Consider the following 57,671-nt stretch of genomic DNA (forward strand, 5'->3'; position numbering starts at 1 on the left):
AAGGCGGCTCCCCTGAGGGAGCCGCCTTTTTTGTCTGTACCGTCAAACCGGTCAGCAGCCCTTGGAGCCAGCCTTGGGCACGAATGCGGTTTTCACACCCGGCTTGAGGGTGATGTAGGCCCGACGCCATGGCTCGTCGCCGACCATCTGCCAGCGGTGGCCTTCGCCTGTGGTGTCTTGCGCAACCAGCACATCGCCCGGGTGCAGGACAAAGGTTTCGCCGCCGGTAGTGAAGAACTCGAGCGTGCCGCTCAGAGTGATCACGTATTGCTCTTCGGGAGCGGGATGCCAGTCGTAGGACGAATGAGGTGCCGTTTCCTTGAAGTGGATGATGTCCACGTTGGTACGAAACTTCTGATCGACTGTACCTTCCTGGATATGAGCACGGTTGTCAGTGCCTGTGCACAACTTGAATGCCCTTATCCCCTGCTGCGCAACCTCTGTGGTCGGTGTTGCCGCGTGGGCGGTACCCAGAGGCAGCATGACCACAGCCGCCATGGCGACCCCGGTGCCCAGTACGCGAATCAACTCAAGTTGACGGGCGATAACATTTTTCAACAGCACATTTTGTTTCTGCAGCATATAACTTCCCTGGGAATGAAAAACACACTGAAAACGGCCCTGGTTATCGGGATAGATGACCAAAGCAAAAAAGGTTTGAATAGACACTGCTGTTTTTGAAGACGCGCAGTTCCTCTTACACATGTACAACTGCGTATAGAACTCGATACAAAAACGTTATGCACATACGGGTAGCTGTTTATAACGCCATGGCCTGGGGACAGGAGATAGCCTGTCTTGAGCGCCTGAAGGAAATACCATATCCCTGAAAAATTTAGAAATATTTTTTGAGGCGTATTTCTTTATTTCAATTCCATGAGGCTTTGGCGCATCGATTTTATCCGGGCAATTGAACTCCATCAGCCGGTAAAAAGCACAAGTTAATATTTCTTCACAAAAGCAGAACCTCTGCTTTAACAGAAATAATCAAAAGACAAATAGACTTCGGAAGGGGGAACAGCGGTTTGACCCGTGTCACAATCAAGTCGGCAACGTGAGCGACTTGATTGTGAACAGGCCTGCAAGAAGATTACTTCTCGATCACTTCCCCACGCATCGGCGCCAGCCGGGCGATCAGGCGGTTTTGCACCGGCACCGGGATTTTCTCGGCATCCATGGACTTGATGAGGTTCTCCACCAGCGCATTGAAATCACTGCGGGTCAGGTTCTGCCCCTTGTGGGATTCAGCCATGCTGTCACCTTTGTATTCGCAGGGACCTCCGGCCTCGACACAGAGTTTTTCCACCAGCCTGTCGCGTAACAAGACAATATTGACCCTCTTGAAGCGCTCGACGATACGTTCATCCTGGGCAACGTTCATCAACATGCCCTCGACAATGCGCTGAATACCGGCGCGCTGCCCGAGGTCTTGATAAAGGCTGTCATCCTTGGGTGGCTGTTGGGCACAGCCCACCAGCAAGGCAATCATCAGACCCATCAACAGACGTTTCATCAGAAACTCCCCTGAATAGACAGATAAGTGCCGTTCTGGTTATCCAGCGTGGCGATTTCGCCCAGTCGTGCGTAGGCAAGGACAATCGACAAGTGTTTGTTGGGGAAATAGCCGACAAAGATATCAGCCCAGTCGCTTTCTCCGGCAAACGACAGGTTGTCCGGTTTCTCGCGATACTCAACCCCCATGGCCCAGCGTGGATTGAACAGCACAGCCACCGAACCTTCCTTGAGGACGCTGCGACTGTCGCGACGGTCGCCACCAAAGCCCAGCAAACCGGTTTCGTTGGCGCGGCTGTAACGCACGCCACCGTTGACCACCACGTTGTAACCAAAGGCCGCTCCCATGAACAGGCGGCTGGCGGTCAGATAGCCTTCAACGTCCGAATCACGCTTTGAGCCTATGAGGCTCGGAATCAGGAAGTCGTTCTGGTGTTTGTACTGAACCCCCAGAGAAACCTGAGGCAGGGAATCGTAGATCAGGTCGCCGAACAGGCGCACTTTAATACCGAAGACATCCTGGGTCAGGTTGTCTTCAGGCAGACTCAACTTGTGCTGCAAGGTGCCCAGATCGAAACGCTGGTGGGCATAGGACAACTCGACACGGTTACCGTAAGCCACCGCCATACCGGCCACATCCAGGGTGTAGTCGGGCAAGTCGATATGCGTGGCAAACGCGCTTGCGCCCCACTCACCCTGTTCGCCATAACCGGTAATCACCGCCCACGGCGTGATCCCGCCGCCCGCTGCACCTTCTATGCTGCTGGCGCCTCCCGTGGCGATCAAACGACCGTTATCAGCCATGGCAAGGGACGAGAAAGCCCCCAGAAAACAACCCAACAACAACGAAATTCTGTAGGTCATAGCTCAATTAACCATCAGGCTGGTGGGAGTCAGAGACGTGGCAATCCATGCCTCGAACGCGGGGGCGGTCAAAGGGCGACTGATGAGGTAGCCCTGAGCCGTATCGCAATGCCAACGCTCAAGCAAATCCAGGCTGTGCTGATACTCGACACCCTCAGCAACCACCTTGAGTCCCAGGTTGTGACTCATCTCGATAGTGGAACGCACGATCACAGCGTCCTCACTGGTTTCATCCAGGTTGCGAACAAAGGACTGGTCGATTTTCAACTCCTGTACCGGCAATCGTTTGAGGTGTGCCAATGAAGAGTAGCCGGTGCCGAAGTCGTCCACCGAAAGACTGATACCGCAATCGCGCAAACGGTTGAGCACGAGCAGGGCTTTTTCAGGCTCGCTCATCACGGCGCTTTCCGTGATCTCGAAAATCAGTTGCTCGGCCGGTACGCCATAAAGGTTGAGCAGCGTTACAACGTGTCCGACCAGATCGCCACTGAGCAGGTCATCGGCAGAAATATTGACCGACAGCTGGATGACCAGACCACGCTTGTTCCACTCGGCCAACTGACGCATGGCCTCTTCGATCACCCAGTTGGTCAGCAACTGGATACTGCCGGTACGCTCGGCCAGGACAATGAATTCGGCAGGCGACACATTGCCGAACTGCGGATGACTCCAGCGCAACAAGGCCTCGGCCTGACGCACATGACCTTTGCTGATATCCAGCTTGGGTTGGTAATGCAGCATCAGCTCGCCATTCTGCGCAGCCTTGCGCAAGTCGCGGATCAGGCTGATCTGGCGCTGGTGAGCCAGGTCGCGACCATCTTCATAGATCTGCATGCGGCCCGGCAGGCTTGCCGCATCTTTACGGGCAATTGCTGCACGGCTGAGCAGTTCTTTGGGGGCATCACCGTTTTCGGGATAGGTAGTGATACCGATACAGCACTCAAGGGAGACATCCTGGTTATCCACACGATGCGGTTCACTGAGGATACGCTGCAAGGTATCGCCCATGGCCACGGCGCCATCGCTGGTGGTGTGATCCAGCAACAACAGAAACTCATCGACCGCCAGGCGGGCCACGGTATCACCGGAGCCCAGGGCATCCTGCAGTTGCCTGCCCACCTGGCGCAACAATTGATCCACACCTTCGGCGCCACTGCTTTCGTTGATCGACGCCATGTTCTCGATGCCCAGGTACATCAACGCCACCGGGCGCTCCGCAGCAATCGCACTGCCCAGACGCTCCATGACCAGCGCCCGGTTAGGCAGACCGGTCACCGCATCATGCAAGGCGTTGTGCGCCAGTTGCCCTTCGCGTTCTGCAATCCCCTGCTGCATGGTGTTGATGGCGCCTGCGAGCATGCCCAGTTCGTCGCTGCGCTTCATCACCACCGGCGTTTCATAATCACCATCACCGATACGCTGGGCCGCCAGTGCCAGCTCGCGAACCGGAGTGGACACGCTGCGCGCCAGTGCCAGCGTACCTAACAAAGAGCCAAACAGTGCCGCCAGGGATATCCAGAAGATCTTTTCATCCAGAGGCGCAAAGGCCTGCAAGGCCTTGTCCAGCGGGCTTTGCAGCAAAGCGATCACTTGCCCGTCGCTGGCCTGGCCGGTGTTGGCCAGCATCAGTGACTGGCTGAGAAAGTTCTGATTCAACTGCTCGGTGACCCGCATCTGCCCCTCGGACAAGCTACGCATCAACTCGACCATACCGGGGCGCAACGCCTCAGGCTGGGTACTGATCAACTCGCCAGGCTGGCCGTTTTCCACGGTCAGGAACGACACTTCGAGTCCACTGAGGGAACGCAGCTCCTGAGCAATATCGTTATCGATGGCAAACCCCATCACGACACGTCCGATGGGCAAGGGAGCCAATACCGTACTTTCAACCAGCAAATGCGGTATGCCGCCGCCCGGGACGATCAGCACCGACTGTTTATTGCGTTTGGCATTACGCAATGCCTGGTCGTAGACGAACTTCGAGCCTTCCGGCACGTTGGATTCGGTACTGGAGATCACCGTACCGTCCATGCCCAGCAGAAACATGTCGCTGGCATTGATCCGGGCACCATGGTTCAACAGCACCGAGCGGATGGTCGATGAGTCCTCGCTGGCTACCGCGTCGCGGAAGCCGAAATCGGCAGAGAGTAATTGCACCGTATCGCGCAAGCGCTTGCCACGCAGCTCGATCAGGCGTTCAAAAACCCGGCTACCCACTTCCAGTTGCGCCTGAGCCTGAGTACGGACCGCATCGCCCGTCGCGATCTTGACGGCAAAAAACACCGCGCAGACCACGATAAGCAACAAAGCGATCAATACGCAGGCAATGCGCGCCTGAAAGCTGTTACGAAGATTCATCAATGAGCAGCCTTGTGGAAAGCTTCGCCAAACGCTCCCGGAGCAGGCCTGGCAGGTTTATCTTCAGCTTTGACCTCGACATCAAGGTTGAAGCGCTGGGTCAGGCCCGACGCTGGAATATCGAACTCGCCCCCCGAAACCGGCTGCATGTCTTCAGCCTGGGGATGCCAGAGCGTTGCCACGTAATGGCCGGCAGGTAATTGATCAAGCTTGAGGGTGCCATTGCTGTCGGTCACACCGAACCATGGTTCGTCAGTGACATAGATGTAGCCGACCATCCAGTCATGGATGTTGCAGCCAAGCACCACCACACCCGCCTTGTCGAACAGCAACGGCTCGGAAGGCGTGCCTTCATAGAGCCGCAGTTCAAAGCGTTTTGCGGGGGAGAAGGAATAGACCTGGTGACGAATGTTGTCACTGTTGGGGAATTTGACTTGCGCGCCGGTGTGCACAGCCAGCACGTGCGGCGAAAACTCCTGGTCGCGCTGGTCCATTTCAGCCTTGCCACCGCTGACAGCACCTGCGGCAGGCCCCTTGAGTGTCAGGACCGCATCGGCAAGCGGTTTGCCTTGTTTGTCGAATACCTGGGCAGTCAATGCCGCAGCCGATGCATGTGCAGCGGACAACGCCAATAATCCAGTCAGGACAACTGAAGAAAATACTCTGGTCATACTCGATTCAATCCAAAACGGCAGTACTGATAACAAGAACGCCAGCCTTGGCATGGTTTTGCATGCAGATGAACTGTCGACCCATTAAGAGCACGCAACATCAGGCATTTGCCATCAAGCAATCAAACCTTACAAAACACAGGGCAATGCCCTGCATATCATTGACTGATTGCCTCCTACTCACGCTATCGACCGCCCCCATTGAAACCTGAGGGCACTTGCCCCATCTAAGCATCATGTTCAATTTCGCAGGTGCCCTATGAGTGACCAGCAGAAAGACTCGCAAGATTTGCCTGATGACACAGCCGAACACACGATTCATCTGAACTCCGACAGCACGTCCCTCGCTCTTCCAGGCCAGAACCTGCCGGACAAGGTCTACATCATCCCGATCCACAATCGTCCCTTCTTTCCGGCACAGGTTCTGCCGGTGATCGTCAATGAAGAGCCGTGGGCCGAAACCCTGGAGCTGGTCAGCAAGTCCGAACATCACTCGCTTGCGCTGTTTTTCATGGACACTCCCCAGGAGGATCCTCGCCACTTCAATACCAAGGCGCTTCCCGAGTATGGCACTTTGGTCAAGGTTCACCATGCCAGCCGCGAAAATGGTCGATTGCAGTTCGTGGCCCAGGGTTTGAGCCGCGTTCGTATCCGTACCTGGCTCAAGCACCATCGCCCGCCTTATCTGGTAGAAATCGAATATCCGCAGCAGCCCAACGAGCCCACCGACGAGGTCAAGGCCTACGGCATGGCCCTGATCAACGCGATCAAGGAACTGCTGCCGCTCAACCCGCTTTACAGCGAAGAGCTGAAGAATTACCTCAATCGCTTCAGCCCCAACGATCCCTCGCCCCTCACTGACTTCGCCGCCGCCCTGACATCGGCCACCGGCGTCGAACTCCAGGAAGTGCTCGATTGCGTCCCCATGCTCAAGCGCATGGAGAAAGTCCTGCCGATGCTGCGCAAGGAAGTCGAAGTCGCGCGCCTGCAAAAAGAGATCTCCGCCGAGGTCAATCGCAAGATCGGCGAACATCAGCGCCAGTTCTTCCTGAAAGAACAGCTCAAGGTCATCCAGCAGGAACTGGGGCTGAGCAAGGACGATCGCAGCGCCGATATCGAACAGTTCGAGCAGCGCCTCGAAGGCAAGACCCTGCCGCCCCAGGCCCGCAAGAAAATCGATGAGGAAATCGGCAAGCTCAAGGTCCTGGAAACCGGCTCCCCCGAATACGCCGTGACCCGCAACTATCTGGACTGGGCCAGCTCTTTGCCCTGGGGCGTCTACGGCGAAGACAAACTGGACCTCAAGCACGCCCGCAAGGTGCTCGACCAGCACCATGCCGGGCTCGACGACATCAAGGCACGCATTCTCGAATTCCTCGCCGTGGGAGCCTATAAAGGCGAAATCAGCGGCTCGATTGTCCTCCTGGTCGGCCCGCCGGGCGTGGGCAAGACCAGCGTCGGACGTTCGATTGCCGAATCCCTTGGCCGTCCTTTCTATCGCCTGAGCGTAGGCGGCATGCGCGACGAGGCCGAAATCAAGGGCCACCGTCGCACCTACATCGGCGCCCAACCGGGCAAGCTGGTGCAGGCACTCAAGGACGTGGAAGTGATGAACCCGGTCATCATGCTCGATGAAATCGACAAGATGGGCCAGAGCTACCAGGGCGACCCGGCTTCCGCGCTGCTGGAAACCCTGGATCCGGAACAGAACGTCGAATTCCTCGACCACTACCTGGACCTGCGCCTGGACCTGTCCAAGGTGCTGTTCGTCTGCACCGCCAATACACTGGACTCGATTCCAGGCCCGCTGCTGGACCGGATGGAAGTGATCCGTCTGTCCGGCTATATCACCGAAGAAAAACTCGCCATTGCCAAACGCCACCTGTGGCCCAAGCAACTGGACAAGGCCGGTGTCACCAAGAACAAACTGTCGATCAGCGACAGCGCCCTGCGCGCAGTCATCGACGGCTATGCCCGCGAAGCCGGTGTGAGGCAACTGGAGAAGCAACTGGGCAAGCTGGTGCGCAAGGCGGTGGTCAAGCTGCTGGACGAACCCGACTCGGTCATCAAGATCGGCAACAAGGATCTGGAGGCTTCACTGGGCATGCCGGTGTTCCGCAGCGAACAGGTCTTGTCCGGCACAGGCGTCATTACAGGCCTGGCCTGGACCAGCATGGGCGGCGCCACTCTGCCTATCGAAGCGACACGCATCCACACCCTGAACCGCGGCTTCAAGCTGACCGGGCAACTGGGTGATGTGATGAAAGAGTCTGCAGAAATAGCCTACAGCTACGTCAGTTCCAACCTGAAAAGCTTCGGCGGCGATGCGAAGTTCTTCGACGAGGCCTTTGTCCATCTCCACGTTCCGGAAGGCGCAACGCCCAAGGACGGCCCGAGTGCCGGCGTGACCATGGCCAGTGCCCTGCTGTCTCTGGCACGCAATCAGCCACCGAAGAAAGGCGTGGCCATGACCGGCGAGCTGACCCTGACAGGGCATGTCCTGCCGATTGGTGGCGTGCGTGAGAAGGTCATTGCGGCACGGCGCCAGAAGATCAACGAACTGATCCTGCCGGAACCCAATCGCGGAAACTTCGAGGAGCTACCCGATTACCTGAAGGAAGGACTGACCGTTCACTTCGCCAAGCGCTTTGCGGATGTGGCGAAAGTGTTGTTCTGAGGTTTGCCTTCGTGAAGGGTTTGCCCCCCTTCACGAAGCTCAATCCGCGCTATTGATTGGCGCGCTGTTCAATATGCTTCCAGTCGACAATCTCGCCCTCTGGGGTATAACCGGCGACCAGTTCGCCAAGCATTTGCCTGACGCGGGGATAGTCGTCCGAGGACACCGCATCCAGCAGCAACGCCAGCTTGTCCTTGAGAACCTCCCACGGCAGGAAGTCTTCGTCAGCGCTCATGATCATGGGGTGACGGGTTGGCACCACGTTATCGCCGATCAACAGCTCCTCGTAGAGTTTTTCCCCAGGACGCAGGCCAGTGAACTCGATGGCGATATCGCCATGGGGATTGCGTTCGGAACGCATGCTCAGACCTGACAGATTGATCATGCGCTCGGCCAGTTCGACGATCTTGACCGGTGCGCCCATATCGAGCACGAAGACATCGCCGCCCTGCCCCATGGAACCCGCCTGAATCACCAGTTGAGCCGCCTCGGGGATGGTCATGAAGTAACGGGTGATATTCGGGTGTGTCACCGTCAGCGGGCCACCGCTCTTGATCTGCTTGTGGAACAGCGGAATCACCGAGCCGGAAGACCCCAGCACATTGCCGAAGCGCACCATCGTAAAGCGTGTCTTGTTGACGTGAGCAACCTTGTTGCTGCCACTGAACAGGACCGGCGCAACCTCGCGACTGAGAGCCTGCAGGATCATTTCCGCAAGTCGCTTGGTACTGCCCATGACGTTGGTGGGACGAACCGCCTTGTCAGTGGAGATCAATACGAAATTGGCCACGCCAACCTGAACCGCAGCCTGGGCGGTGTGCAAGGTTCCCATGACATTGTTCAGCACACCTTCGGCACTGTTGTGTTCGACGATAGGCACATGCTTGTAGGCTGCAGCGTGATAGACCGTCTCGACCTTCCAGGTCCGCATCAGATCGACCATCTTCTCGAAGTAGCGCACTGACCCGAGAATGGGCAGGACTTCAACCTCCAGTGCCTCTTGCTGAACCTGCTTTTCCAGCTCACCGAAAATGCTGTAGAGGTTGAACTCGCTGTGCTCGACCAGCAGCAGCCGGGAGGGCTTGAGCATCAGGATCTGACGGCACAGCTCGGAGCCGATCGAACCGCCTGCGCCGGTTACCATCACGACCTTGCCGGTAATGCAGTGTTCCAGCAGATCATCCTGAGCCGACACCGAATCGCGACCCAGCAAGTCGGCGATGCCCACTTCCTGGATGTCATCGACCTTGACCCTGCCGCTGGCCAGATCCATGAAGCCGGGAACGCTGCGCACATGCAGCGGATAGCCTTCCAGGTACTCGAGGATCTCGCGACGACGCGCACGGGTCGCTGACGGAATGGCCAGCAGAATCTCCTGAGCACCGGTGGCATCGATCATTTGCTGAATATGCCGGGGTTTGTAAACCACCAGCCCGGCGATGGTGCGTTTGGTCACGCTGCTGTCGTCATCGATGAAAGCCACAGGACGCATCATGCGCCCCAGACGCAAGGCTGCGACCAGTTGATTGCCCGCTGCGCCAGCACCGTAGATGGCGACTTTGGGCAATCCGTTATCCCGTGACGTAAAAGGCACATGCTGGGAAGCCATGAACCAGTCACCCAGAAAGTACTGGCGCATGATCAGGCGCAAGCCGCCGATCATGATCAGGCTCAACCACCAGTAATTGAAAATGACCGAACGAGGGACCACCACTTCATGGTCGCCATACCAATACACCACAAGCGATACCAGCAAGGCCGACAGGCTGACGGCCTTGCTGATGGTGATCAGCGCATCGTTGCCGAAAAAGCGCATGACGGCGCGGTACATGCCAAAGCGGATGAAGATGGGGATGGTCAACACCGGCGCTGCGGCGAACAACCAGAGGTGATCGAAGAGGGAGGAGAAGGTCGCGTCAAACCCCAGCCGCACGACAAAAGCGAGCAGCAAGGCGCCCCAGACCAGCACAATGTCGGCGCCGACCTGCACGATTCGCTTGTTCTTGCGCGAAAGACCCAGCATTCGCGAGCGTAATTTCATCATCATCCCTCTACCTCCACCTGACTCCATGTCGCAATGTGCGGACTTCATGGTGTGCGGCGTCGTTGAAAACCATTTATCGCAATTTGGCTACAAGGCGCTTTGCCTGCTACCGCACTGAATTTGAATACCACTCCCCGAAAAACCGGTGCGGGGCTATTTGCCTTGATGTTCCTGATAGTGACGGGCGACCGCCGACAAGGCCTGATCCACGCTTGCCACAGGCTTCCAGCCCAGTAACGAGCGTGTTTTCTCGATATCGACCTGCAAGAAGCCGCAAAGACGCTGGGACAACGCACGCTTGCCCAACGATCTGGCGGCCAGCACGAGCAAGGCAGACGGTATGGGCAGCAGACGCGCCGACTTGCCCAGAGCACTGGCCATGCGCTTGAGTAGCATGGTCGTCGACAGGTCCTCGCCATCGCTGACCAGGAATGTCTGGTTGGCAGCGGCCGGATGCGATGTGCAGGTAACGATCAGATCGACCAGATTGTCGAGGGCGACCAGGCTGCGTCGATTGTCGATGGCTCCGAAAGGCAGCGGAACGCCTTTGTCCAGCCAGCGCATCATCGACAGGAAGTTGGCCTTCACTCCAGGCCCGTAGACCAGCACCGGGCGAATGATCACCACCTCCAGCCCCGTCTGCTCGGTCAGAGCCCGCAACCCCTGCTCGGCTTCCATCTTGGAGATCCCGTACGGATCGATCGGAGCAGGCGTATCGTCAGCCCGGTAAGGCTGGCCGGGCAAGGTGCCCTCACCATTGACCTTGATGGAGCTGATGAAGACAAAACGGCGTACACCGGCTTCTGCCGCCTGACGCGCAAGATTCAATGTCCCTTCGACATTGACCTTGCGAAATGCTGCCAGCGGATCGGCTTCGGTGTCGTTCATGACATGCACGCGGGCTGCAGCATGGATCACCACCTGCACGTCCCGGAGACTGTCCTGCCACTGCGTCTGTCCATCCAGGCTGGAAACCTGGCAAAGCGTGGCACGCGGATCGACCTGTGCCGAAGAGTCGCGCACGGCGGCAGTCACTTTATCGCCTCGCGTGAGCAGACTGGCGAGCAGTGCCTTACCGACAAAACCGGTTGCACCTGTCAGTAACACAGAAGAGGAACTCATGACTGACTCACTTTGCGAAGGGTAGCTTGACGGAAAAGGGTTTCCAGACGCATCAGAAGGTTGCCCTTGGCGTAGTGCTGCTCGTAATAGTTGCGCCCTGCCCGGCCCATGCTTTCGCGCTGGGTCTGGCCGGAATCTGCAAGTGCGCGGGTAATCGCTGCCAGCCCCTGGGCATCACCGGAATCACAGGCAAAACCGGCACCGGACTCGTTGATCACACGTGCAGCTTCACCATTGATCATTCCCAGTATGGGTCTTCCTGACGCCAGGTATGCCTGAACCTTCCCCGGAATGGTCTTTTCAAACACATCATTGGTTTTCAGCGACACCAGCAAGGCATCGGCCTGGGCAAACAGCCCTGGCATGGCTTCCAGTGGATGACGTCCCAGAAGGTGCACATTGTCCAGTTGTCTGGTCGCAATCTGCTCGGCCATCCACTCGCTCATGCGGCCATCTCCGACAATGACCCAGCGCACGGCATTACTGGCCCGTAGCGACTCGGCAGCATCCAGTACGGCAGGGAAATCCTGAGCCTCGCCCAGATTGCCGGCAAAGACGACCGTGAATACATTCGGGTCCGGCTTGATCAAATCACACAATGGCGGCGATGAAGATGAAAAATCGTCTTCGGCCCAGCTTGGAAAGTAAACCAGGCGATCATCGGTAATCGGTCGGGTGCAGTAGCGCCTGACATTGTCCAGAAAACCATGGGATTGCAGCAACAGATAATCGGTGCGGTTGTAGATCCACGAAACGACCTTGCCAACCAACCCCAGCAGCAAAGGCTGCTTGAGCACACCGACTGCACGCAGGGTTTCGGGCCACAGATCCAGCACCCATACAAACACCGGCGCACGCTTCAACCGCCCGATCACCAGCGCCGGAATGGCGGCCATGACAGGCGAGACGGCATACACGAAGATCGTATCGAACTTGCGCCCACGCAGCTTGAAAGCACCCAGCGTCGAAGCGCTGATGAAGAACGACAGGTAGTTGAGCACCAGAGTCAGACTGCGCTTGCCCCGCGGGACAAGCGGCACCCTGATGACGTCGGCACCGCAATACTGACTGAATCCTTCAGGCTTCTCGCGGTAGCTTTCGAATACCTTGCCTTCCGGGTAATTCGGCAACCCCGTCAAGACAGTGACTTCATGCCCCTTTGCCGAAAGATCGCGGACCAGATCATTGATCCGCATGTTCTCCGGCCAAAAATACTGCGTTACGACAAGAACTTTTAACGCTTTTTCAGCCATTTCTACCACTCGGATCAGTAACGCTTCCAGACAACGCGGTTCACGTAGTCGGTGTAACTGTGCAGGATACGCACGACCTTGTCCGAGACGTTGGGCATGCTGTAATCGCCCACCAGGCGCAGACTGCGTTCGTCACCACGAGACTGACTGTCGAGAATATTCAAGCCCTGCAGTACGCGCTCGGTTTCCAGCCCGACCATCATGGCCGCAGCTTCTTCCATGCCTTCAGGACGCTCATGAGCTTCACGCAGGTTCAGTGCAGGGAAGTTCAGGATGGAAGCTTCTTCGTTGATCGTGCCGCTGTCGGACAGTACGGCTTTCGATTCGAGCTGGAGCTTGTTGTAATCCTTGAAGCCCAGTGGCTTGAGCAGGCGCACATTGGCATGGAAAGTCACACCCATAGCGTCAACCCGCTTCTGGGTACGCGGGTGGGTGGAGACAATCACCGGCAGGTCGAACTGCTCGGCCACGGTATTGAGCACGTCCACCAGCTTGAGGAAGTTCTTGTCCGAGTCGACGTTCTCTTCACGGTGCGCACTGACGACGAAGAACTTGCCAGGCTCAAGCCCCAGACGGGTAAGAACGTCCGAATTGTCGATACCTTCACGGTAATGACCCAGCACTTCGAACATCGGGCTACCGGTCTTGATCACGCGATCCGCCGGCAGACCTTCGCGCAACAGGTAATCCCGGGCGATGGTGCTGTAAGTAAGGTTGATGTCGGCCGTATGGTCGACGATGCGACGGTTGATTTCTTCCGGCACCCGCATATCGAAGCAACGGTTGCCCGCTTCCATGTGGAATGTCGGGATCTTGCGACGCTTGGCTGGCAACACGGCCATGCAGCTGTTGGTATCACCCAGCACCAGCAGAGCTTCAGGCTGGATTTCAGCCAGCACGCGATCGACAGCGATGATCACGTTACCGATGGTTTCTGCACCACTGGCACCGGCGGCATTCAGGAAGTGGTCCGGCTTGCGGATGCCCAGGTCCTGAAAGAAGATTTCGTTCAGTTCGTAATCGTAGTTCTGGCCCGTGTGGACCAGAATGTGATCGCAATGCTCGTCCAGTGCAGCCATGACCCGCGACAGACGAATGATCTCCGGCCGCGTACCCACGACAGTTACAATTTTCAGCTTTTTCATTTCAATATCCTGTCAACAGCGGCTCAGGCTTCAGTACCGACGGGGCGCGCATAAGTGTCCGGGTGTTCCCGATCAAAGATTTCATTGGCCCAGAGCATGACGATCATCTCGTCCTCACCGACATTGGTGATGTCGTGGGTCCAGCCGGGTACGGTTTCAACGATCTGCGGCTGCTCACCGGTAGTGAACAACTCATAGAACTCGCCGGAAACAATATGGCGGAAGCGGAAACAGGCCTTGCCCTTGATGACCAGAAATTTCTCGGTCTTGGAGTGGTGGTAGTGACCACCACGGGTAATGCCCGGATGCGCCGTGAAATAGGAAAACTGCCCGGAGTCCCGGGTCTTGAGCATTTCAACGAACACGCCACGCGGATCACCATGCTTGGGCACTTCATAAGTGAAGCGGTCCGGTGGCAGGTAGCTCAGGTAAGTCGAGTACAAGGCTCGCACCAGACCCGTGCCGACCGGCTCGGTGATCATCGTCTGGCGACTGTCGCGGAACACATGCAGCTGCTCGGCCAGTTCACCCACAGAGATCGCATATTGCGGCTCGACATTCACAAAAGGCGTACCCGCCAGCTTGCCATCCATGACGGCCAGGAAATGCCTAACCACGTCATCGATGTAGACCAGACTGATACGCGCCTGTGGATCGTTGATGCTGATCGGCAAGCCGCGGGAGACGTTGTGGCAGAACGTTGCGACAGCCGAGTTATAGTTCGGCCGCGCCCATTTGCCGAAAACGTTCGGCAGGCGAAACAGGTGAACCGGCACACCATGGCTGGCATTCAGAGCCAGGAGTGCGTCTTCGGCACCGCGCTTGCTGCTGCCATAGGCATTGTCCAGCTCGGCCTGACTCGAAGAGGTGTACAGAATCGGCACCTGACGACCACTGCTCACGATCGCATCGCACAAGGCACGAGTCAGGTCGGTATTGCCGGTCTGGAACTCCTGCGGATCCTGCGGACGATTGACGCCCGCCAGATGAAAGATGAAATCCACCTGTGCAACCAGCGCTGGCAGGCTGTCCAGAGAGTCGTCACGGGTAAAGCGCAGAACCTGCACGTCGGCCCGTTCCCCGAGATGGGAAACAAGATTCTGGCCAACGAAACCATTGGCGCCCGTAATCAGAACCTTCATCTTCACTCCTCCGGCGTAGCGTGCTCGCCACGCTGGATGGCGCGCATGAAGTCCAGTTTGAGCAACAGACGCTGCATGCCTTCGACATCCAGGCGCTCGGTATTGTGCGAGTTGTAGTCTTCGGTGCGAGAAATCTTGGTTTCGCCCTGCTCGACGAACTTGGCGTAGTTGAGGTCGCGCAAATCTGGCGGAATGCGGAAATAGTCACCCTTGTCTTCGGCGCAGGCCATTTCTTCGCGGCTCAGCAATGCTTCATACAGTTTTTCGCCATGGCGAGTACCGATCACCTGAATCGGGTGATCCGGCTTGCCAACCAGTGCAGTCAGCGCCTTGGCCAGGACTTCGACGGTCGCCGCCGGAGCCTTCTGTACGAACAGATCACCGTTGTTGCCGTGCTCGAACGCATAGAGCACCAGGTCGACAGCGTCGCCCAGGGTCATCATGAAGCGGGTCATGTTCGGGTCAGTCAGGGTCAGCTCTTTACCGGCACGAATCTGGTCGATGAACAGAGGAATCACAGATCCGCGCGAAGCCATGACGTTGCCATAGCGGGTACCGCAGATGACGGTCTTGTTGTCGTCGACATTGCGCGACTTGGCGACCATGACCTTTTCCATCATCGCCTTGGAAATACCCATGGCATTGATTGGATAGACGGCCTTGTCGGTGCTGAGGCAGACAACGCGACGAACTTCGTTCTGGATAGCCGCTTCCAGCAGGTTTTCGGTACCGATGACGTTGGTCTTGACCGCTTCCATCGGGTGGAATTCGCAGGACGGAACCTGTTTCAGGGCTGCGGCGTGGAAAATGTAATCGACACCGCGCGTGGCATTGAGCACGCTCTGGTAATCACGCACATCGCCAATATAGAACTTCAGCTTGCTATTGGCATAGCGCTTGCGCATGTCGTCCTGTTTCTTCTCGTCCCGACTGAAAATACGGATTTCCGCAATATCACTGTCGAGGAAGCGCTTGAGGACAGCGTTGCCAAAAGAACCGGTACCGCCAGAGATGAGAAGTTTTTTTCCGCTAAACATAATAATTCCTGAAAATGAGGCAGGCTGTCCTGGGATTAACGAGACTTCAAGGTCGAAAAAACCAATTTGTCTTACTGCTGAGCGCCGGGATAACTGATCGATAAAGCCCGACCAACGCCCTGAAAACAAAAAAGCCGCCCGCAGCAACGCCTGCTACGTCCACGCTGCGACCATCCTGTGCATATTGTCCAACGAACCGCCTTCGAGAGTCATGAACAAAATCCAATGCTCACAACCACTCGCAACTGACTGGCTGCTGCTTGCCGGGCAGTCGCTGTTTGTGGCCGATTAAACCGCAAATAGCCTGCCGTACAAAAAACCTTGGCGATTGTGCCACTTCCTTATCGAAATGCCACCTCATTCTAGGTTTTACATAGCGCACAAGCCCCTTCTTTTGCCAAACAACAACAAAAGCGAATCGCTATCACTCCATATCGACTGAAAAAAGCGGGGCACTGGACTTGAAATCTCCAGCCACCCGCACTGGAGGCTACGAAACAATCAGGATTGCGACTGCGTACAATCCATTCGTGATTCCATTAATTTTTATTGGAAGCTCAAATACTTGATAAAGAGCAGAAACAGAATCCACAACACCCCATCAACACTGTAGGATTTTTCCCAAACCAACAAAAATCCCCCACATTGTCGGGTATAACGCCTGCCCGAAAGGCAGCACAGTTCTTCATCGTGCCCACACGTCAATGCGTTATGCTCCAGCATCGTCACGCAAAACCGGAACTTGCCATGACCCATGCCCGCCTCCTCGCCCCCTTGAGCCTTGCCCTGCTGACCGCCTGCGCGCAAACCCCGAAAAGCATCGTTTCAGTGGAAGCCCAGAGCGACTGCCCGCTGACGCTCAAGAGCGGACAAACCCTGATCCTCACGCTGCCCAGCAACCCCACCACCGGCTTTCGCTGGCAGATCCAGAATCCGGCACAAAGCGTGCTGCGCAGCCTGGGACCCGAGGTTTATAAAAACTCGCAAAGCACGGAAATGGTGGGCAGTGGCGGACAATCGGTATGGCGCTACAAAGCGACCGATGCAGGCACAGGGCAACTGGTGATGATCTACCAGCAACCCTGGACACCGCAAGCAGCTCCCGAACAGACTTTCGAGTGTGCAATCACCGTGAACTGAGGCGTTTTACGCGCTCTGTCAGACAGCACGCTCTGCCTCATGCATCCCGGCGACAACTTGGCTAGAATGCCCGCCTTTCAAAGCCTTCGCCGGAACCGCCGTGAGCAAAGAACCCGACCGCATTTTCGCCCAGCCATTGGCTCAGGTGCCTGACTTCGCCTTCAACGAGGATGTCGTGCGGGTCTTTCCTGACATGATCAAGCGCTCGGTGCCCGGCTACCCGACGATTGTCGAGAATCTGGGCGTGCTCGCAGCACAGTTCGCCAGACCCGATACGGTGCTGTATGACCTGGGCAGCTCCCTTGGCGCCGTGACTCAAGCCCTGCGTCGGCATGTGCGCAGTGAAGGCTGCAAGGTCATCGCCGTGGACAACTCGGCAGCGATGGTCGAGCGCTGCCGTGAATACCTCAATGCGCAGAACTCGATGTTCCAGGAATTACTGCCGGTCGAGGTCATTGAGGGAGATATTCTGGCGTTGCAGTTCCAGCCCGCTTCGGTGGTCGCGCTGAACTTCACCCTGCAATTCATTGCCCCGGAACAGCGACTCGCGCTGCTGACCCGCATTCGTCAGGCACTGGTGCCGGGCGGAGCCTTGATCCTCTCGGAAAAGCTGCGCTTCAACGACGAGCAGGAACATGAACTGCTGACCGACCTGCATATCGCCTTCAAACGCGCCAACGGCTACAGCGATCTGGAAATAGCCCAGAAGCGCAGCGCCATCGAAAACGTCATGAAACCCGACAGCCTCGAAGAACACCGCCAACGTCTGTTGACCGCCGGCTTTTCAAAGGTCGTCCCCTGGTTCCAATGCCTTAACTTTGCCTCGTTGATTGCCCTGCCATGATTGATCTCGCTCCACTTGTCCGCCGCCTTGCAGGCACGCCACTCGCTGAATGGGCCAACGGCCTGCAAGCACAACTCGATACCAAGATGGCCAAGGGGCACGGCGACCTGCAACGCTGGCAAAGCGCGCTGGATGCCTTGCCTCCACTCACAGCCGAACGTGTCGAGCTAGCCGACAGCTTTACCCTGGAGGTCGAGTGCGACGGTGAAACCCGCACCCGACTGCGCAAGGCACTGATGGGCCTGTCGCCCTGGCGCAAGGGGCCGTTCGATGTGTTCGGCGTGCATGTCGATACCGAATGGCGCTCGGACTGGAAATGGTCACGGGTCTCGCCGCACCTGGACCTAAAGGGCAAACGCATTCTGGATGTGGGCTGCGGCAACGGTTATTACCAGTGGCGCATGCTGGGTGCAGGTGCCGAGAGCGTGATTGGTGTCGATCCAAACTGGCTGTTCTTCTGCCAGTTCCAGGCCATGCAGCGCTACCTGCCGGACCTGCCCGCCTGGCATTTGCCCTTTGCTCTGGAAGACTTGCCGGCCAACCTTGAAGGCTTCGATACCGTGTTCTCCATGGGCGTGCTGTATCACCGCAAATCACCCATAGACCATTTGCTGGCCCTGAAGGACTGCCTGGTCAAGGGCGGTGAACTGGTCATGGAAACACTGGTGGTGCCGGGTGATGCGCAGCAAGTGCTCGTCCCGGAAGATCGCTATGCGCAAATGCGCAATGTGTGGTTCCTGCCGTCAGTACCCGCACTGGAACTGTGGCTGCGTCGCGCCGGATTCGTCGATGTCCGTTGCGTGGATGTCAGCACCACCACCGTGCAGGAACAGCGCAGCACTGAATGGATGCGCTATCAGTCGCTGGGCGACTTCCTCGACCCCGAGGACCACAGCCGCACCGTGGAAGGCCTGCCAGCACCGATGCGTGCTGTGATTGTCGGGCGCAAGCCTTGAGTCTTCGCGGATAAATCCGCTCCCGCAAGGAGAGAATTCATCCGCGCAGGACGGTCATTATTTCGCTGCTGCCACAATCAAGGCCTTCATTTCTGCCACGGCAGCCTTGAAGCCGACGAACAAGGCATGCGCCACCAGCGCATGACCTATGTTCAGCTCATTGATGCCTTTGATCGCTGCCACAGCCTCGACGTTGTGGTAATGCAGGCCATGACCGGCATTGACGATCAGCCCCTGAGCCACCCCGAACGCTACACCATCGGCAATGCGCTTGAGTTCTTCTGCGACTTCAGCTGGCGTCTGCGCATCGGCATAGCGGCCAGTATGCAGTTCGATGGCCGGAGCACCGACGCGCCTGGAAGCGGCGATCTGCTGTTCGTCGGCATCGATGAACAGCGAGACTTCGCAACCGATCTTCGCCAGCCGCTCGACCGCTGCCTTGATCCGCTCTTCCTGACCGGCCACATCCAGACCGCCTTCGGTCGTCAGCTCCTGGCGGGTTTCAGGAACCAGACATACATGGGCCGGACGAATGCGCTCGGCAAAGGCGAGCATTTCTTCGGTCACGCCCATCTCGAAATTCATGCGGGTCTGCAACACGTCCTTGAGCAGCAAGACATCGCGTTCCTGGATATGCCGACGGTCTTCGCGCAAATGCACGGTGATACCATCCGCGCCCGCCTCTTCGGCATCCAGCGCGGCTTTCACCGGATCCGGATAACGTGTACCGCGAGCCTGACGCAAGGTGGCAACGTGGTCGATGTTAACGCCAAGAAGGATGCGAGTGCTTTGGGTCACGGGTGTCTCCTGAAATTTGATCGAAGCAGGCCGCAGAGCATAAAGCCTGTTCACGGCTTGCGAAACAGTTCACGGCTGACTAATGGACGTCCGCCCAGATGCACGGCCAGTGCCTGACGCATCAGGCGCTTGGCGGCAGACAGCGCACCCGGAGCGCTCCAGTCGGCCTCGGCCATGGCCAGCAACTCAACGCCTTGAAAAAGTCCGGGCTGCAGCAGATAGACCCGCTCAAGCCCTGCATCCACTTGCAGGCGATACAGACCATCGGCAGCAAGCGGGTCGCCATTGATATCCACGTCCAGCGCGAAGCCATAGCCCAGATCGTCCAGAAGTCGCCACTCGAATGAACGCAACAGCGGTTCCAGAGGACGACCTTGCGCCAAGGCTGTCAGGGTCGCGGCATAGTGGTCGAAAACGGCGGGATGAGGATCTTCCGATGGCAACAGGCGAATCAGCAGTTCGTTGAGGTACATCCCACTGAACAAGGCCTCGCCGGACAACCAGATGGCTACGCCGGCACCTTCCATGCGCCCGACATTCTTGAGTTCGCCACGCCCGCGAAACTCGGCCTCAAGAGGTACGAAAGGACGCGCCAGCGTACCCGCCTTGCCACGGGCATTACGCAACACGGCACGCAAGCGACCTTGCGGGGTGAGAAAGTCGACCAGAGCGCTGTTTTCGCGATAGGCCCGGCTGTGAAGCACATAAGCAGGTTGGCCGGTTGGCGTGCTCATCGGGGTGGCTCGCAAGAAAGGAGGTTCACCCGGTCACAAAGATTCATGACCGGGTGACAGGGCACTTACAGGTCGCCGTAGCCCAACGAACGCAAGGCGCGCTCATCATCGGACCAGCCGCCTTTGACCTTGACCCAAAGGTTGAGCATGACCTTGGAATCGAACAGCAGCTCCATGTCGCGACGGGCATCGCTGCCGATGCGCTTGATCCGCTCACCCTTGTCGCCAATGATGATTTTCTTCTGGCCGTCACGTTCCACAAGAATCAGGGCATGGATATGCAAGGTACGTCCCTGCTGCTTGAACTCTTCGATTTCGACGGTGATCTGGTACGGAAGCTCGGCACCCAGCTGGCGCATGATTTTCTCGCGAACCAGCTCGGCAGCCAGGAAGCGACTGCTGCGGTCGGTGATCTGGTCTTCCGGGAAGAAGTGATCGTTTTCCGGCAGATGGGAAGCGATCAGGCCTTCCAGAGCATCGAGGTTGTGCCCGTGCTGTGCAGAAATCGGCACGATGGACGCATTGGGCAACTGCCCCTGCAGCCATTCCAGATGCGGCATCAGATCGCCCTTGTCCTCGATGCGATCGGTCTTGTTGATCGCCAGAATGACAGGGCCTTGCACGTACTGGACGCGCTCGAGCACCATCTGGTCTTCGTCGGTCCAGCGGGTGCGGTCAACCACGAAAATCACTACGTCCACGTCCTTCAACGCAGCCGAAGCGGTCTTGTTCATGTAGCGGTTGAGGGCTTTTTCGCTGTTCTTGTGCATGCCGGGGGTATCGACATAGATCGCCTGCACGGCGCCTTCAGTCTTGATACCCAGCATGTTGTGACGAGTGGTCTGCGGCTTGCGCGAGGTGATCGCCAGCTTCTGGCCAAGAATGTGGTTGAGCAGCGTGGACTTGCCTACGTTGGGGCGGCCGACGATGGCAACATAGCCACAGCGAGTTGCAGTTGTATCAGTCATGACCGTTCTCCACGCCCAGGGCAATGAGTGCTGCGGCCGCGGCTACCTGTTCGGCAATGCGACGGCTGACACCCTGACCTCGACTCTTTTCATTCAGTAAGGTGATCTCGCATTCGACGAAAAATGTCCGGCAATGCGGTTCGCCCTGGATATCCACCACTTCGTAGCGTGGCAGTTCACAGGCGCGGGACTGGAGGAATTCCTGCAGTCGAGTTTTCGGGTCCTTGTTGGTATCGACCAGGGTCAGGCTGTCGAACTCGTTGGTCAGCCAGGCCAGGACACGCTCACGCGCAACCTCCATACCCGAATCGAGATAGATGGCACCGATCAATGCTTCGAGGGCATCGGCCAGAATCGACTCGCGACGGAAACCGCCACTCTTCAGTTCGCCGGAACCCAGACGCAGATATTCGCCCAGATCGAAACCACGGGCCAGCAATGCCAGGGTTTCCCCTTTCACCAGACGTGCGCGCAAACGCGACAACTGGCCTTCGCGGGCCTGGGGAAAGCGCTCGAACAAGGCTTCACCGGCTACGAAGTTGAGGATCGCATCACCGAGAAACTCCAGACGCTCATTGTTGCGACCAGCAAAACTGCGGTGAGTCAGGGCCAGGATCATCAGTTCCTGATCCTTGAAGGTGTAGCCGAGCTGACGCTCCAGGCGGCTCAAGGATACGCTCACGGTTTACCCACGCTGAATTGCTGATCGAACTTCATCACCAGATCGATATTCTGGATCAACGGCTCACGCTGTTCATAGTTCAAATGGGCGCTGAACTTGCCGTTCTGCACCGCCACTTTTAAAGCCTTGTTCAAATCCACATCCCGAATATTGTTGACCTGCATGTTTTTACCGACATAACTGTAAAAATCGTCGACCGTGGTGATCTCCAGGGCCTGATTGCTCTCGACCGACTCGATGATCTTCTTCATCGACATGTAATCAAGATAGTGCGGGATCAGCTTGAAAGCCGTGCTCGTCACAAATGCGACAAACGCCAGCGCAATCAGCCACCCAACGAACGACAAACCTTTCTGAGAAGCGGAAAACGTCATGTTTCGACCTCGACCCCAAGGATAGCCCGTTCACGTAACCGACATGACTTGTCGATCAGAAACGTTTCGGACCAGCCCAAATGAGATACGGCGCTGTTCTAGCAGCGCCGCATTGATTACTTGATCAGCCCTACCCGTGAAAAGTTAGGGAAGTGACTGAGTTTGGGCTCCGGCCAGCTCATCCAGACAGCAAACGCCTTGCCGACGATGTTCTTGTCAGGAACCATGCCCAGCTCGTTCTTGGGAATGTTCGGATCGTCCCAGTAACGGCTGTCATTGGAGTTGTCGCGGTTGTCGCCCATCATGAAGTAATGCTCGGCCGGCACAGTCCACTCGCTGTCAGGCGGCGCACGGTAGCGGCTCATTTCCTGACGGATCTGGTGCTCGACATCGCCCAGCAGCTCTTCATAGAGCTCGGCACTGCCCAGAGTACCCGGCTCGCTGCCGATCAGCTTCTTGGCAACCAGCTCACCATTGACGAACAGACGCTTGTCGCTGGTGTAGCGGATATGGTCGCCCGGCAGGCCCACGACACGCTTGATGTAGTTGACGCTCGGGTCGCTCGGGTAGCGAAACACCATGACGTCGCCACGCTTCGGATCGCCGATCTGGATCACCTTCTGATCCAGCACCGGCAGGCGGATGCCGTAGGAGAACTTGTTCACCAGGATGAAATCACCCACCTCCAGTGTCGGTTTCATGGAGCCCGAAGGAATCTGGAAGGGTTCGACCAGAAACGAACGGAGCACCAGCACGAGAAACAGCACCGGGAAGAACGATTTGCCGTATTCGACCAGCAAAGGCTCTTTGTTCAATTGCTCAACAACCGCGATGTCCGGCTGACTGACACTGCCCTGATAAGTCGAAATGGCCGCCCGGCGACGAGGCGCCAGGAAAACCAGATCGATCAGTGCGAGCACGCCACAGACAAAGACTGCGATGACCAACAACAGCGGGAAATTTAGTGACATAGGACCTGACTATTCCAACCTGAGCACTGCAAGGAAGGCTTCCTGTGGAATTTCCACGTTGCCGACCTGCTTCATGCGTTTCTTACCGGCCTTTTGCTTCTCAAGCAGCTTGCGCTTACGGCTTACGTCGCCGCCATAACATTTGGCCAGTACGTTCTTTCTAAGTGCCTTGACGGTTGTACGCGCCACAATCTGACCACCAATGGCAGCCTGGATTGCCACATCGAACATCTGCCGCGGAATCAGCTCTTTCATTTTTTCGGTCAACGCACGACCTTTGTAGTGCGCGTTGTCACGATGCACGATCAACGCCAGGGCGTCGACCTTCTCGCCGTTGATCAACACATCGAGCTTGACCAGATTGGCTGACTGGTAACGATCGAAATGATAATCCAGCGAAGCATAACCACGGCTGACAGACTTGAGACGATCGAAGAAGTCCAGGACCACTTCGTTCATCGGCAGGTCATAGCTCACCTGAACCTGAGTACCGAGGAACAACATGTCGTGCTGCACGCCACGCTTCTCGATACACAGCGTAATGACGTTGCCCAGGTGCTCCTGAGGCACAAGAATATTGGCCCGCACGATCGGTTCGCGCATGTCCTCGATAGCGGACAGGTCAGGGAGCTTGGACGGGTTGTCGACGTAAATCGTTTCACCGCTCTTGAGCAATAGCTCAAAAATTACCGTTGGCGCAGTGGTAATCAGGTCCAGATCGTATTCACGCTCCAGACGCTCCTGGATGATCTCCATGTGGAGCATGCCCAGGAAGCCGCAGCGGAAACCGAAGCCCAGAGCATCGGAGCTTTCCGGCAGGTATTGCAGCGAAGAGTCGTTGAGCGTCAGCTTTTGCAGCGCTTCACGGAAATCTTCGAAATCGTCCGAACTGACCGGGAACAGGCCGGCGTAGACCTGAGGCTGAATGCGCTTGAAGCCTGGCAGCACATCGACATCGGGAGTAGAGCTCAGGGTCAGGGTGTCACCGACCGGAGCACCATGAATGTCCTTGATGCCCGCGATGATGAAGCCTACTTCACCGGCTTTGAGGTCAACGGTCGCCGTGTGCTTGGGGTTGAACACACCCACGCTGTCGACCAGATGCACCTTGCCGGTGGATTTGACGAGGATCTTGTCGCCTTTCTTGACGCGGCCATGGCGAACACGCACCAGGGAAACAACGCCCAGGTAGTTATCGAACCATGAGTCGATGATCAACGCCTGCAGCGGATCTTCGATATTGCCTTCAGGTGCCGGAATGGTCGCAACCAGACGCTCCAGCACTTCGTCGACACCCATGCCGCTCTTGGCGCTGCATGCCACTGCATCGGTGGCATCGATGCCGATGATCTTCTCGATCTCTTCCTTGACGCGGTCGGGATCGGCCTGCGGCAAGTCCATCTTGTTCAGTACCGGCATGACCTCAAGGCCTTGCTCGATAGCGGTGTAGCAGTTGGCAACCGACTGTGCCTCCACGCCCTGACCGGCATCGACGACCAGCAGCGCGCCTTCACAGGCTGCCAGGGAACGGCTGACTTCATAGGTGAAGTCCACGTGGCCCGGGGTGTCAATGAAGTTCAGCTGGTAGGTCTTACCGTCTTTGGCCTTGTAGTACAGGGTTACGCTGTGGGCCTTGATGGTGATCCCGCGCTCGCGCTCAAGATCCATGGAGTCGAGGACCTGCGCTTCCATTTCGCGCTCGGACAGGCCACCGCACATTTGAATGAAGCGGTCGGCCAGCGTCGACTTGCCATGGTCAATGTGGGCGATGATGGAGAAATTGCGGATATGACTCAAATCACTCACGGATCAACACTCAAAAAGGTTGCAGGCAGATTGCCCGCCGAAAAATAGCCGGGAATTGTACCTGAAGGAAGCAAGAGGCGTCACGCCCAGAGGTAGACAGAACAATACCCATCCGGCAGACACCCACAAAAAAGGGCGGTATCGACCGCCCTTTTTCGTCAAACCTGCCGATTATTCGGCCAGTTTGAAGGTAATGAAACTTGCCCGCCCCTGACGCAGAACGCGCATGGAGACGGAACGATCCTTCGGAAGGCTCTTGGCGACCTCAGTGAATTGCTTCGCCGAAACGATGGCCTGATTGTTCAGGTGAGTGATGACATCACCCGCCTGCAGACCGATCAAGGCTGCCGGACCACCCTGCACTTCCTTGATGACCACACCGCCCTTGAGGTCGAAGCTCTTCTTCTGCTCGGCGGTCAGTTCGATCACCGAAACACCCAGGCGATTGCTGCTGCGCTCGGCTCCCGGACCTGTAGCGCCCATTTCCTGACCTTCGTCCGGCAGAGCACCGACGGTGACGGTCAGATTCTGACGCTTGCCATCACGGATCACTTCAAGCTCGGCCTTGCTGCCGTCCTTGAGATTGCCGATCAGGTGCGGAAGGTCTGCGGACATGACAATCGGTTGACCGTTGGCGCTGAGGATCACATCACCGACCTGCAGGCCACCTTTTGCTGCAGGGCCATCTTCAAGCACCTGTGCAACCAGGGCACCAGCAGGTTTGTCGAGACCGAAGGACTCGGCCAGGTCCTTGTTGACCTCCTGGATCACTACACCCAGCCAGCCACGATTGACCTTGCCGCTGGCCTTGAGCTGATTGGCGACATCCATGGCCACATCGATAGGGATGGCGAACGACAGGCCCATGAACCCGCCAGAGCGGGTGAATATCTGCGAGTTGATGCCCACGACTTCACCGGCCATGTTGAACAACGGACCACCGGAGTTCCCCGGATTGATCGCTACGTCGGTCTGAATGAACGGCACATAGGTATCGTTCGGCAGACTGCGGCCCTTGGCACTGACGATGCCTTTGGTTACCGAATGATCAAAGCCGAACGGTGAACCGATGGCCAGCACCCACTCACCCACTTTCAGCTTGTTGGAGTTACCCAGCTTGGCGGTAGGCAGGTTCTTGCCATCGATCTTCAGGACAGCAACGTCGGTACGCGGATCGGTGCCGACCAGCTTGGCCTTCAATTCACTGCGATCGGAAAGGCGAACGATGATTTCATCGGCACCATCGATCACGTGGTTGTTGGTCAGGACATAGCCGTCACCGGAAATGATGAAGCCTGAACCCAAGGACTGAGCCTCGCGCTGGCGATCACCCTTTCCGGGAGCACGAGATCCAGGCGGCATGCTGCGCTCGAGAAACTCGCGCAGCATGGGCGGCAGGCCTTCCATATCCGGAATCTGACCGGCGACTGCACGATCAGGCATTTTCTGACGGGTGCTGATATTCACTACCGCAGGCGAAGCCTGTTCAACCAGTACAGTGAAATCCGGCAAGTCCTCGGCCTGAGCCACAGCGACCTGGCCGAGCATCATCACGGCGGCAATCAGCGAAACATAAGATTTCAAACGTGGTATCGACATACGGCTCCCGTTAACAACGAGCAAAGTTAAGCAGTACAGAGCGACTGGCTCAAAGACTCATGCGCCGCATAGGATGCGACGCATGGACCAGCTTTCCGGCCCCAGAAACGACAAAGGCCAGAGCTGCAAGGCTGTGACCTATAGAAAAAAACGAGAGCTTTTGCAACTTGCAAACCTCACCAAACATTTCAGTGTCTCTGCCCAAGGCCAGGTGAACTGCGGTCTGGCGTGTTATCGAGCCCAGGATGAAAACTTTTATACATCCCGGGCATTGACATCATTTCCAACGCTGCCTGCATAGCACAGGACTACTTGCTGGCCTGCATGTCGGTACTGCGCATGGACAAAGCCACATGCTCGGCGGTCCCCATGGGAATCTCGCCAACCACCGTCACCATGACCACACCGCGCGGCGTAGTAAGCCTGCGCGACACGGCGACCGTAGGCCCAAGCTGGGTACGAATATCCGTAGTCAAGCCATCGCTCACCGACTCGATGAATACCGAGAAACGCGCCAGGCCATCGCTGTACATCAGACTGGAGACCAACGCTTTCGAAGCAGGATCCTTGCGGGCTGCACTGCTACTAAGATCAAAACCGGGCGGCAGCCACTCGGAGCGCCATGCCACAGGCGCGCTCGCAGGCTCGGCCCTGGCCTTGACGGCACTCACCGCCTTGCAATCGGAACTGGGTTGCAGCGACGCTGCGGAAGGTGCGGACGTATCGAGTTCGGTAAACTGGAAACGCTCCAGCAACTGCCCTTTCTCGCTCAACAGAAGAGACTTCAGAGGCAGGCCGGTTTCGTTATCAACATGCAACTCGATACCGTAGCGGTGCTGATCCTTGGGCGTAATGGCCACAATGGTAGCTGCCCGACCTGCAACTCTGGACTTGCCGACAATCGTCATGTCGTACCAGGCCGAGAGTTTTTGGGTATCGAAAATACGCGCAGTCGAATCGGAAGGATTGGCAACGCCTGAAACAAGCGTGCCACTGACACATTGCGTCAGACCATCAACACGCAAGACTTCCTGGGCAGAGCCATCGAGCTGTAGCAGCCTCTCACTGACCTTACCGTTACCGACACTGTGCCAGATACGGTGAGTGGAGAAGCTGCCGTTACGTTCGTAAACGAAAGTACCCTGGTAGCTCTGTTGCTGATTGGCTTGCGCAAGACGTTTGAACATGTCTTGCGCATCATCGGCATGCGCGGGAAGAGCAAGCAATCCACCGAGCAGAAGCGGTAATAGCGGGACGGCTCGCATGTTCTTCCTTAACGGTTTTCCAGACTTGCAGCACGTGCGTATGGCAGCGCGCTTTCAGTGCCCTTCAACGCTGCTTCCTGAGCGTGCTGACGCAGATAACCTGGCAGACGCTGATCGCCTTCACCGGCCTGACCCTGCAAGACACCATTGGCCATAGGGCCGGTCTGCTCGGTCGGTTCGGTATAGCCGGCCAGTACTGCCGGGCCTTTCACTTGAGGCACGGACAGGTTAGCTGGCTGCTGAACCTGCTGGGCCAACTGGGCACCGGCGATTTCGTCCTGGTTATAGAGACGAACGCCTGCCAGAACAGCGACAGTTACCGAAGCGGCAACGGCCAGACGACCCAGAGTGCGCCACGGGCCGCGAGCGACCTTCAGCGGGCTGACTTCATCGGCTATTGCGGCAGATACAGCAGCCGAAATATCCAGATGAGGCACCAGCAACTCTTTATGCATGGCTGCACGGGCTACCTGATAACGCGACCACGTTGCACGTGTCTCGGCGTCGTCAATGGCATTCAGTACCCGACGTAATTCCAACTCATCCGCTTCGTTATCCATCACTGCGGACAGCGATTCCTGCAGGGCTTCACGACTCATGGCGGTTTCCTCTCTTGGCTATCGCCGCTGTCTCAGGATTCCTGCAACAACGGCTGCAGGGCTTTGTCGATGGCTTCCCGAGCGCGGAAGATCCGGGAGCGCACGGTACCAACGGGACATTGCATGACGCTCGCAATGTCTTCGTAACTCAGACCATCAAATTCACGCAAAGTTAGTGCAGTGCGCAAATCTTCCGGGAGAAGCTGGATGGTCCGATGGACAGTGCCCTCGATCTCATCCCTCAACAATGCACGCTCTGGCGATTCGATGTCCTTGAGGCCATGATCGCCATCGTAGAACTCCGCATCTTCAGACCTTACATCGCTATCTGGTGGTCGCCGACCGCGCGACACCAAATAGTTTTTCGCCGTGTTGATGGCGATGCGGTACAGCCATGTATAGAAGGCGCTGTCACCGCGAAAATTGCCGAGTGCACGATAGGCCTTGATAAAGGCTTCCTGTGCAACATCTTGAGCCTCATGGGTGTCGTGCACGAATCGCACGATCAACCCTAGAATCTTGTGCTGATACTTCAGCACCAACAGATCAAATGCTCGCGTGTCACCGCGCTGAACGCGCTCGACAAGCTGCTGATCCTCTTCCTGGGTTAGCATGAACACTCCTCGTTGAGCATGGAGGGGTGTTGCATCAGCCATTGTTCAGGCTTGCAAACATAGACTCGGGCTTTTCGCAAAAGTTCTCCCCTTCCAAGCAAGTTTCCTGCAGGCAGTGATTAGACCTGCACGAAAAACGCAGCTCGACCTGGGTCGGCTGCGTGAATAGTCTTGTCGCCAGCTCCACTGTCGATGATCGATCGACTTCGTGCAGACCGGCGCTGTTCCTTTATAGGCAACCCGCTATTGAGCATAGGCCCGATTAAAAGTTCCCGGGCGTCATTAACAGGCGCAAGACACCTTTCCCCTGGAATCAGGCCAAGGCCTAAGCCCTGATAAACGACTCAATGGAAAACGGTATGCATGACATCAGGGACTGGCGCACAATCCTGTGCCGCAATAGTCTCAGATTGCCATAAAGGCGAGGCTATTGTGCCGATACCCCCTTACTTATACTAGGGCCTGTTGCCGTTTCAGCACGAACTCCATGACTGCGCAAAATAAAGCATGTCCACCCGATCCGTGGCACCGCGCAAAACCATGCTGAAATCACAGAACCTGATGGCCGCCAAAGGCAGAATTCATAGATGAGTCAACATTTTCAGCACGATGTACTGGTGATTGGCAGCGGCGCGGCAGGGTTGAGTCTGGCGCTGACCCTTCCCGGACATTTGCGCATTGCAGTCCTGAGCAAGGGCGACCTGTCCAATGGCTCTACATTCTGGGCCCAGGGCGGCGTAGCAGCCGTGCTCGACGACACTGACACCGTGCAGTCTCATGTCGAAGACACCCTCAATGCCGGCGGCGGTCTGTGCAATGAAGAAGCGGTGCGCTTCACGGTCGAACATAGCCGTGAATCCATCCAGTGGCTGATCGACCAGGGCGTACCCTTTACCCGTGGCGAACATTCGGACACCGAAGAAAGCAGTTTTGAATTCCACCTGACCCGCGAAGGCGGCCACAGCCATCGCCGGATCATCCATGCGGCCGACGCGACCGGCGCCGCCATTTTCAAGACACTGTTCGAGCAGGCCAGCAAGCGCCCGAATATCGAACTGCTGGATCAGCGCGCCGCCATCGACCTGATCACCGAGCGACGCCTGGGCCTGACAGGCCAGCGCTGCCTGGGCGCTTACGTACTCAACCGCAAGACCGGAGAAGTCGACACCTACGGCGCGCGCTTCACTATTCTGGCCTCCGGCGGCGCAGCAAAGGTCTACCTCTATACCAGCAACCCGGACGGTGCCTGTGGTGACGGCATTGCCATGGCCTGGCGTTCCGGCTGCCGGGTCGCCAACCTGGAGTTCAACCAGTTCCACCCGACCTGCCTGTATCACCCGCAGGCCAAGAGCTTTCTGATTACCGAAGCATTACGTGGCGAAGGCGCATATCTCAAGCTGCCCAACGGCGAGCGCTTCATGCCCCGCTTCGATGAGCGCGCCGAACTGGCCCCACGGGACATCGTTGCCCGGGCCATCGACCATGAAATGAAGCGTCTGGGCATCGATTGCGTCTATCTGGACATCAGTCACAAGCCTGAAGCCTTCATCAAGACCCACTTCCCGACGGTCTACGAGCGCTGCCTGGAATTCTCCATCGACATCACCCGACAGCCGATTCCGGTGGTGCCGGCCGCGCATTACACATGCGGCGGCGTGATGGTCGACAACAAGGGGCGCACCGACGTGCCCGGCCTGTATGCCATTGGCGAGACCAGCTTCACCGGCCTGCACGGCGCAAACCGCATGGCCAGTAACTCGCTGCTTGAATGCTTTGTCTACGCACGCTCGGCGGCTGCGGACATCAAGGAGCAACTGACCAATATCCCGATGCCGGACAACCTGCCCGCCTGGGACGCAAGCCAGGTCACCGACTCGGACGAAGACGTGATCATTGCGCACAACTGGGACGAACTGCGGCGCTTCATGTGGGACTACGTCGGTATCGTGCGCACCAACAAGCGCCTGCAACGCGCCCAGCACCGGGTTCGTCTGCTGCTCGATGAAATCGATGAGTTCTACAGCAACTACAAGGTCAGCCGCGACCTGATCGAGCTGCGCAATCTGGCGCAGGTGGCCGAATTGATGATCCGCTCGGCCATGGAGCGCAAGGAAAGCCGTGGCCTTCATTACACGCTGGATTACCCGGACATGCTGCCCGAGGCACTGGACACTATTCTGGTACCGCCCACCTACGCGAACTGAATTTCAGGCGGACACGCAGGCGCCGGTGCGTATCCGGCGTCAGCGCGTCGCGGGGGATGCAGATGCTTTTCGTAAAGCGCCCGACTCGTCCCTCTTTTACGGGACGAAAGCGCAAAACGACGATCCATGGCAAAGCCAGGCTGTCACGACAGAGCTGCACAGACTGCCAGCCGCCCTGCTCGCTCCACAATTGCCAGCCCTTGCGATCACGCCGCAAGGCCGTCACTGACGAGCGGTGGCTGAGCAGGATCGACCTGGGAACGACCCGCAATCCATGTACAACACAAAGCACAGCGCCGAGCGCAGACGCCCAGCCGGGAATATCGAGGTAAAACAGGGCAACAAGCGCCAGCAACTGGGCGCTCAGATACCCGACCAACAGCAGGCTTGAAGCCTGCCAGTGGCACTCGAAACCATCACTTGGGCTGGACACGGTCCAGAATCATGCGAACCATGCGCTGCAATTCGGGATCTTCGGACTCGGCGCGCTGCATGAACCAGCCGAACATGTCCTGATCCTCGCAAGTGAGCAGGCGACGATAAAGGTCACGATCTTCCTGATTCAATTGCGGGTAGACTTCCCGGACAAACGGCACAAGCAGCACGTCCAGTTCAAGCATGCCGCGGCGGCTGTGCCAATAAAGGCGGTTGAGTTCGACGTCTTCGACCATGGAGCGCTCCTCAAAGTAGGCCGCGAGTATACAGGCGCGAGCCGGTTGAGCGAATTGCCCAATGGTCGCAGCAGTTTTCATATACCCATATTCACGACTCGGCACTATGATGTGCCCCAGACTTTTTCCTCTTGCGATGACCATGGCCCACTCAGCTTTTTTCAGCACGCTATCCCATGAGGGCATTCTTGCCGTTCGCGGCGTGGATGCCAGCAAATTCCTGCAGGGTCAGTTGACCTGCAACCTCAACTACCTGAACGACGGCAAATCCAGCCTGGGTGCCCGCTGCACGCAGAAAGGCCGCATGCAGTCGAGCTTCCGCATCGTGCTTGAAGGCGACGGTTGCCTGCTGGCGATGGCCAGCGAGTTGATCGAGCCTCAATTGCTGGACCTGAAAAAGTACGCCGTTTTCTCCAAGTCCAAGCTGACCGACGAAAGTGCAGCCTGGGTACGATTCGGCCTGCAGGACGGCGACGGTGCACTGGTCGGCCTTGGGTTGGACCTGCCTCAGGACACCGACGCACTGGTACGTGCCAACGATCTGATTGCCATTCGTGTTTCCCCTGCACGCGCCGAACTCTGGGTTCGTGCCGAACAGGCAGAAGAGGTGAAGTCGCGACTGGCCGCCCAACTGGCTGAAGGCCCGCTCAATGACTGGCTGCTGGGCCAGATCCGCGCCGGTATCGGCCAGGTCGTGGGCACCACTCGCGAAGAATTCATCCCGCAGATGATCAATCTGCAGGCCGTCGGCGGCGTCAGCTTCAAGAAAGGCTGTTACACCGGCCAGGAAATCGTCGCCCGCATGCAGTATCTTGGCAAACTCAAGCGCAGGCTTTATCGCCTGACACTTGAAGCCAGCGAGCTTCCTGAACCCGGCACGTCGCTGTTCTCACCTGTCCACAACAGCGCCGTGGGCAATGTCGTTATCGCGGCCAGTGCCGAACAAGGCATCGAGTTGCTGGCGGTGCTGCAGGCCGATGCGGCCGAAAGCGGCAACCTTCATCTCGGCTCGCCAGACGGACCCACCCTGCAATTGAGCGAACTGCCCTATACCCTGGACAGCAAGCTCGAAACCCAGCGTTAAGTCACGCAGCGAACACCCGCGCGCTACAACTGTCACAAAAGTTATCAGGCCTCCTGACGCTCACCCGGCGCCAGGCGGTCTGAACACCCCTAACGGCTGCGAGATGCAACATGAGCAAGATGGCTGACGAGGTGCAGAGAAACCTGATCAAGGCAATCGATAGAGATGCCTTGTTTCTGCCTACCCTGCCAGAGGTAGCCTTGAAGATCCGCATGGCTGCCGAGAACACCGAAATAAGCATTGCCGAACTGAGCAGAGTCATCGGCAGTGACACCGCCCTGTCCGCACGCCTGATTAAAGTTGCAAACAGCCCGCTGCTGCGTGCCAACTTTGAAGTCAGCGACGTGAACACCGCGATCCGTCGCCTGGGGGTCAATTACACCTGTAACCTGGCCATCGGGCTTGTGGTCGAGCAGATGTTTCACGCCAAGTCGGAAGTCGTCGAACAAAAGATGCGGGAAATCTGGAAACAGAGCCTGCAAGTGGCCGGGATCAGCTACACCCTCTGTCATCGGCACACCAACCTGAAGCCGGATCAGGCGACGCTCGCCGGACTGATTCACCTGATCGGCATCCTGCCGATCCTGACGTATGCCGAAGACCATTTCGACCTGCTGTCCGACGCAATCAGTCTCAACCATGTGATCGACAACATTCACCCGATCATTGGCGAGCGCCTGCTGCGCTCATGGGACTTCCCGGAACCGCTGGCAGCCGTCCCCGCGCAGTTCCAGGACTTCACACGAGTGTCCAGAAGTGCCGACTACATCGACCTGGTGCAGGTCGCGACTATCCATATCCACAAGAACACCACTCACCCCTTCAGCCAGATCGACATTGTCGACCTGCCAGCCTTTCATCAATTGGGACTGAATGTGGCAGGTGGACTGCTGAGCGCGGAAATGGACGAAGCCATGGGCATGCTTTACTGATAGGCCGCAAAGCTGACCCGGACCTTGAGACCACGCTGCGCACCGTCATGCAGGGATATCTGCGCCAGATGGGCGCGGCAGATCTCACCGACTATCGCCAGCCCCAGCCCTGAACCGCTGCCCTGCTGATTGCGGCGGTAAAAACGCTCGAAGACCCGCTCACGGTCTTCTTGCGGAATGCCCGAACCATCGTCTTCGACCTCAAGAACGCATGGCGCATAGACTCGCAGCACAACGTTGCCGCCCACCGGGGTATGCGCCAGGGCATTGTCGATCAGGTTACTCAGCAGCTCATTGAGCAGCGTCGGCTCGCCCCGTAACCAGACCGGCTCATCAGCCTCAAGCGCCAGCGCAACGCCACGGGAATGGGCCAGTGGGGCCATGGCCATGCCCAGTTCACGCGCCAACTGGCTCAGATCCAGCTTCTGCACGCCGCCTTCGGCAATCGCACGAGCACCATTTTCGATGCGCGCCAGCGACAACAACTGGTTGGCCAGAGACGTCAGTCGATCTGTGCCCTGAGCAGCCGCTTCAAGGGTTGAACGCCACTGCATCGGGTCAGAATCACGTAAACCCAACTCGACCCGCGCCTTGAGCGCAGCCAGTGGCGTGCGCAACTCATGGGCCGCATCGGCAATAAACTGCGCCTGACGCTCGAACTGCAAACGCAGGCGCTCAGTGAAGTGGTTGAGCGCACCCACCAGTGGACGCAGTTCACGCTGCACCTCAACCATGGGCAACGCGCGCAGGTCATCGGGTTGTCGCTCTTCCACTGCCGTACGCAATCGCTCCAGCGGACGCAAGGTAGAGCTGACCGTGATCCAGACCAGCAACAAGGCCCCGCCGCCCAGCATGCCAAGGCGCAGCAAGGTGTCCGCCATCAAGCTTCGGGCCATGCGCACCCTGGCCTCCTGGGTTTCAGCCACGCGAATTTCCGCCATCCCGTTCATACCGGGCTCGCTGACCGGCTTGAGCAGGCTGACCACCCGCACATCCTGGCCCAGATAGACTCCGTTGTAGAACTTGGCGAGCGCCGGGTAATCGTCGGTGCGCAAGGTTCCGGGAGGCGGAGAAGGCAGGTTTTCATAGCCCGAAATCAACGTCTTGTTGATGTCGTTGACCAGGTAATAAATACGGCCTTCGCTGTCGTAGGCAAAGGTATCGAGGGCCACATAAGGCACATCCGCACTCAGCGTGCCGTCACGCTGGGTCAGGCCGGCCGCGATGGTTCGTGCCGAAGCCAGCAACGTGCGGTCGTAGGCCGTGTCGGCTACTTCCCGCCCATTCCAGTAGGCACTCATGCCGCTGGCCAGCATCAACACGATCAGCAGCAATGCCAGGTTCCATAACAGTCGCCAACGCAGGCTGTCGTTATGCATCGCGATTTTCCAGCAGATAACCCAGGCCACGGAAAGTCACGATCGCGATGGGATGACCATCAAGCTTCTTGCGCAGGCGATGCACGTAGATTTCGATGGCATCCGGGCTGGCTTCTTCATCAAGACCAAACACCTGGGCCGCCAGTTGCTCCTTGCTCATCACCCGGCCCGGCCTGGCAATCAGCACTTCGAGCACGGCCTGCTCACGGGAGGTCAGCGTCAGCAGGTCGCTGCCCAGAGTGAAGCGTCTGGTGTCCAGGTCATAGGCCAGCACACCACAGCGCTGCTGCCGCTCACCACCCAGAACACTGCGACGCAGCAGCGCCTTGACCCGCGCCTCCAGCTCCGAAAGCTCGAATGGCTTGGCCAGATAGTCATCGGCGCCCAGATTGAGGCCGTGAACCCGATCCTTCACATCGCTGCGTGCGGTCAGCATCAGCACCGGCAGGTTCTTGCCCCGCGCCCGCAGACGACCCAGCACTTCAAATCCATCCAGGCGCGGCAGCCCTACATCAAGGATTGCCACTGCATATTCCTCACTGCTCAAAGCCAGATCGGCGGCCACGCCATCGTGCAGCACATCAACGTTCAAACCCGCGTTCTTGAGCGCCTGGGCGATACTTTCAGCCAATTGCAGATGGTCTTCGACGAGAAGAACACGCATCGCCGTCTCCTGAATCATGAATATTGTAATGAGGGCACGAAGATGGAGTGTACAGGCGTGCCACAACCTGTGAAGCATTGAAACAACTGGAGGCTATTGAGTAGCCACCTGAAAGATAGTTGAAAGGTTTGTGAAAGGTTCACCATTTAGCATCGCGATACGGCCCGCAAAAATGGGTACGTAATAAAAGGCGCCCGGATGCGTCTGTAAAATAAAAACAATAAACGGAGTCAACCATGTCCAAGCCATCCCAGGCTTTGCAAACCGTCTATCGTGTCGAGCCCTCGACCACCTCACTCCAGCCCTGCCAACCCACATCCCGCTTGCGATGCACTCATTTGCGTCAACGATAAAGCGTGTCGCTCAGCAGTACGTTCGACAAAAATCGTACTGAACAGCTTCTCTATCCAAAAACAAAAAACGTTTCAGGAGACTGACCATGATTTTATCCTTGCGTCATTTGAGCCTGGCCGCCGGCTGCATGCTGGTTGCTACCCAATTGTTCGCCGCAGAGCCCAAGCGCCCGGAATGCATCGCGCCGGCCTCGCCGGGCGGTGGCTTCGACCTGACCTGCAAGCTGGTGCAGAGCGCACTGATCAACGAAAAAATCCTGAGCACCCCGATGCGCGTGACCTACATGCCAGGCGGTGTCGGTGCCGTGGCTTACAACGCAGTGGTCGCGCAACGACCCTCCGATGCCGGGACACTGGTGGCCTGGTCCAGCGGTTCGCTGCTCAACTTGGCACAGGGCAAGTTCGGCCGCTTCGATGAAAATGCCGTACGCTGGCTCGCGGCAGTAGGCACCAGCTATGGCGCCATCGCGGTCAAGAGCGATTCGCCTTACAAAAACCTCGATGACCTGGTGCAAGCCCTCAAGACCGACCCGAGCAAAGTGGTGATCGGCTCCGGCGGCACCGTCGGCAGCCAGGACTGGATGCAGACAGCGCTGATCGCCAAAGCCGCTGGCATCAACCCTCGCGCCCTGCGCTATGTCGCGCTGGAAGGCGGCGGTGAAATCGCGACAGCCCTGCTCGGCGGCCACATTCAGGTGGGCAGTACCGACATTTCAGACTCCATGCCTCATATCCTGAGCGGTGACATGCGCCTGCTGGCGGTCTTCGCCGAAAAACGCATCGACGAACCGGAAATGAAAGACATCCCGACCGCCAAGGAACAAGGCTACGACATCGTCTGGCCTGTGGTTCGCGGTTTCTATGTCGGCCCCAAAGTCAGCGATGAAGCCTACGAATGGTGGAAAGCCTCGTTCGACAAGATCCTGGCCTCGGAAGACTTCGCCAAGCTGCGCGATCAGCGCGAGCTGTTCCCCTTCGCCATGACCGGCGCGGAGCTGGACACTTACGTCAAGAAACAGGTTGCGGACTACAAGATGCTGGCCAAGGAATTCGGCCTGATTCAGTGATTGTTGAACTCAATTGACTGACGACCCGTTGCGCCTGCCCGGCAGGCGCAAAACAGGAGCTTCCCATGGTCTTGCAACGCATTTTCGCTGCTGCACTGTTACTGGTATGCGCAGGCCTGACGCTGATGGCCTGGCCGTATCAGGCCCCGTTTTCCTATGAACCTGTAGGCCCTCGCGCCTTCCCGCTGTTGATGCTCGGGCTGATGGGCCTGGCTTTGCTGTACCTGCTGTTTCGCCCGACGCCCATCGTGCATTCCGAAGACGAACCCCCTCTGGATCGCGAAACCCTGATCAAGATCGGCATCTGCATCGCACTGTTGCTGGTGTTCGCCGGTCTGTTCGAGCCGCTGGGTTTCATCCTCAGCAGCATCCTGATCGGCGTTCCCATGGCACGCCTGTATGGCGGTCGCTGGGTGCCGAGCATCGTCGTCGTGACTCTGATGAGCGTCGGCCTTTATCTGCTGTTCGATAAAACCATGGACGTTCCCTTGCCTTTGGGCCTGCTCAGCGTTCTGGAGAATTGATATGGATACTTTCAGCTATCTGGGCCAGGGATTCGGTGTCGCCCTCACGCCTTACAACCTGATCACGGCACTGTCCGGCACCTTGATCGGGACCGTCGTCGGCCTGCTGCCGGGCCTTGGCCCGATCAACGGCGTCGCACTGCTGATCCCCATCGCTTTCGCCCTGGGCCTGCCGCCTGAATCGGCGTTGATTCTCCTGGCTGCGGTGTATCTGGGTTGTGAATATGGCGGCCGCATCAGCTCGATCCTGCTGAACATCCCCGGCGAAGCCTCGACCGTGATGACCACGCTGGACGGTTATCCCATGGCCCGCAAGGGACTGGCGGGTGTCGCTTTGTCGCTGTCGGCCTGGAGTTCATTCATCGGGGCATTCATCGCCACCTGCGGCATGGTGCTGTTTGCGCCGTTGCTGGCCAAGTGGGCGATCGCCTTCGGACCGGCAGAGTATTTCGTGCTGATGGTCTTTGCGATTGTCTGCCTGGGCGGCATGGCGGGTGACCGGCCACTCAAGACCTTCATCGCCGCCCTGATCGGCCTGTTCCTGTCGGCAGTCGGTATCGATGCCAACAGCGGCGTGTACCGTTTCACCGGTGACAACATTCACCTGACTGACGGCATTCAGTTCGTGGTGCTGGTGCTGGGCCTGTTTTCCATCAGCGAAATTCTGTTGCTGCTGGAGAAAACACATCGCGGCCAGGAAGCCGTGAAAGCCACCGGGCGCATGCTGTTCAACTTCAAGGAAGCTTCGGCAGTGTTCATCGTGAACATTCGTTGCGGCCTGCTCGGTTTCGGTCTGGGCGTATTGCCGGGCGCCGGTGCAACGCTGGCCAGCGCCGTGGCCTACATGACCGAAAAACGCATTGCCGGCCCAAGCGGCAAGTTCGGCCAAGGCGACATGCGCGGCCTCGCAGCCCCGGAAACCGCCATCGGTGCAACCGCCTGCGGCGCGCTGGTGCCGATGCTGACCCTGGGTGTTCCGGGTTCCGGCACGACGGCGGTGATGATCGGCGCCCTGTCGCTATACAACATCACGCCCGGCCCGATGCTGTTCCAGCAGCAACCGGACATCGTCTGGGGCCTGATCGCCTCGTTGTTCATCGCCAACATCATGCTGGTGATTCTCAACATCCCGATGATCCGCATCTTCACCCGCATCCTTGCCGTGCCGAACTGGGCGCTGGTGCCGGTGATCGCGATCATTACCGCGATTGGCGTCTATGCCGTGCATGCCACGACCTTCGACCTGTTCCTGATGGTGGGTATCGGTATCTTCGGCTACATCCTGCGCAAGCTGGACTTCCCGCTGTCGCCGATCCTGCTCGGTTTCATTCTGGGTGGTTTGATGGAGCAGAACTTGCGACGTGCGCTGTCGATCTCCAATGGCGCGCTGGAAATCCTGTGGGCCAGCCCGATCAGCATCGGTGTCTGGATCGTGACGATTTTCATGCTGCTGTTCCCGCTGTACCGGATCTGGCGCAAGCGCTCCAAACAGTCTCGCGCACTGGCCGATGTCTGACCGGTCCTTTCGTAGCTGGTGGGGTACCCCGCTGGTCGGCCTGCTTGGCGGATACCTCGCCAGCCAGGTCGGCTGGCCTTTGCCATGGATGGTCGGCTCGTTGCTGGCGATCATCCTGGTTCGCTGCCTGACACCCTGGCAACTGACGCAAATCCCCGGTGGTCGCAAGTTCGGGCAACTGATCATCGGCATCGGGATTGGCCTGCACTTCACCCCAGTGGTCATCGAACAAGTGCTGGAACACTTCGGCCTGATTGTCGTGGGCGCGCTGGTCACCAGCCTTTCCAGCGTGGTCGGCGTGTGGCTGATGCTGCGCACCGGCGAGGATCGCCCTACGGCGTTTTTCTCAAGCATGCCCGGTGGTTCGGGAGAAATGGTCAACCTCGGCGCACGCAATGGCGCAACCCTCAGCAGTGTGGCTGCGGCTCAAAGCCTGCGGGTGCTGGCGGTGGTGCTGTGTGTACCGGCGATCTTCAAATACCTGCTGGGCGACGGCGCTCCGATGCTGCACTCCACAACCGTGGACTGGCGGTGGCTTCTGTTTCTGCTGCCCGCTGGCGCTTTACTGGCTTTGCTCTGGCAACGCCTCAAACAACCCAACCCCTGGCTATTCGGCCCCTTGCTGCTCAGCTCGGTGGTCAGTGTCGCCTGGGACTTGAAAATCGGACTGCCCAACGGCGCCAGCCAGCTCGGTCAACTGCTGATCGGCAGCGGCCTGGGCTGCCATTTCAATCGTGAATTCTTCAGACGGGCACCGTCCTTTCTAGGCCGTACGCTGGTGGGCACGGCGCTGACCATGGTGATAGCCACCCTCGCCGCCCTCGGCCTTAGCACCCTCACCCACCTGGACCTGCGCTCCCTGACCCTGGGCATGATGCCCGGCGGCATCGCCGAAATGAGCCTGACAGCCGAAGTGCTTCAGCTATCGGTGCCACTGGTGACGGCGATGCAAGTCATGCGGCTGCTGTTTGTGATGTTTCTGGCAGAGCCGTTGTATAGGCGGTGGGATAGGAGATAGGAGCTGCAAGCTGCAAGCTGCAAGCTGCAAGCTGCAAGCTTTTGACTTGAAGCTTAAAGCTTGCAGCTTGCGGCCCTTCCCTCCTCAAATATCCGACAGCCTCCAATCAATCGGCGCCAACCCATTCTGCTCCAGATACTTGTTGGCACGACCAAAATGCCCGTTACCCAGAAACCCCTTATAGGCCGACAACGGCGACGGGTGGACGGAGGTCAGTACCAGATGCTTGGTGGCATCCACCAGTTTCTGCTTGCTTTGCGCATGGGAGCCCCACAGCAGGAAGACCAGATGCGGCTGATGGGCGCTGACGACTTCGATGACTTTGTCGGTGAAATGCTGCCAGCCTTTGCCTGCATGGGAAGCCGCGTTGGCCCGCTGCACGGTCAGGGTGGTGTTGAGCATCAGCACGCCCTGATCGGCCCAGGATTGCAGGCAGCCATGGTTGGGAATGTCGATGTTCAGGTCGCGCTTCAATTCCTTGAAGATGTTCACCAGCGAAGGTGGCGCAGGCACGCCGGGCTGTACCGAAAAGCACAGGCCATGTGCCTGACCGGGGCCGTGATACGGGTCCTGGCCAAGAATCACCACTTTCACCTTGTCCAGCGGCGTCGAGTTGAGCGCATTGAAGATCAGCGGCCCCGGCGGATAGATTTCCTTACCTTCGGCATGCTCCTGGCGCAGGAACTCACGCAGTTGCGACATATAAGGTTTTTCGAACTCATCGCGCAGCGCCTGCTTCCAGCTGGGCTCAAGTTTGATGCGGTCATCGCTTGTCATGGTCATACCCGGTAAAAACACTGCGCGACACTAGGAAAGCTGGCTGCCAATGTCAAATGCGCAGCAGTAAACCAGCAGTTTTCTACACTGGATGGCAGAACGTCGTTTGTAACTGCCTACGAGAGGGTCATGATGAATCTGCAATTTGAAGAGCTGCACGGGCAAGATGGCGCCCGGATCGGCATCGCCAGCCTGGATGCCGAAACATCGCTCAATGCCCTGTCGCTGCCAATGATTCTAGCCCTTCAGGGCAAACTCGCGGCCTGGGCAGACGACCCGCAGATCGTGTGTGTCCTGCTGCGCGGCAACGGGCCGAAAGCTTTTTGTGCCGGTGGCGAGGTCCGCTCGCTGGCCGAAGCCTGTCGCGAGGCTCCAGGCACCGTGCCACCTCTGGCGGCCAGCTTCTTTGCCGCGGAATATCGCCTGGACTACAACCTGCATACCTATCCCAAACCCTTGATCTGCTGGGGCCATGGCTATGTTCTGGGTGGCGGCATGGGATTGCTGCAAGGTGCCAGCATTCGCATCGTCACCCCGAGCAGCCGTCTGGCGATGCCCGAAATCAGCATCGGCCTGTATCCGGATGTGGGCGCCAGCTGGTTTCTGTCTCGCCTGCCCGGAAAACTGGGCCTGTTTCTGGGGCTGACCGGCGCTCACATCAATGGCCGTGACGCGCTGGATCTGGACCTGGCCGACCGTTTTCTGCTCGACGAACAGCAAGACATGCTGATCGAAAGCCTGCTGCAACTGAACTGGCAGGAGCAGACCGACGTACAACTCAACAGCCTGCTCAAGGCCCTGCAACAGGAAGCCCTCCCCCGCTTGCCAGCCGCCCAGTGGCTGCCGCGCAGGGAACAGATCGATGAATTACTGGATGTCGGGAATCTGCCCGGTGCCTGGAATGCCATCGGACATCTGCAACATCAGGACGACGCGCTGCTGGCTCGTTGTGCGAAGAATCTGCTGGAGGGTTGCCCATTGACCGCTCATCTGGTCTGGGAACAGATCATCCGGGCGCGGCATCTGTCACTGGCCCAGGTATTCCAGATGGAATACGCCATGAGCCTCAACTGCTGCAGTCATCCGGAATTCAATGAAGGTGTGCGGGCGCGCCTGATCGACAAGGATCACACCCCCCATTGGCACTGGCAGGATGTGGCAAGGATACCGAGAGCAGTGATTGAGGCTCACTTTTCCAAGGCCTGGGAAGGAAGGCATCCGCTGGCGGATTTGTCGTAAATACTGGCCTCGTCGCGGGCAAGCCCCCTCCCACAAGAGGAGGGGACATTGGCACCTGCCTATCAATAACGACCATCACCCCGGCCGCGATCCCATGACCGGCCGCCTCCGCGGTAGTCATTGCGATAGTCGTTACGATAGTTGTTCCGGTAACCGTCATTGCCACGGAACCTGTTGTCACGCCATCCGTGGCCCGGTGGCCGACCGGGGTTGTAATAGCGCGGTTGCGGTGGAGGACCGTAGTAGCGCGGCTGCGGCGGTGGCGCGTAATAACGCGGTGGCTGGCTGTAGTAATAGCGTGGCTGAGGCGCTACATAAATGCGCCGCTCCTGATAATAGGAAGAGCGGTAACCGTTGTCATAAGCATACCCTCCAGCGACGACTGTCGTCGGTTGTGTGTACACCTCGGATTCGTAGTAACCAGGACCTGCATAGCAACCTGTCATGAACAGGGCCAGAAAAGCGATGAGCAAGGGTCTTCGATACATGGCGGCCTCCTTGGACCGCGATTGGGCACAACCAGCGACGCTGGTCGGCGTCTGCACATTGGGTCAGCAGACGAATAATCAGACAGCAAAAAGGCCATCTAGTGCGGGACTCCCCCTGTCCACCCGTACCATCAGGTAGTAGCAAAATGGCTCGCAAGCCTTTGATAAACAAGGCCACAGAGGCCAGACACCCTTCGGCATAAAGATGCTACAAAACATTTCAACCCCGGACGCCTCATCACGGTGCAAACCCGCACCAGCACAAGGCAATCCCGGGCAGGAAAATTGTGTCCTTTTTCCAACACCCGTGGAGAAACAAGGCCTGTAGCAAGTTGGCACAACTCTCGCTTAACGATAGGTGTGCAGGAGTCAACACAGCTTCGCGGCACCACAATTTGCAATAGCCGACTAGGGTTCCGGCTTGCCGACAGGCAAGTGGCTGGTCCGAGAGTCGGCGACCTCCAGTAGAGGTTACACGGCGGGATAAAAGCCCGGGAGACAGGACACCAGTGGTGTCGAGTGACTCCTGGCCGCCCCTTTCACTACTGGAGGTTTATTCAGATGCACAAGCCAAAGTCCCGCCTGTCCGGTCTGCTCGCAGCAGGCCTACTCGCTGCATTGAGCCTCTCGGCACAAGCCGCCCCCAAAGATCACTTCAACGTCTGCTGGACCATTTACGCGGGCTGGATGCCGTGGGAATACGCCGGCACTCAAGGCATCGTCGACAAATGGGCGAAGAAGTACGGCATCAAGATCGATGTCACCCAGCTCAACGATTACGTCGAATCGATCAATCAGTACACCGCCGGTCAGTTCGACGGCTGCACCATGACCAACATGGATGCCCTGACCATCCCGGCTGCCGGTGGCGTTGAAAGCACGGCACTGATCGTCAGCGACTTCTCCAACGGCAACGATGGCATCGTGATCAAGGGCGAAGGCAAAAAAGTCGCCGACCTCAAGGGTATGAACGTCAATCTGGTCGAGCTGTCGGTTTCCCACTACCTGCTGGCCCGTGCGCTGGACAGCGCAAACCTCACCGAAAAAGACCTCAAGGTGGTCAACACCTCGGACGCCGATATCTCGGCAGCCTTCAACACCGACGAAGTAAAAGCGGTCACCACCTGGAACCCGATGCTCTCGGATATCAAGGCCAAGCCCGGCGTCACGCAAGTCTTCGATTCGAGCAAGATCCCCGGCGAAATCATGGACATGATGGTGGTCAACACCCAGACCCTGAAAGACAACCCGGCTCTGGGCAAAGCTCTGACCGGTGCCTGGTTTGAAGTAGTTGCCCTGATGAACGCCAAGTCGGCGGCCAGCAAGGCGGCACTGGAGCACATGGCCAAGGCGTCCGGCACCGATCTGGCGGGCTTCCAGTCACAGCTCGACACCACCCGGCTGTTCGCCACGCCCAAGGAAGCTCTGGCTTTCGCCACCAGCGCGCAACTGCCGGACACCATGCGCAAGGTCGCCAGCTTCTCCTTCGATCATGGCCTGTTGGGCGAAGGCGCCCGAGACGCAGGCGCCGTGGGCATGTCATTCGCCAATGGCGTGACTGAAGGCGACAAGGCCAACCTCAAGCTGCACTTCGACCCCAGCTACGTGCAGATGGCCGTCGACAACAAGCTGTAAACCGCACCCAGCCCAAAGGTCATTGCCATGCGCTTGATAAATCGCCACCCGGATCGGGCCGGTCGCCTGATTCTGGTGATCCTGCCATTCGCCCTGTTGCTGTTCGCCTATTTCACAGGCTCGGCGACGCGGCTGATGGAAAACCCCAACGACAAACTGCTGCCCAGCGCGGTGCAGATGGCCGATGCGGTCAAGCGCATGGCGTTCACCGAAGACTCACGCACCGGCAGTTACCTGCTGTGGCAAGACACCGGCTCCAGCCTGCAACGGCTGGCAGTCGGTTTGGGGATCAGCGCCTTGCTGGGGCTGTGTCTGGGTATTGCATCGGGGATTCTGCCGCTCTTCGGCGCGCCGCTGTCGCCATTGCTGACAGTGATGTCGATGGTGCCGCCGCTGGCGATCCTGCCGATTCTGTTCATCGTTTTCGGGCTGGGCGAGTTATCGAAAGTGATGCTGATCGTCATCGGCATCACGCCGATTCTGGCTCGCGATCTGGAACAGCGCGCACGGGAAATTCCTGTCGAGTTGCTGATCAAGGCGCAAACCCTAGGTGCTTCGACCTGGACACTGATCCTGCGGGTCATCCTGCCGCAACTGCTGCCGCGCCTGTTGATCGCCTTGCGGCTGGTATTGGGCTCGGCCTGGCTGTTCCTGATCGCAGCCGAGGCCATCGCCTCCACTGACGGGTTGGGCTACCGGATTTTCCTGGTGCGCCGCTATCTGGCCATGGACGTGATTCTGCCTTACGTGATCTGGATCACCCTGCTCGCCTGGCTGATGGACTGGGGCCTGAAAGCCCTGACCCACCGTGCATTCCCCTGGTATGAAGGAGCACGCGGATGAGCTTCATTTGTGTACGCAATGTCTGGCAGCAATACGACGATCAGGTGGTACTCGAAGGCTTGAACCTGGACGTGGCCGAGGGTGAGTTCTGCACCTTGGTCGGAGCCTCGGGCTGTGGCAAGTCCACTTTTCTGCGCCTGCTGCTGGGCCAGGAAATCCCCAGTCGTGGCGCTATCACTCTGGACGGCAAGGCTCTGGCCAACGAGCCGGACCCGAGCCGTGGCGTAGTCTTCCAGCGCTATTCGGTGTTCCCGCACCTGAGCGTGCTGGATAACGTGGCGCTGGGTCTGGAGCTGCCGAATGCACCTTTGCTCGGACGCTTGTTCGGCCAGGCCAAGCGCGATGCCCGGGAACAGGCCGCGGTGCTACTGCATAAAGTCGGGCTGGGCCATGCGCTGGACAAGTACCCGACCCAATTGTCCGGTGGCATGCAGCAACGGCTGGCCATCGCCCAGGCCCTCATCATGAAGCCTCGTGTCCTGCTGCTGGACGAGCCGTTCGGCGCGCTGGACCCCGGCATCCGCAAAGACATGCACAACCTGCTGCTGGAGCTTTGGCAGGAAACGAAGCTGACCGTGTTCATGGTCACCCACGACCTGTCCGAAGGCTTCAACCTCGGCACCCGTCTGATGGTATTCGACAAGGTGCGCCACGACCCGCACGCCCCCGGTGCCTATGGCGCACGCATCACTTACGACATCCCCTTGAACAGCGACCGCCGTGCAGCACGCGCGGCCCTCGACTCGCTGCAATCGGCTTGAAAGGAGCCCGACTCATGACTGACTCAACCACCCTGTTTCCCGTATTCGCCGAAGAGCTGCTGCCCGGCGGCGCTCATCGCTCATTCGTGCTCAAGCGCGGCGAACTGCTGCGCCTGACCGACCTGAACGGCAATGCCAACGTCAGCCTGACGCTACTCAATGCCCATGAAAAGACCGAGCGCCTGAACCTGCCCGACAGCCTCAAATGCCAACACACCGCCAAGCTCACCAACGGCCACTGCCTGTACTCGGACATGGGTCGCGTGCTGGCCGCGATCACCGCTGACACCTGCGGCTGGAGCGACAGCATCGGCGGCGTGCTCAACGCGGCGGAAGTCGAAGAGAAATACGGCCAGGGCCGCTATCAGGAACTGCGCAACGGGTTCTTCCGCAACGGCGTCGACAACCTGCTGGTGGAGCTGGGCAAATGGGGCCTGGGCCTGTCTGACCTATTGATGACCCTGAACCTGTTCAGCCGGGTCAACGTGGACGAAACCGGTGCCCTGCATTTCGTGCCGGACAACTCAAAGGCCGGTGACTACATCGAGCTGTATGCACCGATGGACACGCTGGTGGTGCTCACCGCCCTGCAACACCCCATGGACCCCAACCCGCAGTACGCCCCGCAACCCCTGAAGCTGAGCTGGATGAAAGCCGACGCCAGTGTGGCCGAGCACTGCCGTACCTCACGCCCGGAAAACGAGCGTGGCTTTATAAACACCGACCGTCTGTTCGCCTGAGGAGGCCTTGCCATGCATTCAACTCAACATTGCTGCGACGCCACCATCCCTGCTGGCGAGCCGTTTCTGGCCGAGGTCAAGGCCGGACAGACCGTGCGCATTCTCGACCTGGAAGGCAACCAGGCCGTCGATACCCTGTTCTACAGCCTGGCCAACCCACGCGAGCGTTATGACGTGCAACGCACGCTGCGCCGCCAGAACAATGTCTACCTGACTACCGGCAGCGTGCTGTATTCCAACCTCGGCCAGCCGATGCTGACCATAGTCGACGACACCTGCGGACGCCATGACACCCTCGGCGGTGCCTGCGCCCAAGAGAGCAACACCGTGCGCTATGCCCTGGAAAAACTCCACATGCACAGTTGCCGCGATAACTATCTGCGTGCCTGTGTCCATGACGGACGTCTGGGCAAAGGCGACATCGGCCCGAACATCAACTTCTTCATGAACGTCCCGGTAACGGCCGAGGGTGGCCTGACCTTCGAGGACGGCATTTCAGCGCCCGGCAAATACGTCGAGCTGCGCGCAGAAATGGATGTGATCGTGCTGATCTCCAACTGCCCGCAATTGAACAACCCCTGCAACGGCTACAACCCGACTCCGGCCCGGCTACTGATCCGCGACTGATCCAGAAAACGAGCCCTCCACAACGGACGACCGTTGTGCGCAACGACCCATAGCGGGACGGCCCGCTTCCCATCACGAAACCGAGCGAATCTGGGTTTCCGGGGTTTATGCCATGTTCGAAAAACTGCTGATCGCCAACCGTGGCGCCATTGCCTGCCGCATCCTGCGAACCCTGCGCACCTTGAAGGTAAAGGGCGTTGCGGTCTACTCCGAAGCCGATGCCGCCAGCCTGCACCTGATGCAAGCCGACGAAGCCTACAGCCTGGGTGAAGGCGGCGCGGCGGGTACTTATCTGGCGGTAGACAAGATTCTCGCCATTGCCCAAAACAGTGGCGCCAAAGCGATTCATCCCGGCTACGGCTTTCTGTCTGAAAACGCAGCGTTCGCCCAGGCCTGCGAAGACGCCGGTATCGCCTTTGTCGGCCCGACGCCTGAGCAACTGCGTGTATTCGGTTTGAAACACACGGCCCGAGCCTTGGCCAAACAACATGGCGTGCCGATGCTCGAAGGCACTGAATTGCTCGACAGCCTTGAATCAGCCATCGCGGCAGCACGCGATATCGGTTACCCGGTGATGCTCAAGAGCACCGCTGGCGGTGGCGGGATCGGCATGCGCGTATGCCGGAGCGCCGACGAACTGGCCGAATCCTTTGAGGCAGTAAAACGCCTGGGCCAGAACAACTTCAGCGATGCCGGTGTATTTATCGAAAAATACATCCAGCGTGCTCGTCACCTTGAAGTGCAGGTTTTCGGTGACGGCCAGGGCGAAGTGCTGGCCCTTGGCGTGCGCGATTGCTCGGTGCAGCGCCGCAACCAGAAAGTCCTGGAAGAAACCCCGGCCCCGAACCTGCCGGATGGCATGGCTGACGAACTCTGCGCAGCGGCTATCAAGCTGGCCAAAGCCGTCAATTACCGCAGCGCCGGGACTGTGGAGTTTGTCTTCGACAGCGAAGATCAGCGCTTCTACTTTCTGGAAGTGAACACCCGTCTTCAGGTCGAACATGGCGTTACCGAGCAAGTGTGGGGTGTCGATCTGGTCGGCTGGATGGTGCAACTGGCGGCCGGTGATCTGCCGCCGCTCAGCCAGTTGCAAGCCACGCTGAAGCCGAGCGGCCATGCCATTCAGGCGCGGCTGTATGCCGAAGATCCGGGACGCGACTTCCAGCCCTGCCCCGGCCTGCTGACCGCCGTGGACTTTCCGGCAGCCGATGGCAAAAGCCTGCGCATCGACACTTGGGTTGAAGCCGGTTGCGAGATCCCGCCGTTTTTCGATCCGATGATCGCCAAGCTCATCAGTTGGGCACCTGATCGTCAGCAAGCCAGTGACGCATTGGCCGAAGCCTTGAGCGAAACACGCCTGTATGGCGTGGAAACCAATCGCGATTATCTGCGGCAGATCATTGTCGACGCACCTTTTGCCAGCGGCCAGCCGTGGACCCGCTGCCTGGAAGGCCTGATCTATCGCGCCAATACCTTTGAAGTGCTCAGCGGCGGTACGCAGACCACCGTGCAGGACTATCCGGGCCGTCTCGGTTACTGGGCAGTCGGCGTACCGCCGTCAGGCCCGATGGACAGCCGGGCCTTGCGTATCGGCAACCGGTTGCTGGGCAATGTCGAAGGCTGTGCGGCGCTGGAAATCACCATGAGCGGCCCGCTGCTGCGGTTCAATACCGATGCGGTAGTGGCCATTACCGGCGCGCTGATCCCAATCACCCTTGATGGTGAATCGCAAACCATGAATACGGCGCTGCTGGTTGCTGCGGGTTCGACACTGGCGCTGGGCACCATTGCCGGTGCCGGGGCACGCAGCTATCTGTGCGTGCGCGGCGGGCTGGATGTGCCGGATTATCTGGGCAGCAAAAGCACCTTCACCCTCGGGCAGTTCGGCGGGCATGGCGGACGGGCCTTACGTGCCGGGGATGTGTTGCATATTGCGGCGCTGGCTGATCGCAGTGCAGGGCAACATGTGCCGGATGAACAGATCGAGCCCCTGGCAGACGTGCGTCAGATTCGCGTGATTTATGGGCCACATGGCGCGCCGGAGTATTTCACCGAGGGTTACATCGACACGTTCTTTGCCACCGACTGGGAAGTGCATTTCAACTCCAGCCGAACCGGCGTGCGCCTGATCGGACCCAAGCCTGAGTGGGTGCGTGCCGATGGTGGCGAAGCGGGTTTGCACCCGTCCAATATCCATGACAATCCTTACGCCATCGGCGCTGTGGATTTCACCGGCGACATGCCCGTCATCCTCGGCCCCGACGGCCCGAGTCTTGGTGGATTCGTCTGCCCGGTGACCATCATCGAAGCGGACCTGTGGCAGTTGGGACAGCTCAAGGCCGGAGATAAAGTGCGCTTCAGCCCGGTCAGCCTGGAAACAGCCCGCGCCCTAATCCGTAGGAGCGACTTCAGTCGCGAAAGCATTGATGATGCGCCGGCCCCTTCGCGAATAAATTCGCTCCTACAGAATCCGGTTGTGCTGGATATAGGCCAGGACGACAAACGCCTGGTCGCACGGCTTTCGGGCGATACCCATGTGTTGCTGGAAATCGGTGCGCCGGAGCTGGATCTGGTGTTGCGCTTCCGGGGGCATGCCTTGATGCAGGCGCTGGAAAGCAAGGCGCTGCATGGCGTAATCGACCTGACGCCAGGCATTCGTTCCTTGCAAGTGCATTACCAGCCCGAGCAGCTTCCCCTCAAGCAACTGCTGGATATCGTCGCCGGTGAATGGGATGCCGTCTGCGCCACCCAGGATCTGCAAGTGCCGTCACGCATCGTACACCTGCCCTTGTCCTGGGACGATCCGGCCTGTCAGTTGGCAATCGAGAAATACATGACCACCGTGCGCAAGGACGCCCCTTGGTGCCCGAGCAATCTGGAGTTCATCCGCCGTATCAACGACCTGCCCAATCTGGACGAAGTGCAGCGCACGGTGTTCGACGCCAGTTATCTGGTCATGGGCCTGGGCGATGTCTACCTCGGCGCACCTGTGGCAACACCTCTGGACCCGCGCCATCGTCTGGTCACCACCAAGTACAACCCGGCACGCACCTGGACCGCCGAAAACTCGGTGGGCATCGGCGGAGCCTACATGTGCGTGTACGGCATGGAAGGCCCTGGCGGCTATCAGTTCGTGGGCCGCACCTTGCAGATGTGGAACCGCTATCGCGAAGTCGCCGCCTTTGACGGCAAACCCTGGCTGCTGCGCTTCTTCGACCAGATCCGGTTTTACCCGGTCAGTGCCGATGAGTTGCTGCGCATCCGCCGCGACTTCCCGCTGGGCCGTTACCCGCTGGAGATCGAACACAGCACTCTGAACCTGGCCGACTATCAAGGGTTTCTAGCCAAGGAAGCCGAGGGCATCGCCGCCTTTCGCGGCCAGCAGCAAGCTGCTTTCCAGGCCGAACGCGAGCGCTGGATCGCCAGCGGGCAAGCCAATTTCGAGAGCGAGGAAAGTGCCGCGCCGCTCACCGATGGGCCTGCGCTCGAAGCTGGCCAGCAAGGAGTCGACAGCCATATCGCAGGCAACCTCTGGCAAGTGCAGGTCCAGCCGGGTGAACGGGTTGCGGCGGGCGATGTGCTGGTGATTCTGGAGTCCATGAAGATGGAAATCCCGCTGCTCGCTCCGGTAAGCGGCATCGTTCGCGATGTGCGTGTGCAACCCGGCTCGGCGGTGCGCGCCGGGCAACGTGTGGTCGTTCTGGAAACGGACTGAAACCTTGTGTCTTTAACTCTTTCGACGGAATTCGCCATGAACCACAACGTACTCCCAAGCGACCTGCAACTGGATACCGTGCGCGCCGCTTATCAGTCCGGCCACCTGACGCCTCGGCAACTGATCCTGGCCCTGCATGAAAAGGCCGCTGCGCTGAATCCTGACTTTCATCTGTTCATTCACTTGCTCAGCCCGGCTGAACTGGAGCCTTACCTCGCCGCGCTGGAAAAGCGTGACATCAAGGACCTGCCGCTGTACGGCATCCCGTTTTCGATCAAGGACAATATCGACCTCGCAGGCATTCCCACCACCGCAGCCTGCCCGACCTATGCCTACGTGCCGCAACGCTCGGCGACCATTGTCGAGCAACTGATCGCTCTGGGCGCGGTGCCTATGGGCAAGACCAATCTCGATCAGTTTGCCACCGGCCTGAACGGCAGCCGCTCCCCTTATGGCGCGTGCCCAAATAGCGTGCTCAAGGAGTACCCATCAGGCGGGTCAAGTTCCGGTTCGTCGCTGGCCGTGGCATTGGGTGTCAGCAGTTTCTCGCTGGGCACCGATACCGCAGGCTCGGGCCGGGTGCCTGCTGCGCTGAACAATCTGGTGGGCATGAAAGCCAGCAAAGGGCTGATTTCTACGGCAGGCGTGGTGCCAGCCTGTCGCACGCTGGATTGCGTCACCACTTTCACCGCCACGGCGCGGGAAGCCAGTCAGTTGTTGGGGCTGGTCGCCAGACTGGACCCGCGAGATGAATACAGCCGCAGCAACCCGCTGTGGAACGACGCCTCGGCGTTCGGCGTACCTCGCCCCTTCCGTTTCGGCGTGCCACGCGCTGAAGACCTGGAGTTCTTTGGTTGCACCGAAGGCCCGCAGTTGTTCGACGCAGCCCTTACTCACCTCAAAGCGCTGGGCGGCGAAGCCGTGACACTGGATCTGTCGCCGTTCCTTGAGGCGGCGCGCCTGCTGTATGAAGGCCCATGGGTCGCCGAGCGCTACAGCGTGGCCGGACAACTGATGCAGGAGTCTCCCGAAGCCGTGCTGCCCGTTATCCGCGCCGTACTGGCCAAGGCTCCCGCCGTGACAGGTGTCGATACATTCCGGGCGCAATACCGTTTGCAGGCGCTCAAGGCAATCTGCGACAAGGCACTTGAAGGCCTGGACTTCGTGGTCACGCCCAGCATCGGTCGCCCGGTCACTTCGGCAGAACTCGAGGCAGAACCGGTACTGCGCAACTCGGAACTGGGTTACTACACCAACTTCGTCAACCTGCTGGATTACGCGGCCGTTGCGGTACCCAGCGCCACCATGAACAACGGTTTGCCTTGGGGCGTGACGCTGTTTGGTCGGGCCTTTACCGATCAATACCTGCTGAGCATGGCCGACGCCTTGCAACGCCAGACCGCACTGCCGCTGATCGGCGGCCACATTCCCGAGCTGCCTCAACCCAAATCAGTCGCCCGTAATGACATGAGCCGTCTGGTGGTGTGTGGTGCCCATCTGGATGGCCTCGCGTTGAACTGGCAACTCAAGCAACGGGGTGCGCGTTTGCTGGAAGTGACGCAAAGCTCGCCGGACTATCAACTGTACGCGCTGGCGGGCGGCCCGCCGTTTCGTCCGGGCATGTTGCGTGTCGCGCAAGATGGCGTGGCAATAGAGGTGGAAGTCTGGGAACTGCCGAGTCGTGAGCTGGGTTCGTTCCTGACCGGCATTCCCGCACCGCTGGGGCTGGGCAAGGTGCAACTGGCCGATGGTCGCTGGGAAAGCGGTTTCATCTGCGAGCCTTATGGCCTTGAAGGCGCGACCGATATCAGCCATCTGGGCGGCTGGCGTGCTTATCTGCAACAGCGATAAATCCATAAATAGATAGGCAACCTCGCCACATTGGCAGTGACATAGTAAGCGGCCACTCACTTCGCTATGTCACTGTCATGGATGATCGCTGGACACTCCCCTCTCTCGCTTTCGATCTGGAGCACCCCAACTTCGTCATATTGCCGGGGCCAGACTCAGAGCGAAAAGACAGCCTCAATAGCTCGGGGGCGTTTTCCCTTTCACCGCTGCATGACTCGACTCACGAAAAGCCACTGCCTGAGCCAGCCGCTACGCCATCACCTTCGACCCTGCCCGATACACAAGCCATACAGCGACTGAAAAAGCTCAGAAAAAGCCCTGGCTTCAAGCTGATTGCCGACTCGGTCCTGCTGCTGAAAACCCTGCAACTGGACATGGACTATCCACCTCCCCAACGGGTGTATATCCACGAACAACTCACAAGCCTGCTGCGACAAAAGACTGGCAAGGAACTGAACCCCGATCACCTGCATATCACTTTCAATACCGAGAGCCGGCCCTCGGTGGATGAGCATGGACGAGAGCGTTACAGCGCTCGACTCTCGCTGACCGAACTGGCTTTGACGATCTGCGATATAACCCGTCTGACAGACCTGTTGAGTTGCACGATAACCAACGCACCTCTGACCCCGGACATGCCAACCCTGACGTCCAGAGCGGTGTTCGAGTTGATCATCAACGCCCGCTGGGGCGATGACTACAGCGACAGGGTCAATCGCTTCTGGCGCGAACATCAAACAACTTACCGGTCACTGGCCAGGCTTTCCTTTCTCGACGTGCTGGCCCGAAAGTTCGCTCGAAAAAAGATCAGCCGCAACGGCTATTACCTGACGCTCGATGCACTGGGTTTCAAGCACTTCCCGGCCGACAGTAAGGCGCTGGAACAGACCACGCGAGGCGACAGTTCTGAGGTCCGCATGTTGTCTATAAACGGTCAGCTCGTACCCGGCATCTTTCAGGTCAGGTCGCTGAACACTTCCCATTGTTTTATTCATGTCCTGGGCGATGCGGCAACCATCACCGAGTACATCAGCGACGAGCCGCGTCAGATGAGCCAACGGTTGCTCGACACGCTCAATGCCTCAAGGCATCACCGGCTCTGGCTGGGCCAGTACATTTCCGGCGAGAGCATGGTGCTCGTGGTCGAGTCGGTAGTGATTCAGGATGACGTGTTCAGTTGCCTCACAGACGCTCAGAAAACCCTCGCCCTCGACCTGCTGGAAAGCATGGATGGCATCCACGATATCGACCCACTCAAACCCATTGCACGGGGCCTGACGCTGGCAGGAGCGGTAGACCTCTGGCAGACGCAAGTGTCCATCCTGGGGCAAATCCCCGCGCCGCTGAAAATCTCGGCGCAGCTCATGGCTGAAGTCATCCGCACCCTGCATGGCACAGAACTAAACCCTGATCACGTCTTCATTGCCTATCGACGTGGACACTCGACCACACCGCTGGGCAGTATTCTGCGGCCCACCGTTCATGTACACGTGCCCGACGAAAAACCCGTCAGCCTCAGCCAAGCCCTGCTGAGCAACTATCGGGTGCAATACCCTGCGGGCTATATCGACCATGGCGGTCGTTCGGTGGTGTATCTGGACCCGACCGGCAAAGGCGTCTGGTCAGCCGACCAGGAGCTTGCCATTAGCGCTCTGGACATCGAAGAAAAGATAAAAGCCATCGACTTTCTGCACCTGATGTCCCAGCGTCTCGATGAGTTCTGGGAACAACAGGCACAGAAGATCGAGCAGATGTTTCAGGCCATGCTGATCAGCCAGGCTGTGATCTGCCTGAAACAGGGCTGCCTGCTGCGCAGCGGTTTCGACAGCATCGTGAAGTCATTGACGGACCCCGCTGCGCAATGGCTCACCTTGGGTTTCGAGGTGCAGAACTCATTCGTTGAAGGTATCGAACACCAGTATTGCGCCGGCCTGCTGGTACTTGAGAAGCCCGACAAACCGCAAAGGGTGCTTTATCAGGCCGGGCTGCCAAAAGCGTTCATTGAGTTCAAGAACGATGAGGCTCTTCAGGAATACCTCAGGCACGCCACCGGGGACGAGAAATGGCGCACCGCCGTGTTGAATTACGTACCGGTGCGCAATCAGGAGCGTTTGAACTATCTGTTCAGGTTATGGGCCGGTGTCCAGGCGCAAGATCCGCCCGCGTCGATATTGCGTCCCTGGACAGACGTGATCTACAACCCCGATGTGCGCAAGGCGCTGAATCACTCGCTGCATCGATATCTGCTGCCCGGCTCGCCGTTCGCCTTCATGCGCCAGACCCTGAAACAGAACACTCTGGAAGAAGCGCAACAGCAGATCGTGACCTCGACCCAGGTGTCACTGCGTTACTGGAGCCAACTCCTGAGTCATCTGCAATGGGTACTGGCCCCCATGTCTTTTGTGCTGACGCCGGCATTCATTGCCGTACTGGCCATCGATATCGGCATTACGTCCCTTAACGTCGTGGCAGCCAATCAGCCCGGCAGTGGACGCGAGGAGAAAAAGCAGGCCATCCTGTCCGCCCTGTCATTGGGGTTGTTCAGCCTGCTGCCTTTTACGCCAAGGTTGCTGGGAGCTCTCAAGAGAATCGTGACGCCTGTAAAAAGCATAGTACGCACGCAGCGCGCCACCGCCCTTCGCCCCTTGAGCACCGCGTCACTGTTTGGCCGCTCGATGCAACCTCGGCAAACACGCCTGGAGAAGTTCTTTCACACCGACAGCATGCTCAAGGTCTGGACCGTGCCTGGACACCCTCTCTACGGCAACCTGCCCATCCACGCCTGGAAGCTCGGGCGCAAGTTTCTGCTCTGGACATCCAGCAAAGGTCAGGCCCGCACTCTGGTGGTCAGCACCCATGGCCAGTACCTGCCCTGGAGTTCGACGGTCAAAATCCCCAACGGAACCGAAATACATACCTATGCACCTCATGGCTATCTGCTTGCCGATCCAAAGCTGCATCGCGTCGTCAGCAAAAAAGTCGGCCCGTTTGCCATATCGAATGACATGGGTAATACCCTGGCGATACCACCGTCTTCACTGCCCTCGCTGGTAGTCACCGACAAACTCATGGCGGGCACCTCGGTTCGCGGCAGATTGAAAAATTACACCTTGTCCAAGTTCCAGACTGTGGCCGATGAAACCTATCAGGACATTGCCAATATTGTGCGCAATTCCAATATATCGCCTTTCAAAGGACAGCTCCCGCCCACCCCCATGGATATATTGACGGTGCGTAACCGTTTTGCAATGTCTGCCCCCGCGCTGGAAGATCTGTTCAAGACATTATGGGCGCAGGGTATTCATTACGACCGGATTCTTTTGGTGCATTGTCGATGTTCCGCCATTGATGCCTTTCTGCGCAGAAGCCCGGTTTATCTGGTCCCGGCGATTATCAATGCGCCCTGACTGAAAGTGGCCAGAGACTTGCTTTATATATCCGGTTATTAATGAATCGCTGATTCATTTAATATACGTATTCTCAAGGATATCCAAGAAAGCGGATTTTTCATGCCCCATCAGTCTGCAATGACCTCTCACCGTTCATTATTGATGACCTTGATTTTTTTGCTGGGAAGCGGTTTTCTGGCAACCACACTGTTGAGTTATTACGTATCACGAGAATCCATTCGCGACGGTATTATCAACACTGAGTTGCCATTGACGTCGGATACGGTCTATTCAGAAATCCAGAAAGATCTGGTACGGCCCGTTCTCATCTCTTCGATGATGTCGCGCGATACCTTCATGCGCGACTGGGTGGTCGATGGCGAACGCAATCCTGAACAAATGACCCGCTACCTCAAGGAGGTCATGGACCATTACGGTGCCTACACGTCCTTTTTCATATCCGATGCCACCCACACCTATTACCACGCCAAAGGCATCCTGAAAAAAGTCAGTGCTCTCGAGCCACGCGATGCCTGGTATTTCCGGGTGCGGGATATGGATGTGCCATACGAAATCAGCTTTGACCCCGACATGGCCAACAAGGACAACCTGACCTTCTTCATCAATTACAAAGTATTTGATTACAACAACACATTCATCGGTATCGCCGGAGTAGGCCTTACCGTCGATGCCGTTACCCAACTGATCGACCGTTATCAACAACGCTATGAGCGCAACGTCTACCTTGTCGATACCTTCGGACGCATTGTCCTGACCGGCGCAGGCGGTGGACCGCAAGGTTCGGTGATCGGGCAAAGGTTACAAGACCTGCCCAGTATGAGAGACCTGCAGAGCGAACTGCTCAAACCTCACGACGGCACCTTTGAATACCGCAACGAAGGCGAAGGGCACTTTCTGAATGTACGTTTCATTCCTGAACTTGAGTGGTATCTGATCGTCGACAAGCAGGAAGACACCGCCCTGAGCGATGTTCGCCATTCGCTGTACATGAACCTGTT

General features: G+C 58.2%; 50 protein-coding genes and 1 riboswitch (1 of these 51 only partly in view). Of the genes, 22 read left to right on the top strand and 28 right to left on the bottom strand.

The features are described from left to right. Positions 1-51: 51 nt before the first annotated feature. The 5 genes from K5D32_RS08620 to K5D32_RS08640 all read right to left on the bottom strand — a co-directional run bounded on the left by K5D32_RS08620 (position 52) and on the right by K5D32_RS08640 (position 5,405). Positions 52-498 (bottom strand): cupin domain-containing protein, encoded by a 447-nt coding sequence (locus tag K5D32_RS08620; protein WP_260407318.1) that lies wholly within the window; start codon positions 496-498, stop codon positions 52-54. 592 nt (positions 499-1,090) lie between these two features. Continuing rightward, complete coding sequence (locus K5D32_RS08625; RefSeq protein ID WP_025261555.1) at positions 1,091-1,513, bottom strand: group 1 truncated hemoglobin; 423 nt, start codon at positions 1,511-1,513, stop codon at positions 1,091-1,093. Further along, the gene (locus K5D32_RS08630) at positions 1,513-2,376 is read right to left on the bottom strand and encodes a DUF3034 family protein (protein ID WP_221592551.1); all 864 of its coding nucleotides are present in this window, start codon (positions 2,374-2,376) and stop codon (positions 1,513-1,515) included. The genes K5D32_RS08625 and K5D32_RS08630 overlap by 1 nt, the downstream gene beginning before the upstream one ends. Positions 2,377-2,379: 3 nt before the next feature. Then, positions 2,380-4,734 (bottom strand): EAL domain-containing protein, encoded by a 2,355-nt coding sequence (locus tag K5D32_RS08635; protein ID WP_221592550.1) that lies wholly within the window; start codon positions 4,732-4,734, stop codon positions 2,380-2,382. Next, the gene (locus K5D32_RS08640) at positions 4,734-5,405 is read right to left on the bottom strand and encodes a methylamine utilization protein (protein ID WP_221592549.1); all 672 of its coding nucleotides are present in this window, start codon (positions 5,403-5,405) and stop codon (positions 4,734-4,736) included. Before K5D32_RS08640 ends, K5D32_RS08635 begins: the two co-directional genes overlap by 1 nt. Positions 5,406-5,664: 259 nt before the next feature. Here K5D32_RS08640 and lon point away from each other — a divergent pair, with 259 nt between their 5' ends. Further along, a complete protein-coding gene (lon, locus tag K5D32_RS08645; RefSeq protein WP_221599882.1) occupies positions 5,665-8,082 on the top strand; it encodes an endopeptidase La in 2,418 nt (805 codons plus the stop codon). A gap of 49 nt (positions 8,083-8,131) precedes the next feature. Here the strand turns inward: lon and K5D32_RS08650 are convergent, their stop codons facing one another. The 6 genes from K5D32_RS08650 to K5D32_RS08675 all read right to left on the bottom strand — a co-directional run bounded on the left by K5D32_RS08650 (position 8,132) and on the right by K5D32_RS08675 (position 15,825). Next, positions 8,132-10,126: a nucleoside-diphosphate sugar epimerase/dehydratase gene (locus tag K5D32_RS08650; protein ID WP_221599977.1), complete on the bottom strand. Its 1,995-nt coding sequence runs from the start codon at positions 10,124-10,126 to the stop codon at positions 8,132-8,134. A 153-nt stretch (positions 10,127-10,279) separates the two neighbouring features. Beyond that, the gene (locus K5D32_RS08655; protein ID WP_221599884.1) at positions 10,280-11,248 is read right to left on the bottom strand and encodes an SDR family oxidoreductase; all 969 of its coding nucleotides are present in this window, start codon (positions 11,246-11,248) and stop codon (positions 10,280-10,282) included. Next, positions 11,245-12,501, bottom strand: coding sequence for a glycosyltransferase family 4 protein (locus K5D32_RS08660; protein ID WP_221599886.1), 1,257 nt, complete (start codon positions 12,499-12,501; stop codon positions 11,245-11,247). Before K5D32_RS08660 ends, K5D32_RS08655 begins: the two co-directional genes overlap by 4 nt. Positions 12,502-12,515: 14 nt before the next feature. Next, positions 12,516-13,646, bottom strand: coding sequence for a non-hydrolyzing UDP-N-acetylglucosamine 2-epimerase (gene wecB / locus K5D32_RS08665; RefSeq protein WP_025261563.1), 1,131 nt, complete (start codon positions 13,644-13,646; stop codon positions 12,516-12,518). Positions 13,647-13,669: 23 nt separating this feature from the next. Beyond that, the gene (wbjC, locus tag K5D32_RS08670; RefSeq protein ID WP_025261564.1) at positions 13,670-14,788 is read right to left on the bottom strand and encodes a UDP-2-acetamido-2,6-beta-L-arabino-hexul-4-ose reductase; all 1,119 of its coding nucleotides are present in this window, start codon (positions 14,786-14,788) and stop codon (positions 13,670-13,672) included. A gap of 2 nt (positions 14,789-14,790) precedes the next feature. Beyond that, on the bottom strand, positions 14,791-15,825 hold the full coding sequence (locus K5D32_RS08675) for a polysaccharide biosynthesis protein (protein ID WP_025261565.1): 1,035 nt from the start codon (positions 15,823-15,825) through the stop codon (positions 14,791-14,793). 747 nt (positions 15,826-16,572) lie between these two features. On the opposite strand from K5D32_RS08675, the gene K5D32_RS08680 reads away from it, so the two are divergent. The 3 genes from K5D32_RS08680 (at position 16,573) to cmoB (ending at position 18,765) form a co-directional block, all read left to right on the top strand. Continuing rightward, positions 16,573-16,965: a protease inhibitor I42 family protein gene (locus tag K5D32_RS08680; RefSeq protein WP_221576124.1), complete on the top strand. Its 393-nt coding sequence runs from the start codon at positions 16,573-16,575 to the stop codon at positions 16,963-16,965. A 100-nt stretch (positions 16,966-17,065) separates the two neighbouring features. Then, a complete protein-coding gene (gene cmoA / locus K5D32_RS08685) occupies positions 17,066-17,809 on the top strand; it encodes a carboxy-S-adenosyl-L-methionine synthase CmoA (protein WP_221599888.1) in 744 nt (247 codons plus the stop codon). Continuing rightward, positions 17,806-18,765: a tRNA 5-methoxyuridine(34)/uridine 5-oxyacetic acid(34) synthase CmoB gene (cmoB, locus tag K5D32_RS08690; protein ID WP_221599890.1), complete on the top strand. Its 960-nt coding sequence runs from the start codon at positions 17,806-17,808 to the stop codon at positions 18,763-18,765. Before cmoA ends, cmoB begins: the two co-directional genes overlap by 4 nt. A gap of 57 nt (positions 18,766-18,822) precedes the next feature. Here the strand turns inward: cmoB and pdxJ are convergent, their stop codons facing one another. The 8 genes from pdxJ to K5D32_RS08730 all read right to left on the bottom strand — a co-directional run bounded on the left by pdxJ (position 18,823) and on the right by K5D32_RS08730 (position 26,649). After that, positions 18,823-19,563, bottom strand: a complete 741-nt coding sequence (gene pdxJ / locus K5D32_RS08695; protein ID WP_221576127.1) for a pyridoxine 5'-phosphate synthase — start codon at positions 19,561-19,563, stop codon at positions 18,823-18,825. Positions 19,564-19,613: 50 nt separating this feature from the next. Beyond that, positions 19,614-20,297 (bottom strand): DNA repair protein RecO, encoded by a 684-nt coding sequence (recO, locus tag K5D32_RS08700; RefSeq protein WP_221576128.1) that lies wholly within the window; start codon positions 20,295-20,297, stop codon positions 19,614-19,616. 65 nt (positions 20,298-20,362) lie between these two features. Beyond that, positions 20,363-21,265: a GTPase Era gene (gene era, locus K5D32_RS08705; RefSeq protein ID WP_025261571.1), complete on the bottom strand. Its 903-nt coding sequence runs from the start codon at positions 21,263-21,265 to the stop codon at positions 20,363-20,365. Continuing rightward, positions 21,258-21,947: a ribonuclease III gene (gene rnc, locus K5D32_RS08710; protein ID WP_025261572.1), complete on the bottom strand. Its 690-nt coding sequence runs from the start codon at positions 21,945-21,947 to the stop codon at positions 21,258-21,260. Before rnc ends, era begins: the two co-directional genes overlap by 8 nt. Continuing rightward, positions 21,944-22,321, bottom strand: a complete 378-nt coding sequence (locus tag K5D32_RS08715) for a DUF4845 domain-containing protein (protein WP_221576129.1) — start codon at positions 22,319-22,321, stop codon at positions 21,944-21,946. The genes rnc and K5D32_RS08715 overlap by 4 nt, the downstream gene beginning before the upstream one ends. A 116-nt stretch (positions 22,322-22,437) precedes the next feature. Then, positions 22,438-23,292: a signal peptidase I gene (lepB, locus tag K5D32_RS08720; RefSeq protein ID WP_221576130.1), complete on the bottom strand. Its 855-nt coding sequence runs from the start codon at positions 23,290-23,292 to the stop codon at positions 22,438-22,440. 9 nt (positions 23,293-23,301) lie between these two features. Beyond that, a complete protein-coding gene (gene lepA / locus K5D32_RS08725; RefSeq protein ID WP_221592542.1) occupies positions 23,302-25,098 on the bottom strand; it encodes a translation elongation factor 4 in 1,797 nt (598 codons plus the stop codon). Between the two features lie 171 nt (positions 25,099-25,269). After that, positions 25,270-26,649 (bottom strand): DegQ family serine endoprotease, encoded by a 1,380-nt coding sequence (locus K5D32_RS08730; protein ID WP_232924487.1) that lies wholly within the window; start codon positions 26,647-26,649, stop codon positions 25,270-25,272. 130 nt (positions 26,650-26,779) lie between these two features. Between K5D32_RS08730 and K5D32_RS08735 the strand changes: the two genes are divergently transcribed. Continuing rightward, the gene (locus K5D32_RS08735) at positions 26,780-26,998 is read left to right on the top strand and encodes a hypothetical protein (RefSeq protein ID WP_221599891.1); all 219 of its coding nucleotides are present in this window, start codon (positions 26,780-26,782) and stop codon (positions 26,996-26,998) included. A gap of 7 nt (positions 26,999-27,005) precedes the next feature. On the opposite strand, the gene K5D32_RS08740 is transcribed toward K5D32_RS08735, so the two are convergent. The 3 genes from K5D32_RS08740 to rpoE are packed head-to-tail and all read right to left on the bottom strand — an operon-like array spanning position 27,006 to position 29,175. Then, entirely contained in the window at positions 27,006-27,962 is a 957-nt protein-coding gene (locus K5D32_RS08740) for a MucB/RseB C-terminal domain-containing protein (protein ID WP_221592541.1), read from the bottom strand. 8 nt (positions 27,963-27,970) lie between these two features. Beyond that, entirely contained in the window at positions 27,971-28,561 is a 591-nt protein-coding gene (locus tag K5D32_RS08745) for an RseA family anti-sigma factor (protein ID WP_025261578.1), read from the bottom strand. Between the two features lie 32 nt (positions 28,562-28,593). Continuing rightward, positions 28,594-29,175 carry an RNA polymerase sigma factor RpoE gene (gene rpoE, locus K5D32_RS08750; protein WP_002554912.1) on the bottom strand — a complete coding sequence of 194 codons (582 nt, stop codon included), beginning with the start codon at positions 29,173-29,175 and terminating at the stop codon, positions 28,594-28,596. 587 nt (positions 29,176-29,762) lie between these two features. Between rpoE and nadB the strand changes: the two genes are divergently transcribed. Further along, on the top strand, positions 29,763-31,379 hold the full coding sequence (nadB, locus tag K5D32_RS08755) for an L-aspartate oxidase (protein WP_221592540.1): 1,617 nt from the start codon (positions 29,763-29,765) through the stop codon (positions 31,377-31,379). On the opposite strand, the gene K5D32_RS08760 is transcribed toward nadB, so the two are convergent. Both K5D32_RS08760 and K5D32_RS08765 read right to left on the bottom strand, forming a co-directional pair. After that, positions 31,348-31,812 (bottom strand): protein YgfX, encoded by a 465-nt coding sequence (locus K5D32_RS08760; protein WP_221599893.1) that lies wholly within the window; start codon positions 31,810-31,812, stop codon positions 31,348-31,350. The two genes, nadB and K5D32_RS08760, sit on opposite strands and share 32 nt — an antisense overlap. After that, positions 31,796-32,050 (bottom strand): succinate dehydrogenase assembly factor 2, encoded by a 255-nt coding sequence (locus K5D32_RS08765; protein ID WP_025261581.1) that lies wholly within the window; start codon positions 32,048-32,050, stop codon positions 31,796-31,798. Before K5D32_RS08765 ends, K5D32_RS08760 begins: the two co-directional genes overlap by 17 nt. Positions 32,051-32,192: 142 nt before the next feature. Between K5D32_RS08765 and K5D32_RS08770 the strand changes: the two genes are divergently transcribed. Together K5D32_RS08770 and K5D32_RS08775 are read left to right on the top strand one after the other, a co-directional pair. Continuing rightward, positions 32,193-33,134, top strand: a complete 942-nt coding sequence (locus K5D32_RS08770) for a folate-binding protein YgfZ (protein ID WP_221599895.1) — start codon at positions 32,193-32,195, stop codon at positions 33,132-33,134. A gap of 110 nt (positions 33,135-33,244) precedes the next feature. Then, positions 33,245-34,066 (top strand): HDOD domain-containing protein, encoded by an 822-nt coding sequence (locus K5D32_RS08775; protein WP_221592537.1) that lies wholly within the window; start codon positions 33,245-33,247, stop codon positions 34,064-34,066. Here K5D32_RS08775 and K5D32_RS08780 read toward each other — a convergent pair. Together K5D32_RS08780 and K5D32_RS08785 are read right to left on the bottom strand one after the other, a co-directional pair. Beyond that, positions 34,060-35,445: a sensor histidine kinase gene (locus K5D32_RS08780; RefSeq protein WP_221599897.1), complete on the bottom strand. Its 1,386-nt coding sequence runs from the start codon at positions 35,443-35,445 to the stop codon at positions 34,060-34,062. The two genes, K5D32_RS08775 and K5D32_RS08780, sit on opposite strands and share 7 nt — an antisense overlap. Next, positions 35,438-36,109, bottom strand: coding sequence for a response regulator (locus tag K5D32_RS08785; protein WP_025261585.1), 672 nt, complete (start codon positions 36,107-36,109; stop codon positions 35,438-35,440). The genes K5D32_RS08780 and K5D32_RS08785 overlap by 8 nt, the downstream gene beginning before the upstream one ends. A 433-nt stretch (positions 36,110-36,542) precedes the next feature. Here K5D32_RS08785 and K5D32_RS08790 point away from each other — a divergent pair, with 433 nt between their 5' ends. From K5D32_RS08790 to K5D32_RS08805, 4 genes are all read left to right on the top strand, one after another. Next, positions 36,543-37,529: a tripartite tricarboxylate transporter substrate binding protein gene (locus tag K5D32_RS08790; protein ID WP_221592665.1), complete on the top strand. Its 987-nt coding sequence runs from the start codon at positions 36,543-36,545 to the stop codon at positions 37,527-37,529. Between the two features lie 65 nt (positions 37,530-37,594). Next, a complete protein-coding gene (locus K5D32_RS08795) occupies positions 37,595-38,053 on the top strand; it encodes a tripartite tricarboxylate transporter TctB family protein (RefSeq protein WP_221592535.1) in 459 nt (152 codons plus the stop codon). 1 nt (position 38,054) lies between these two features. Continuing rightward, positions 38,055-39,569 (top strand): tripartite tricarboxylate transporter permease, encoded by a 1,515-nt coding sequence (locus tag K5D32_RS08800; protein ID WP_221592534.1) that lies wholly within the window; start codon positions 38,055-38,057, stop codon positions 39,567-39,569. Continuing rightward, complete coding sequence (locus tag K5D32_RS08805; protein WP_221599899.1) at positions 39,562-40,587, top strand: AbrB family transcriptional regulator; 1,026 nt, start codon at positions 39,562-39,564, stop codon at positions 40,585-40,587. The genes K5D32_RS08800 and K5D32_RS08805 overlap by 8 nt, the downstream gene beginning before the upstream one ends. Before the next feature lie 84 nt (positions 40,588-40,671). On the opposite strand, the gene ung is transcribed toward K5D32_RS08805, so the two are convergent. Beyond that, on the bottom strand, positions 40,672-41,364 hold the full coding sequence (gene ung, locus K5D32_RS08810) for a uracil-DNA glycosylase (protein ID WP_221599901.1): 693 nt from the start codon (positions 41,362-41,364) through the stop codon (positions 40,672-40,674). 132 nt (positions 41,365-41,496) lie between these two features. On the opposite strand from ung, the gene K5D32_RS08815 reads away from it, so the two are divergent. Next, positions 41,497-42,603 carry an enoyl-CoA hydratase/isomerase family protein gene (locus K5D32_RS08815; RefSeq protein WP_221592664.1) on the top strand — a complete coding sequence of 369 codons (1,107 nt, stop codon included), beginning with the start codon at positions 41,497-41,499 and terminating at the stop codon, positions 42,601-42,603. Between the two features lie 62 nt (positions 42,604-42,665). Here the strand turns inward: K5D32_RS08815 and K5D32_RS08820 are convergent, their stop codons facing one another. Then, a complete protein-coding gene (locus tag K5D32_RS08820; protein WP_025261591.1) occupies positions 42,666-43,007 on the bottom strand; it encodes a hypothetical protein in 342 nt (113 codons plus the stop codon). 481 nt (positions 43,008-43,488) lie between these two features. Then, a riboswitch (guanidine-I (ykkC/yxkD leader) is annotated at positions 43,489-43,591 on the top strand. A 61-nt stretch (positions 43,592-43,652) separates the two neighbouring features. On the opposite strand from K5D32_RS08820, the gene K5D32_RS08825 reads away from it, so the two are divergent. The 9 genes from K5D32_RS08825 to K5D32_RS08865 all read left to right on the top strand — a co-directional run. Beyond that, entirely contained in the window at positions 43,653-44,726 is a 1,074-nt protein-coding gene (locus tag K5D32_RS08825; RefSeq protein WP_221599903.1) for a putative urea ABC transporter substrate-binding protein, read from the top strand. A gap of 27 nt (positions 44,727-44,753) precedes the next feature. Beyond that, positions 44,754-45,569: an ABC transporter permease gene (locus K5D32_RS08830; protein ID WP_221599905.1), complete on the top strand. Its 816-nt coding sequence runs from the start codon at positions 44,754-44,756 to the stop codon at positions 45,567-45,569. Continuing rightward, positions 45,566-46,330: an ABC transporter ATP-binding protein gene (locus tag K5D32_RS08835; protein WP_221599907.1), complete on the top strand. Its 765-nt coding sequence runs from the start codon at positions 45,566-45,568 to the stop codon at positions 46,328-46,330. Before K5D32_RS08830 ends, K5D32_RS08835 begins: the two co-directional genes overlap by 4 nt. A gap of 14 nt (positions 46,331-46,344) precedes the next feature. After that, positions 46,345-47,070, top strand: a complete 726-nt coding sequence (locus tag K5D32_RS08840) for an urea amidolyase associated protein UAAP1 (protein WP_221599909.1) — start codon at positions 46,345-46,347, stop codon at positions 47,068-47,070. A gap of 12 nt (positions 47,071-47,082) precedes the next feature. Further along, the gene (locus K5D32_RS08845) at positions 47,083-47,697 is read left to right on the top strand and encodes an urea amidolyase associated protein UAAP2 (RefSeq protein ID WP_221599915.1); all 615 of its coding nucleotides are present in this window, start codon (positions 47,083-47,085) and stop codon (positions 47,695-47,697) included. 112 nt (positions 47,698-47,809) lie between these two features. Beyond that, entirely contained in the window at positions 47,810-51,412 is a 3,603-nt protein-coding gene (gene uca / locus K5D32_RS08850) for an urea carboxylase (protein WP_221599917.1), read from the top strand. Between the two features lie 36 nt (positions 51,413-51,448). Further along, on the top strand, positions 51,449-53,263 hold the full coding sequence (atzF, locus tag K5D32_RS08855; protein ID WP_221599919.1) for an allophanate hydrolase: 1,815 nt from the start codon (positions 51,449-51,451) through the stop codon (positions 53,261-53,263). Between the two features lie 77 nt (positions 53,264-53,340). Next, the gene (locus K5D32_RS08860; RefSeq protein WP_221599921.1) at positions 53,341-56,670 is read left to right on the top strand and encodes a dermonecrotic toxin domain-containing protein; all 3,330 of its coding nucleotides are present in this window, start codon (positions 53,341-53,343) and stop codon (positions 56,668-56,670) included. A gap of 102 nt (positions 56,671-56,772) precedes the next feature. Then, a protein-coding gene (locus tag K5D32_RS08865; RefSeq protein WP_221599924.1) for a diguanylate cyclase crosses the window boundary here: on the top strand, positions 56,773-57,671 show its 5' portion. 583 nt of this gene lie beyond the right edge of the window; 899 of the gene's 1,482 nt are visible here — the first part of the coding sequence; the start codon lies at positions 56,773-56,775; its stop codon lies beyond the right edge, outside the window.

Source organism: Pseudomonas cichorii (genome assembly GCF_019719005.1).
Classification (GTDB): Bacteria; Pseudomonadota; Gammaproteobacteria; order Pseudomonadales; family Pseudomonadaceae; genus Aquipseudomonas; species Aquipseudomonas cichorii_E.

Excerpts from the sequence above, each read along its gene's own strand:
- K5D32_RS08620 (WP_260407318.1), bottom strand. The coding sequence starts at position 498 with ATGGCGGCTGTGGTCATGCTGCCTCTGGGTACCGCCCACGCGGCAACA.
- K5D32_RS08625 (WP_025261555.1), bottom strand. The coding sequence starts at position 1,513 with ATGAAACGTCTGTTGATGGGTCTGATGATTGCCTTGCTGGTGGGCTGT.
- K5D32_RS08630 (WP_221592551.1), bottom strand. The coding sequence starts at position 2,376 with ATGACCTACAGAATTTCGTTGTTGTTGGGTTGTTTTCTGGGGGCTTTC.
- K5D32_RS08635 (WP_221592550.1), bottom strand. The coding sequence starts at position 4,734 with ATGAATCTTCGTAACAGCTTTCAGGCGCGCATTGCCTGCGTATTGATC.
- K5D32_RS08640 (WP_221592549.1), bottom strand. The coding sequence starts at position 5,405 with ATGACCAGAGTATTTTCTTCAGTTGTCCTGACTGGATTATTGGCGTTG.
- lon (WP_221599882.1), top strand. The coding sequence starts at position 5,665 with ATGAGTGACCAGCAGAAAGACTCGCAAGATTTGCCTGATGACACAGCC.
- K5D32_RS08650 (WP_221599977.1), bottom strand. The coding sequence starts at position 10,126 with ATGATGAAATTACGCTCGCGAATGCTGGGTCTTTCGCGCAAGAACAAG.
- K5D32_RS08655 (WP_221599884.1), bottom strand. The coding sequence starts at position 11,248 with ATGAGTTCCTCTTCTGTGTTACTGACAGGTGCAACCGGTTTTGTCGGT.
- K5D32_RS08660 (WP_221599886.1), bottom strand. The coding sequence starts at position 12,501 with ATGGCTGAAAAAGCGTTAAAAGTTCTTGTCGTAACGCAGTATTTTTGG.
- wecB (WP_025261563.1), bottom strand. The coding sequence starts at position 13,646 with ATGAAAAAGCTGAAAATTGTAACTGTCGTGGGTACGCGGCCGGAGATC.
- wbjC (WP_025261564.1), bottom strand. The coding sequence starts at position 14,788 with ATGAAGGTTCTGATTACGGGCGCCAATGGTTTCGTTGGCCAGAATCTT.
- K5D32_RS08675 (WP_025261565.1), bottom strand. The coding sequence starts at position 15,825 with ATGTTTAGCGGAAAAAAACTTCTCATCTCTGGCGGTACCGGTTCTTTT.
- K5D32_RS08680 (WP_221576124.1), top strand. The coding sequence starts at position 16,573 with ATGACCCATGCCCGCCTCCTCGCCCCCTTGAGCCTTGCCCTGCTGACC.
- cmoB (WP_221599890.1), top strand. The coding sequence starts at position 17,806 with ATGATTGATCTCGCTCCACTTGTCCGCCGCCTTGCAGGCACGCCACTC.
- recO (WP_221576128.1), bottom strand. The coding sequence starts at position 20,297 with ATGAGCACGCCAACCGGCCAACCTGCTTATGTGCTTCACAGCCGGGCC.
- era (WP_025261571.1), bottom strand. The coding sequence starts at position 21,265 with ATGACTGATACAACTGCAACTCGCTGTGGCTATGTTGCCATCGTCGGC.
- K5D32_RS08715 (WP_221576129.1), bottom strand. The coding sequence starts at position 22,321 with ATGACGTTTTCCGCTTCTCAGAAAGGTTTGTCGTTCGTTGGGTGGCTG.
- lepB (WP_221576130.1), bottom strand. The coding sequence starts at position 23,292 with ATGTCACTAAATTTCCCGCTGTTGTTGGTCATCGCAGTCTTTGTCTGT.
- K5D32_RS08730 (WP_232924487.1), bottom strand. The coding sequence starts at position 26,649 with ATGATGCTCGGCCAGGTCGCTGTGGCTCAGGCCGAGGACTTGCCGGAT.
- K5D32_RS08735 (WP_221599891.1), top strand. The coding sequence starts at position 26,780 with ATGGACCAGCTTTCCGGCCCCAGAAACGACAAAGGCCAGAGCTGCAAG.
- K5D32_RS08740 (WP_221592541.1), bottom strand. The coding sequence starts at position 27,962 with ATGCGAGCCGTCCCGCTATTACCGCTTCTGCTCGGTGGATTGCTTGCT.
- K5D32_RS08745 (WP_025261578.1), bottom strand. The coding sequence starts at position 28,561 with ATGAGTCGTGAAGCCCTGCAGGAATCGCTGTCCGCAGTGATGGATAAC.
- rpoE (WP_002554912.1), bottom strand. The coding sequence starts at position 29,175 with ATGCTAACCCAGGAAGAGGATCAGCAGCTTGTCGAGCGCGTTCAGCGC.
- nadB (WP_221592540.1), top strand. The coding sequence starts at position 29,763 with ATGAGTCAACATTTTCAGCACGATGTACTGGTGATTGGCAGCGGCGCG.
- K5D32_RS08765 (WP_025261581.1), bottom strand. The coding sequence starts at position 32,050 with ATGGTCGAAGACGTCGAACTCAACCGCCTTTATTGGCACAGCCGCCGC.
- K5D32_RS08770 (WP_221599895.1), top strand. The coding sequence starts at position 32,193 with ATGGCCCACTCAGCTTTTTTCAGCACGCTATCCCATGAGGGCATTCTT.
- K5D32_RS08775 (WP_221592537.1), top strand. The coding sequence starts at position 33,245 with ATGAGCAAGATGGCTGACGAGGTGCAGAGAAACCTGATCAAGGCAATC.
- K5D32_RS08780 (WP_221599897.1), bottom strand. The coding sequence starts at position 35,445 with ATGCATAACGACAGCCTGCGTTGGCGACTGTTATGGAACCTGGCATTG.
- K5D32_RS08785 (WP_025261585.1), bottom strand. The coding sequence starts at position 36,109 with ATGCGTGTTCTTCTCGTCGAAGACCATCTGCAATTGGCTGAAAGTATC.
- K5D32_RS08795 (WP_221592535.1), top strand. The coding sequence starts at position 37,595 with ATGGTCTTGCAACGCATTTTCGCTGCTGCACTGTTACTGGTATGCGCA.
- K5D32_RS08800 (WP_221592534.1), top strand. The coding sequence starts at position 38,055 with ATGGATACTTTCAGCTATCTGGGCCAGGGATTCGGTGTCGCCCTCACG.
- K5D32_RS08805 (WP_221599899.1), top strand. The coding sequence starts at position 39,562 with ATGTCTGACCGGTCCTTTCGTAGCTGGTGGGGTACCCCGCTGGTCGGC.
- ung (WP_221599901.1), bottom strand. The coding sequence starts at position 41,364 with ATGACAAGCGATGACCGCATCAAACTTGAGCCCAGCTGGAAGCAGGCG.
- K5D32_RS08815 (WP_221592664.1), top strand. The coding sequence starts at position 41,497 with ATGAATCTGCAATTTGAAGAGCTGCACGGGCAAGATGGCGCCCGGATC.
- K5D32_RS08825 (WP_221599903.1), top strand. The coding sequence starts at position 43,653 with ATGCACAAGCCAAAGTCCCGCCTGTCCGGTCTGCTCGCAGCAGGCCTA.
- K5D32_RS08830 (WP_221599905.1), top strand. The coding sequence starts at position 44,754 with ATGCGCTTGATAAATCGCCACCCGGATCGGGCCGGTCGCCTGATTCTG.
- K5D32_RS08835 (WP_221599907.1), top strand. The coding sequence starts at position 45,566 with ATGAGCTTCATTTGTGTACGCAATGTCTGGCAGCAATACGACGATCAG.
- K5D32_RS08840 (WP_221599909.1), top strand. The coding sequence starts at position 46,345 with ATGACTGACTCAACCACCCTGTTTCCCGTATTCGCCGAAGAGCTGCTG.
- K5D32_RS08845 (WP_221599915.1), top strand. The coding sequence starts at position 47,083 with ATGCATTCAACTCAACATTGCTGCGACGCCACCATCCCTGCTGGCGAG.
- uca (WP_221599917.1), top strand. The coding sequence starts at position 47,810 with ATGTTCGAAAAACTGCTGATCGCCAACCGTGGCGCCATTGCCTGCCGC.
- atzF (WP_221599919.1), top strand. The coding sequence starts at position 51,449 with ATGAACCACAACGTACTCCCAAGCGACCTGCAACTGGATACCGTGCGC.
- K5D32_RS08860 (WP_221599921.1), top strand. The coding sequence starts at position 53,341 with ATGGATGATCGCTGGACACTCCCCTCTCTCGCTTTCGATCTGGAGCAC.